Annotated in this window: 52 protein-coding genes, 1 tRNA gene and 1 pseudogene (1 of these 54 only partly in view); 42 read left to right on the top strand and 12 right to left on the bottom strand. The window is 67.7% G+C overall.

Annotation, left to right across the window (positions count from 1 at the left end; all coding sequences use genetic code 11):
* From ACWDUA_RS15910 to ACWDUA_RS15835, 16 genes are all read left to right on the top strand, one after another.
* Positions 1-214: the 3' end of an AMP-binding protein gene (locus ACWDUA_RS15910; RefSeq protein WP_449751963.1), read on the top strand. It extends 1,430 nt beyond the left edge of the window; 214 of the gene's 1,644 nt are visible here — the last part of the coding sequence; the start codon falls outside the window, past its left edge; the stop codon is at positions 212-214.
* Positions 215-216: 2 nt separating this feature from the next.
* Positions 217-2,214 (top strand): acetoacetate--CoA ligase, encoded by a 1,998-nt coding sequence (locus ACWDUA_RS15905; protein WP_449751962.1) that lies wholly within the window; start codon positions 217-219, stop codon positions 2,212-2,214.
* Between the two features lie 145 nt (positions 2,215-2,359).
* The gene (locus tag ACWDUA_RS15900) at positions 2,360-3,517 is read left to right on the top strand and encodes a DUF5336 domain-containing protein (RefSeq protein WP_449751961.1); all 1,158 of its coding nucleotides are present in this window, start codon (positions 2,360-2,362) and stop codon (positions 3,515-3,517) included.
* Positions 3,518-3,741: 224 nt separating this feature from the next.
* Complete coding sequence (locus ACWDUA_RS15895; RefSeq protein ID WP_449751960.1) at positions 3,742-5,310, top strand: cell division protein PerM; 1,569 nt, start codon at positions 3,742-3,744, stop codon at positions 5,308-5,310.
* A gap of 64 nt (positions 5,311-5,374) precedes the next feature.
* The gene (purN, locus tag ACWDUA_RS15890; RefSeq protein ID WP_449752037.1) at positions 5,375-5,956 is read left to right on the top strand and encodes a phosphoribosylglycinamide formyltransferase; all 582 of its coding nucleotides are present in this window, start codon (positions 5,375-5,377) and stop codon (positions 5,954-5,956) included.
* Positions 5,953-7,557: a bifunctional phosphoribosylaminoimidazolecarboxamide formyltransferase/IMP cyclohydrolase gene (gene purH / locus ACWDUA_RS15885; protein ID WP_449751959.1), complete on the top strand. Its 1,605-nt coding sequence runs from the start codon at positions 5,953-5,955 to the stop codon at positions 7,555-7,557. Before purN ends, purH begins: the two co-directional genes overlap by 4 nt.
* A gap of 69 nt (positions 7,558-7,626) precedes the next feature.
* Entirely contained in the window at positions 7,627-8,373 is a 747-nt protein-coding gene (locus ACWDUA_RS15880) for a sulfite exporter TauE/SafE family protein (RefSeq protein WP_449751958.1), read from the top strand.
* Between the two features lie 133 nt (positions 8,374-8,506).
* Positions 8,507-9,376 (top strand): ABC transporter permease, encoded by an 870-nt coding sequence (locus ACWDUA_RS15875; protein ID WP_449751957.1) that lies wholly within the window; start codon positions 8,507-8,509, stop codon positions 9,374-9,376.
* Positions 9,377-9,382: 6 nt separating this feature from the next.
* Positions 9,383-10,444: a taurine ABC transporter substrate-binding protein gene (locus ACWDUA_RS15870; RefSeq protein ID WP_449751956.1), complete on the top strand. Its 1,062-nt coding sequence runs from the start codon at positions 9,383-9,385 to the stop codon at positions 10,442-10,444.
* On the top strand, positions 10,425-11,300 hold the full coding sequence (locus ACWDUA_RS15865) for an ABC transporter ATP-binding protein (protein ID WP_449751955.1): 876 nt from the start codon (positions 10,425-10,427) through the stop codon (positions 11,298-11,300). The genes ACWDUA_RS15870 and ACWDUA_RS15865 overlap by 20 nt, the downstream gene beginning before the upstream one ends.
* Positions 11,297-12,184, top strand: coding sequence for a TauD/TfdA dioxygenase family protein (locus tag ACWDUA_RS15860; protein ID WP_449751954.1), 888 nt, complete (start codon positions 11,297-11,299; stop codon positions 12,182-12,184). The genes ACWDUA_RS15865 and ACWDUA_RS15860 overlap by 4 nt, the downstream gene beginning before the upstream one ends.
* Before the next feature lie 221 nt (positions 12,185-12,405).
* On the top strand, positions 12,406-12,798 hold the full coding sequence (locus ACWDUA_RS15855; protein WP_449752036.1) for an ArsR/SmtB family transcription factor: 393 nt from the start codon (positions 12,406-12,408) through the stop codon (positions 12,796-12,798).
* Positions 12,795-13,286, top strand: a complete 492-nt coding sequence (locus ACWDUA_RS15850) for an SRPBCC family protein (protein ID WP_449751953.1) — start codon at positions 12,795-12,797, stop codon at positions 13,284-13,286. Before ACWDUA_RS15855 ends, ACWDUA_RS15850 begins: the two co-directional genes overlap by 4 nt.
* Positions 13,246-13,875: a maleylpyruvate isomerase family mycothiol-dependent enzyme gene (locus ACWDUA_RS15845; RefSeq protein ID WP_449751952.1), complete on the top strand. Its 630-nt coding sequence runs from the start codon at positions 13,246-13,248 to the stop codon at positions 13,873-13,875. Before ACWDUA_RS15850 ends, ACWDUA_RS15845 begins: the two co-directional genes overlap by 41 nt.
* Before the next feature lie 79 nt (positions 13,876-13,954).
* The gene (locus tag ACWDUA_RS15840; protein WP_449751951.1) at positions 13,955-15,409 is read left to right on the top strand and encodes a sigma 54-interacting transcriptional regulator; all 1,455 of its coding nucleotides are present in this window, start codon (positions 13,955-13,957) and stop codon (positions 15,407-15,409) included.
* Between the two features lie 23 nt (positions 15,410-15,432).
* Entirely contained in the window at positions 15,433-17,418 is a 1,986-nt protein-coding gene (locus tag ACWDUA_RS15835) for a vWA domain-containing protein (RefSeq protein WP_449751950.1), read from the top strand.
* A 30-nt stretch (positions 17,419-17,448) separates the two neighbouring features.
* Here the strand turns inward: ACWDUA_RS15835 and ACWDUA_RS15830 are convergent, their stop codons facing one another.
* Entirely contained in the window at positions 17,449-18,045 is a 597-nt protein-coding gene (locus ACWDUA_RS15830) for a hypothetical protein (RefSeq protein WP_449751949.1), read from the bottom strand.
* Between the two features lie 118 nt (positions 18,046-18,163).
* Here ACWDUA_RS15830 and ACWDUA_RS15825 point away from each other — a divergent pair, with 118 nt between their 5' ends.
* Positions 18,164-18,826 (top strand): DUF1707 SHOCT-like domain-containing protein, encoded by a 663-nt coding sequence (locus ACWDUA_RS15825; RefSeq protein ID WP_449751948.1) that lies wholly within the window; start codon positions 18,164-18,166, stop codon positions 18,824-18,826.
* Between the two features lie 9 nt (positions 18,827-18,835).
* Here the strand turns inward: ACWDUA_RS15825 and ACWDUA_RS15820 are convergent, their stop codons facing one another.
* Positions 18,836-19,768, bottom strand: a complete 933-nt coding sequence (locus tag ACWDUA_RS15820; RefSeq protein WP_449751947.1) for an AEC family transporter — start codon at positions 19,766-19,768, stop codon at positions 18,836-18,838.
* A 303-nt stretch (positions 19,769-20,071) separates the two neighbouring features.
* Between ACWDUA_RS15820 and ACWDUA_RS15815 the strand changes: the two genes are divergently transcribed.
* From ACWDUA_RS15815 to ACWDUA_RS15800, 4 genes are all read left to right on the top strand, one after another.
* Positions 20,072-20,833, top strand: a complete 762-nt coding sequence (locus ACWDUA_RS15815) for a DUF4190 domain-containing protein (protein WP_449751946.1) — start codon at positions 20,072-20,074, stop codon at positions 20,831-20,833.
* Positions 20,834-21,015: 182 nt separating this feature from the next.
* Complete coding sequence (gene rpmF / locus ACWDUA_RS15810) at positions 21,016-21,189, top strand: 50S ribosomal protein L32 (protein ID WP_053776874.1); 174 nt, start codon at positions 21,016-21,018, stop codon at positions 21,187-21,189.
* Between the two features lie 116 nt (positions 21,190-21,305).
* A complete protein-coding gene (locus tag ACWDUA_RS15805; RefSeq protein WP_449751945.1) occupies positions 21,306-21,941 on the top strand; it encodes a trimeric intracellular cation channel family protein in 636 nt (211 codons plus the stop codon).
* A 133-nt stretch (positions 21,942-22,074) separates the two neighbouring features.
* Positions 22,075-24,336: a CocE/NonD family hydrolase gene (locus tag ACWDUA_RS15800; RefSeq protein WP_449751944.1), complete on the top strand. Its 2,262-nt coding sequence runs from the start codon at positions 22,075-22,077 to the stop codon at positions 24,334-24,336.
* Between the two features lie 396 nt (positions 24,337-24,732).
* On the opposite strand, the gene ACWDUA_RS15795 is transcribed toward ACWDUA_RS15800, so the two are convergent.
* The gene (locus ACWDUA_RS15795) at positions 24,733-25,503 is read right to left on the bottom strand and encodes an SDR family oxidoreductase (protein WP_449751943.1); all 771 of its coding nucleotides are present in this window, start codon (positions 25,501-25,503) and stop codon (positions 24,733-24,735) included.
* Between the two features lie 235 nt (positions 25,504-25,738).
* Between ACWDUA_RS15795 and ACWDUA_RS15790 the strand changes: the two genes are divergently transcribed.
* The 5 genes from ACWDUA_RS15790 (at position 25,739) to ACWDUA_RS15770 (ending at position 31,622) form a co-directional block, all read left to right on the top strand.
* Positions 25,739-26,692 carry an AurF N-oxygenase family protein gene (locus ACWDUA_RS15790; protein ID WP_449751942.1) on the top strand — a complete coding sequence of 318 codons (954 nt, stop codon included), beginning with the start codon at positions 25,739-25,741 and terminating at the stop codon, positions 26,690-26,692.
* Entirely contained in the window at positions 26,692-28,341 is a 1,650-nt protein-coding gene (locus tag ACWDUA_RS15785; protein WP_449751941.1) for an FAD-dependent oxidoreductase, read from the top strand. The genes ACWDUA_RS15790 and ACWDUA_RS15785 overlap by 1 nt, the downstream gene beginning before the upstream one ends.
* Before the next feature lie 115 nt (positions 28,342-28,456).
* Positions 28,457-28,804, top strand: a complete 348-nt coding sequence (locus ACWDUA_RS15780; RefSeq protein ID WP_449751940.1) for a molybdopterin oxidoreductase — start codon at positions 28,457-28,459, stop codon at positions 28,802-28,804.
* Positions 28,804-31,296 (top strand): nitrite reductase large subunit NirB, encoded by a 2,493-nt coding sequence (nirB, locus tag ACWDUA_RS15775; protein ID WP_449751939.1) that lies wholly within the window; start codon positions 28,804-28,806, stop codon positions 31,294-31,296. Before ACWDUA_RS15780 ends, nirB begins: the two co-directional genes overlap by 1 nt.
* A complete protein-coding gene (locus ACWDUA_RS15770; RefSeq protein WP_449751938.1) occupies positions 31,293-31,622 on the top strand; it encodes a Rieske (2Fe-2S) protein in 330 nt (109 codons plus the stop codon). Before nirB ends, ACWDUA_RS15770 begins: the two co-directional genes overlap by 4 nt.
* Before the next feature lie 364 nt (positions 31,623-31,986).
* Here ACWDUA_RS15770 and ACWDUA_RS15765 read toward each other — a convergent pair whose 3' ends face one another.
* Entirely contained in the window at positions 31,987-32,277 is a 291-nt protein-coding gene (locus ACWDUA_RS15765; protein WP_449751937.1) for a GIY-YIG nuclease family protein, read from the bottom strand.
* A gap of 378 nt (positions 32,278-32,655) precedes the next feature.
* On the bottom strand, positions 32,656-36,840 hold the full coding sequence (locus ACWDUA_RS15760; protein ID WP_449751936.1) for a molybdopterin-dependent oxidoreductase: 4,185 nt from the start codon (positions 36,838-36,840) through the stop codon (positions 32,656-32,658).
* A gap of 367 nt (positions 36,841-37,207) precedes the next feature.
* Here ACWDUA_RS15760 and ACWDUA_RS15755 point away from each other — a divergent pair, with 367 nt between their 5' ends.
* From ACWDUA_RS15755 to ACWDUA_RS15740, 4 genes are all read left to right on the top strand, one after another.
* The gene (locus ACWDUA_RS15755) at positions 37,208-37,894 is read left to right on the top strand and encodes a response regulator transcription factor (protein ID WP_449751935.1); all 687 of its coding nucleotides are present in this window, start codon (positions 37,208-37,210) and stop codon (positions 37,892-37,894) included.
* Positions 37,895-38,073: 179 nt separating this feature from the next.
* Entirely contained in the window at positions 38,074-39,492 is a 1,419-nt protein-coding gene (locus ACWDUA_RS15750; RefSeq protein ID WP_449752035.1) for an ATP-binding protein, read from the top strand.
* A 143-nt stretch (positions 39,493-39,635) separates the two neighbouring features.
* The gene (locus ACWDUA_RS15745) at positions 39,636-41,168 is read left to right on the top strand and encodes a S1C family serine protease (protein ID WP_449751934.1); all 1,533 of its coding nucleotides are present in this window, start codon (positions 39,636-39,638) and stop codon (positions 41,166-41,168) included.
* Between the two features lie 75 nt (positions 41,169-41,243).
* Positions 41,244-41,897: a MogA/MoaB family molybdenum cofactor biosynthesis protein gene (locus tag ACWDUA_RS15740; protein WP_449751933.1), complete on the top strand. Its 654-nt coding sequence runs from the start codon at positions 41,244-41,246 to the stop codon at positions 41,895-41,897.
* 48 nt (positions 41,898-41,945) lie between these two features.
* On the opposite strand, the gene ACWDUA_RS15735 is transcribed toward ACWDUA_RS15740, so the two are convergent.
* Positions 41,946-42,161, bottom strand: a complete 216-nt coding sequence (locus tag ACWDUA_RS15735) for a hypothetical protein (protein WP_449751932.1) — start codon at positions 42,159-42,161, stop codon at positions 41,946-41,948.
* A 448-nt stretch (positions 42,162-42,609) separates the two neighbouring features.
* Here ACWDUA_RS15735 and ACWDUA_RS15730 point away from each other — a divergent pair, with 448 nt between their 5' ends.
* Both ACWDUA_RS15730 and ACWDUA_RS15725 read left to right on the top strand, forming a co-directional pair.
* On the top strand, positions 42,610-43,269 hold the full coding sequence (locus ACWDUA_RS15730; RefSeq protein ID WP_449751931.1) for an MspA family porin: 660 nt from the start codon (positions 42,610-42,612) through the stop codon (positions 43,267-43,269).
* Between the two features lie 70 nt (positions 43,270-43,339).
* A complete protein-coding gene (locus ACWDUA_RS15725) occupies positions 43,340-44,011 on the top strand; it encodes an MspA family porin (protein WP_449751930.1) in 672 nt (223 codons plus the stop codon).
* 559 nt (positions 44,012-44,570) lie between these two features.
* Here the strand turns inward: ACWDUA_RS15725 and mscL are convergent.
* Together mscL and ACWDUA_RS15715 are read right to left on the bottom strand one after the other, a co-directional pair.
* Positions 44,571-45,419, bottom strand: a complete 849-nt coding sequence (mscL, locus tag ACWDUA_RS15720) for a large conductance mechanosensitive channel protein MscL (protein ID WP_449751929.1) — start codon at positions 45,417-45,419, stop codon at positions 44,571-44,573.
* Between the two features lie 220 nt (positions 45,420-45,639).
* Positions 45,640-46,296: an SAF domain-containing protein gene (locus tag ACWDUA_RS15715; RefSeq protein ID WP_449751928.1), complete on the bottom strand. Its 657-nt coding sequence runs from the start codon at positions 46,294-46,296 to the stop codon at positions 45,640-45,642.
* A 184-nt stretch (positions 46,297-46,480) separates the two neighbouring features.
* On the opposite strand from ACWDUA_RS15715, the gene nhaA reads away from it, so the two are divergent.
* From nhaA to ACWDUA_RS15700, 3 genes are all read left to right on the top strand, one after another.
* Entirely contained in the window at positions 46,481-47,818 is a 1,338-nt protein-coding gene (gene nhaA / locus ACWDUA_RS15710) for a Na+/H+ antiporter NhaA (RefSeq protein ID WP_449751927.1), read from the top strand.
* A gap of 109 nt (positions 47,819-47,927) precedes the next feature.
* Positions 47,928-48,245, top strand: a complete 318-nt coding sequence (locus tag ACWDUA_RS15705; protein WP_449751926.1) for an FmdB family zinc ribbon protein — start codon at positions 47,928-47,930, stop codon at positions 48,243-48,245.
* A gap of 238 nt (positions 48,246-48,483) precedes the next feature.
* On the top strand, positions 48,484-48,933 hold the full coding sequence (locus tag ACWDUA_RS15700) for a hypothetical protein (protein ID WP_449751925.1): 450 nt from the start codon (positions 48,484-48,486) through the stop codon (positions 48,931-48,933).
* 73 nt (positions 48,934-49,006) lie between these two features.
* Here the strand turns inward: ACWDUA_RS15700 and ACWDUA_RS15695 are convergent, their stop codons facing one another.
* The gene (locus tag ACWDUA_RS15695) at positions 49,007-49,582 is read right to left on the bottom strand and encodes a 5-formyltetrahydrofolate cyclo-ligase (RefSeq protein ID WP_449752034.1); all 576 of its coding nucleotides are present in this window, start codon (positions 49,580-49,582) and stop codon (positions 49,007-49,009) included.
* Between the two features lie 96 nt (positions 49,583-49,678).
* Here ACWDUA_RS15695 and ACWDUA_RS15690 point away from each other — a divergent pair, with 96 nt between their 5' ends.
* The 5 genes from ACWDUA_RS15690 to sepX all read left to right on the top strand — a co-directional run bounded on the left by ACWDUA_RS15690 (position 49,679) and on the right by sepX (position 55,065).
* Positions 49,679-50,629 carry a UTP--glucose-1-phosphate uridylyltransferase gene (locus tag ACWDUA_RS15690; protein WP_449751924.1) on the top strand — a complete coding sequence of 317 codons (951 nt, stop codon included), beginning with the start codon at positions 49,679-49,681 and terminating at the stop codon, positions 50,627-50,629.
* A gap of 114 nt (positions 50,630-50,743) precedes the next feature.
* Entirely contained in the window at positions 50,744-52,048 is a 1,305-nt protein-coding gene (glp, locus tag ACWDUA_RS15685) for a molybdotransferase-like divisome protein Glp (RefSeq protein WP_449751923.1), read from the top strand.
* Positions 52,049-52,123: 75 nt separating this feature from the next.
* Positions 52,124-52,780, top strand: coding sequence for a GNAT family N-acetyltransferase (locus ACWDUA_RS15680; protein ID WP_449751922.1), 657 nt, complete (start codon positions 52,124-52,126; stop codon positions 52,778-52,780).
* A gap of 87 nt (positions 52,781-52,867) precedes the next feature.
* A complete protein-coding gene (locus ACWDUA_RS15675; protein ID WP_449751921.1) occupies positions 52,868-53,548 on the top strand; it encodes an SIMPL domain-containing protein in 681 nt (226 codons plus the stop codon).
* 152 nt (positions 53,549-53,700) lie between these two features.
* On the top strand, positions 53,701-55,065 hold the full coding sequence (sepX, locus tag ACWDUA_RS15670; RefSeq protein ID WP_449751920.1) for a divisome protein SepX/GlpR: 1,365 nt from the start codon (positions 53,701-53,703) through the stop codon (positions 55,063-55,065).
* On the opposite strand, the gene ACWDUA_RS15665 is transcribed toward sepX, so the two are convergent.
* Positions 55,043-55,789 (bottom strand): hypothetical protein, encoded by a 747-nt coding sequence (locus tag ACWDUA_RS15665; RefSeq protein WP_449751919.1) that lies wholly within the window; start codon positions 55,787-55,789, stop codon positions 55,043-55,045. The genes sepX and ACWDUA_RS15665 overlap by 23 nt on opposite strands.
* A gap of 103 nt (positions 55,790-55,892) precedes the next feature.
* Between ACWDUA_RS15665 and ACWDUA_RS15660 the strand changes: the two genes are divergently transcribed.
* A tRNA-Ala gene (locus ACWDUA_RS15660) sits at positions 55,893-55,968 on the top strand.
* 64 nt (positions 55,969-56,032) lie between these two features.
* On the top strand, positions 56,033-56,359 hold the full coding sequence (locus tag ACWDUA_RS15655) for a hypothetical protein (RefSeq protein ID WP_449751918.1): 327 nt from the start codon (positions 56,033-56,035) through the stop codon (positions 56,357-56,359).
* A 178-nt stretch (positions 56,360-56,537) separates the two neighbouring features.
* On the opposite strand, the gene ACWDUA_RS15650 is transcribed toward ACWDUA_RS15655, so the two are convergent.
* Both ACWDUA_RS15650 and ACWDUA_RS15645 read right to left on the bottom strand, forming a co-directional pair.
* Positions 56,538-56,918 (bottom strand): Lsr2 dimerization domain-containing protein, encoded by a 381-nt coding sequence (locus ACWDUA_RS15650; RefSeq protein WP_449751917.1) that lies wholly within the window; start codon positions 56,916-56,918, stop codon positions 56,538-56,540.
* Positions 56,919-57,214: 296 nt separating this feature from the next.
* Positions 57,215-57,375 (bottom strand): annotated as a pseudogene (locus tag ACWDUA_RS15645) (ATP-binding protein); the annotation flags it as partial.

The following is a 57,375-nucleotide window of genomic DNA, read 5'->3' as shown; positions in this document are numbered from 1 at the left end:
CACCTACGGCGAGGAACTGATGGCCTGGGTCCGCATGCGCGACGGAACCCTCGAGCTCACCGTCGAGGACGTGCGTGAGTTCGCCAGCGGCAAGATCGCCCGGCACAAGATCCCACGGTATGTGCACGTGGTCAAGGAGTTCCCGATGACGGTGACCGGTAAGGTACGCAAGGTGCAGATGCGCGAGGAAGCCGTCGAGATCCTGGGGTTGTAGCCATGAGCGGTGAGGTCGGTTCGGTGACGACACCGCGGCGTCGGACGCAGATGGATGCGTTCATCGACTGCGTGACAAGGGAATTCGGTGTCACCGCCGATGGCTACGATGTGCTGTGGACGTGGTCTGTGACGCAGCCGGCCCGCTTTTGGCGCGCGGTCTGGCGGTTCTTCGATCTCGACGCGATCGCCGGGCCCCTCGCCGACGGTGACGACGCTGTGCTGGCTTCGGCGCAGATGCCCGGTGCGCGGTGGTTCCCCGGCGTCCGCCTCAACTACGTGGACGCGATCCTGCGGCATGCCCAGCGGGTCGATGCCGACCGTCCGGCAATCGTCGGTGTCGACGAGGACGGGGCGCGCACGGAGATCACATGGTCGGCGCTACCGGATCTGGTCGGCGCCTTCGCTGCCACCCTTCGCGAGCTCGGGGTGGGCGAGGGCGACGTGGTCGCCGGCTACCTGCCCGACATCGGTGAGGCGGTCGTCGCTTTCCTGGGTGCGGCGTCGCTCGGTGCGATCTGGTCGGGATGCGGCCAGGACTATGCGCCGACCGGGGCGGCCGGTCGACTGGCACAACTGAACCCCAAGGTCCTCGTCACCGCCGACGGCTACCGGTACAACGGCAAGGACATCGACAAGTGCGCCGACAGCGCCGAACTCGTCCGGGCGCTGCCCGGGCTGGTCGCACACATCGTCATCGGCGACCCCGCACGGCAACCCGCCGGCACCGTCCCGGTGATGGCGTACGCCGATGCCGTGGGACCGGGGCGTGCAACGGTGCCACCGGTGCGGGTGGACCTCGACCATCCGCTGTGGGTGTTGTTCAGCTCCGGCACCACCGGCCGTCCCAAGGGGATCGTGCACGGCCACGGTGGGGTGGTGCTCGAACACCTCAAGGCCGCCGGGCTGCACGCCGACCTCGACACCGACGACGTGTTCTTCTGGCAGACCGCACTGAGCTGGATGATGTGGAATTTCCAGATCGCCGGACTGCTGTGCGGGTCGACCATCGTCTGTTACAGCGGTTCGGCGTTGTACCCCGATGCCGACCGGCTCTGGCGCATCGTCGACGACGAGGCGGTCACCTACTTCGGGACCAGTCCCGGCCAGATCCAGGCGTCCCGCAAGGCGGGACTCGTCCCCGGACGTGATCACGACCTGTCGGCCCTGCGTACCATCGGCAGCACCGGATCCTCGCTGGCCGGTGACCTCTTCGACTGGATCGACTCGAATGTCTCAGCGGGACTGCCGGTCTCGTCGATCAGCGGCGGCACCGACGTCGTCACCGCGTTCGCCGGTGGTTCGGTGGGCGTGCCAGTCGTCGCCGGGGAACTGTCGGTGCGCTATCTGGGCGTGGCGCTGGAGAGCTGGGCGCCCGATGCCACATCGTTGGTCGGTGAGGTGGGCGAGATGGTGATCACCGCACCGATGCCCTCCATGCCGGTGGGATTCTGGCATGACGCCGACGGGAAACGGTATCGCGCAGCCTATTTCGATCATCACTGGACCGGGGATGGAGCCGGTCGTCCGCCGGTGTGGCGGCATGGCGACTGGGTGACGGTGACCGACCGCGGCTCCCTGGTGATCCACGGCCGCAGCGATGCCACATTGAACCGCAACGGGATCCGGATGGGATCGGCCGACATCTACGAGGTGGTCGAGGGGATCGACGAGATCGCCGAGGCCTTCGTGCTCGGCGTCGACGGCCCCGACGGCTCGTATTGGATGCCGCTGTTCGTCACCCTCGTCGGCGATGCCGAGGTGGACGACGATCTCACCGCACGGATAGCCGGTGAGATCCGTGCCCGCCTGTCGCCCCGGCACGTGCCCGACGAGGTGATCGCGGCCCCGGCCATCCCGCACACTCGGACCGGGAAGAAGCTGGAGGTTCCGGTGACCTCGATCCTGGCCGGGCGTCCGGTCGACATCGATCCGCGATCGATCGACGACCCCGACGTGATCGGGTGGTATGCGCAGCGGGGCGTCGAGCACCACTGGTGACCTGCAGCGTCGTGGGAGGCCACTGGTCGTCGACCGGTTGGTCCCTGTGACGGACTCGGCAGATGTATTAGCGTGGTCGGCAGTGCGCCCGGGGGCGTGGACACATCGCATGGGTCCGACAGTCGGATCAGTCTGGAGAAATCAGATGACCTATCAATCCGGAGGACCAGGCTACGGGCAGCAGCCCGAGTCGGGGCAGAACCACGGCCAGGGTTATGGCCAGCAGGGTTATGGCCAGCAGGGATACGGCCAGCAGGGTTATGGCCAGCAGGGTTACGGAGATCAGCCGTACGGTGCGCAACAGAACTACGGTGCGCAACAGAACTACGGTGCGCAACAGAACTACGGTGCGCAACAGAACTACGGTGATCAACAGAACTACGGCCGGCAGGGCTACGGCTACGGTGCGCCCGCAGCACCCAAGCAGCCGTTCGCGGGCCTCCCGCCGATCGTCGCCCCGGCCCTCGCCGGCACCATCGGCGTGCTCGGCCTGGTGGTGCTGTTCTGTGGATTCGCGGCGGGATGGACGGTGGACACCGCCGGCGGATCCCAGTCGATCCGACTGCTCTCGAGCGATCTCGCCGCTGCCTATGCCGTCGTCGTCCTCGCCGCGGCACTGGCCTTCACCGGCCTGGTCAAGGGTTTCCGGGTGGCCCCGCTGGTCGCCGCGGGTACCACCGCGGGCATGCTCCTGACCATTCTCACCTATGCCGGCGCGGACACCTCCAGCCAGTTCGGCGTCGACCTCAGCCACGGTGCGGGCGCCATCATCCTGTTGGTGTTGTCGATCCTGAACTTCCTGCTCGCGATCGCATGGCTGTTGATCGACCTGGGCGTGCTCAAGACCGCGGGCGTCGACACCAGCGGCCCCGCGGTCGCCTCCTCGGCCTCCTCTGCCGCAGCCGCCCCGGGCGCCACTTCCACACCCGGAGTCACCTCCACCCCGGGCACGGCGGCGATGCCGTCTGCCGACGCGGCGACCACCTACGGCGCCTCGTCCTACGGCAGTGCCTCGTCGTATGGGGCCGGCTCGTCCTACGGCGCGAGCTCGCCGGCGTCCGGTGCTGCCGGCCACGAATCGCAGCCGGGTGCCACCCCGACCTATGACCCGTCGTCCTACGCCGGCTACGGACAGGCACAGCACGCAGCGCCGTCCGGCTCCGCATCCACGCCGGAGTCCCCGGCTACCCCCGAGACCCGGGGCGCGGCGGCGAGTCCGCAGGCCGGTGCCGAGGGGGTTCCGGGCACCGAGGGCGCCACGGCGGTGTTCAAGAAGCCGGAACCGCCCCAGACCGGCAGCTGACCCGGCGCGGTCGCCGACACACCGCGGTCGCCGACCCGATGAGATCGGCGCCACAGATCGGATCACTCGGCCCCGGACCACCCATGCGGTCCGGGGCCGAGTCATGTCGCGGGTCCGGGGCGGGCCGAGGACCATATCGGTCATACCGTGTGATCGGTCGCTTTCTGGGATCGGACCGGCGCGTCGGTGTGACCTCAGGAGTCCCACGTGTCACGCTCGATCCGATGCCCACCATCAGATCCGTCTCCGCCGCCGACAGCCTCGCGACCCGACTCCGTGAGGCGCGTCGGGCTCGGCGTGAACACGGTGGCCGCCCCGAACGCGGTGCGCGTGAACTGATCCTCATCGCGTTCGGTGTCCCGCTGATCACCGTGTCGGTGGCGGTGCTGATCGTCCTCGCGGTACAGCTGATGGCCGGTGGCGCGTTGTCGGCGGTGCCGTCGGCCGTCGCCGCGTGCTGGCTTGCGGTACACCAGGTCCCGATCACCTTCGGCGGCGTCACCATCGGGGTCCTGCCCATCCTGCCCACACTGCTGGTCGCGGCCGGGACCGCGCTGATCGCCGGGTCGGCGAGTCGCACCCGCCACGGGGCCGAACTGCTCACCGTGATCCTCGCCGCGGTGGCCGGGCCGCTGCTGACCACCGCGATCTGCCTCGCCGTGGTGATGGACGGGTCGTCGGTGCTGCCGATCCAGAGTCCCGGTGCGCTGGGTGCCTTCGGACAGACCCTGCTGGTCCACGCCGTCGCCGCCCCTGTCGGGGTGTTGCTCGCGAATCGCGAACTCGTCGATGCCCGCCTCACCGACGGCGATCGCCGCGGCCTCCGCTACGGCGTGGTCGCCGCGCTCGCCCTGTTCGCCGCGGGCGGGATCCTGGTCCTGCTGCGTCTGCTCCTCGCGTGGACCTCGGTGGGGGAGATGATCGGTGACGGCTACGACTTCGACGGCTACCTGGGCCTCACCGTGCTGTCCATCCTGTATCTGCCGAACCTCATGATCGGGTCCGCGGCGGTCCTCCTCGGTTCCGAGGCGCACATCGGTGCGGTGTCGGTGGACCTCTTCGCGACACGCGGTGGGGCCGTGCCACCGCTGCCCGCCCTGGCGATCCTGCCCACCGACGTCGTCGCGTGGGCGCCGATCGGGCTCGCCGTCCCCGCCCTGATCGCGGTCGGCGTCGCCTGGCGGTGCCGGTCGACGGATCTGGCGGTGTACGCACGCAGCCTGGCGGTGGCCGCCGCGGTGGCCGCCGCGATCGTCGTGGTGCTCGGACAACTCTCCGGAGGCAGGCTCGGTGAGGTCGGCGGCGCCGGCATCACCATCGCCACCGCAGGGGTGTTCACCCTCGGCTGGATCCTGGTCGCCGGGGTGATCGTCGCCCTGGTCCACAACGTGCTGCCGTGGCTGCGGTCCGGCCGTGACGGGTCCGGTCGTTCGGGCAAGGCGCGGCGTCGTGCGGCGGCGACCACGTCGACGGAGACCGATGACGGTTTCGACGAGATCCTCGACGACGACCCAGACACCGACGACGCAGACACCGACGACGCAGACACCGACGACGCAGACACCGACGACGCAGACACCGACGACGCTTTCGAGGACGACGAGGACGAGTACCAGGACGCCGAGTACGAGACGTTCGGCGGGCCCGACGACGAGTACGGGATGTCCGGCCGGCGAGACGGCGCGGGCGCCGCCGACGACGACCCGGCATCTGCGGACCGGATCGACGTGCACCACGACCACGCCGGACACGGCGCGGGCCCCGACGCGTCCCGGGATACCGCCGCCCACTAGGCTCGATGCCGTGAACCCCCCGTCACCCGTGTCGAGCGCCGCCGTGCGCGCCTCGGTCGTCGTGATGGCCTCGGGCACCGGATCACTCCTGGAAGCACTGCTGGCGCGAGCCGGCGAACCGCAGTCGCCGTTCGCGGTCACCGCCATCGTCGTCGACCGCGACTGCCGCGCCGGTGAGATCGCCGCCGAGCACGACATCCCGCTGATCGTGTGCAAGCTCCGCGACCACGCCGACCGGGACGCCTGGGACACCGCATTGCGTGACCACGTTGCCGCCGTCACCCCCGACTGGGTGGTGACCGCAGGGTTCATGAAGATCCTCGGGGACCGATTCCTGGCCCGGTTCGCCGGCCGGATAGTCAACTCGCACCCGGCCCTGCTGCCGGCGTTCCCCGGCGCCCACGGCGTAGCCGACGCGCTCGCCTATGGCGTCAAACTGACCGGCACCACCGTGCATCTGGTGGATTCCGGTGTCGACACCGGCCCGGTACTCGCGCAGACCGCGGTGCCGGTGGAGGTGGACGACACCGAGGACTCCCTGCACGAACGCATCAAGTCGGTGGAGCGCGTGCTGCTCGCCGACGTGGTGACCGATCTTGTCACCCGAGGAGTAGTCATCGACGGACGAAAGGCCCACATTCCGTGAACGCACCGAGCACTGACGCGACCCGCCGCCCCATCCGCCGCGCGCTGGTCAGCGTCTACGACAAGAGTGGGCTCGCGGACCTGGCGAAGGCCCTGAAAGTGGCCGGCGTGGAGATCGTCTCCACCGGCTCCACCGCCAAGACGATTGCCGCCGAAGGTGTTCCGGTGATCGAGGTGTCGGAGCTGACCGGCTTCCCCGAGTGCCTCGACGGCCGCGTGAAGACCCTGCACCCCAAGGTGCACGCCGGCATCCTCGCCGACAGCCGCAAGGACTCACACGTCGCCCAGCTCGCCGAGCTCGGTGTGGCGCCGTTCGATCTCGTCGTGGTCAACCTCTACCCGTTCACCCAGACCGTCGCCTCGGGCGCCACCCCGGACGAGTGCATCGAGCAGATCGACATCGGCGGTCCGTCGATGGTGCGCGGTGCGGCCAAGAACCATCCGACCGTCGCGGTGGTGACCAACCCCGGTGACTACGACGCCGTGATCGCCGCTCTCACAGGTGGTGGGTTCAGCCTTGCGGAGCGGCAGCAGTTGGCCGCCAAGGCATTCCGCCACACCGCCGACTACGACGTGGCCGTCGCCTCGTGGATGTCGAGCGTCGTGGCGCCGCCCGTCGCCGAGGCCGAGGGCAAGCACGAACCCGACAACTCGCGCTTCCCGGAGTGGGCCGGTGCCACCTGGTCGCGGTCGACGGTGCTGCGCTACGGCGAGAACCCGCACCAGTCGGCGGCGCTCTACCTCTCCAACTCCGACTACCACGGTCTGGCCTCCGCCGAGCAGCTGCACGGCAAGGAGATGAGCTACAACAACTACACCGACTCCGACGCGGCCTGGCGTAGCGCACACGACTTCGACCAGCCGGCCGTGGCGATCATCAAGCACGCCAACCCGTGTGGCATCGCGGTGGGTGCCGACATCGGCGAGGCGCACCGCAAGGCGCATGCCTGCGACCCGGTGAGCGCCTACGGCGGCGTGATCGCGGCCAATCGGGAGATCACCGTCGAGATGGCCGAGCAGGTTGCGGAGATCTTCACCGAGGTCATCATCGCCCCCGGCTTCGCCGACGGTGCGCTGTCGGTGTTGCAGCGCAAGAAGAACATCCGCATCCTGCGGGCCGTGCCGCCGCAGCGCGCCGGGATCGAGACCCGACCCATCTCCGGTGGCCTGCTGATGCAGCAGCGCGACGTGCTCGACGCAGCCGGTGACGATCCGGCCAACTGGACCCTGGTCTCCGGTGCTCCGGCCACACCGGAGGTCCTCGCCGATCTCGAGTTCGCTTGGCGTGCTTGCCGTTCGGTGAAGTCCAATGCGATCCTGCTGGCCACGGACGGCGCCTCGGTGGGCGTCGGCATGGGGCAGGTCAACCGCGTCGACTCCGCTCACCTCGCCGTCAACCGCGCCGGTGAGCGCGCGGCCGGCAGCGCGGCGGCGTCGGATGCATTCTTCCCGTTCCCGGACGGTCTGGAGGTGCTCATCGCCGGTGGTGTCACCGCGGTGGTGCAGCCCGGTGGATCGATCCGCGATACCGAGGTGATCGAGGCGGCGTCGAAGGCGGGCATCACCCTGTACCTCACCGGTGCCCGGCACTTCGCCCACTGATCCGTTGACCGGGCGCCCGATCGCGTTGAGTGGGCACCCGCTCACGTTGAGCGTGCACGGCGGGCGCCGGTGACCATCCCGCAGTTCGCGCTGCTCGTCCTCGCAGGCTTCGGCGCAGGCCTCATCGGGTATGTCACCGGCATGGCCTCCCTGGTCAGCTACCCCGCCCTGCTCGCCGTCGGCTTGAGCCCCATCTCCGCCAACGTCACCAACACGGTCGCGTTGGTGTCGGTGGGGGTCGGCAGCATGAGCCAATCGGGGCGGGTGCTGCTCGACGGCGACCGGCGTCGGCTCGGGATCGGCATCGTCGCCGCCCTCATCGGCGGCTCCATCGGTGCACTGGTCCTGATCCTCGCACCACCGAACTCGTTCCGGATCATCGTGCCGTACCTCGTCGCACTGGCCTCGGTGGCGCTGCTGATCCAGCCGCGGCTGCGTCGACTCGCCTCGAAACACGTTGATCGGCCGTGGATCTGGTACTCGGGACTGTGCATCATCGCGATCTACGGCGGCTACTTCGGAGCCGGCGCGGGCATCGTGATCCTGGCCCTCGCCCTCGTCGTCACCAGCGAACCGCTGTGGCGCGCAACTCTGTTGAAGTCACTGTTTCTCGGTGTCGCCAATCTGGCGGCCGCGATCGGCTTCGCCTTCTCCGGTCACGTGCACTGGGTGGCCGCCGTCGGGATGGCGATCGGCTGTCTGGTCGGCGGATGGTGTGGACCTCCGGTGGTGAAACGTCTTCCCGCCGAGCCCCTGCGGATCATGGTCGGAATCGGGGGATTGGGTCTGGCCCTCTGGCTGGGCATTCGCGGCTGAACACCCGCGTCGGACCGGGCGGTCGCAGTATCCGGCCACCCAGAATCCGGTCACCGGTGCAGCGGTAGGGGCATATTTCCTCACCGAGATGTAAACCCTGTTGCCGATTCACCATCGCGAATAGACATACCTGGTGACTTTGTTCGTAGACATCACCGCCGACGAGGAACGAGGCGGGCAACCGGGCGCCGACAAGCCCGACGGTCGTTCGCGCCTGCGGGCCCTCGCGCAGCAGGTGGGCCTTCCGCTGCTGTCGCTGGTGCTGTTCCTCCTCGTGTGGCAGCTGATCGCCATCAGCGGCGTGTGGACCGAGACCTTCGTCCCACGACTCGGCACCGTGTGGCAGGCCTTCGTAGACATGTCGACCACCCACAACGGGGTGATCGGCTACGCCGGCTACTACTGGTGGGAACACCTGTACATGACCTTGCGCCGAGTGCTCCTCGGCGTGGTGATCGGCGTCGCCATCGGCGTCGTCCTCGGTCTGGTCATGGGGTCGATCCCGTGGGTCCGTCGCCTCCTGGAACCGTGGCTGACGTTCCTGCGCGCGCTGCCGCCGCTGGCGTACTTCTTCCTCCTGGTCATCTGGCTCGGCATCGACGAGGCGCCCAAGGTGACCCTGCTGGCCCTGGCCGCGCTGCCCCCGGCGGCGGTCGCGACGACGGCCGCGGTCGGCGCCGCACCGGTCACCCTCGTCGAGGCGGCCCGCGCCCTCGGGGCGTCGCGGCGTGAGGTGATCACCGATGTCGTCGTCCCGGCCGCGTTGCCCGAGACCTTCACCGGAATCCGGTTGTCGGTGGGCATCGCCTACTCGTCGGTGGTCGCCGCCGAACTCTTCAACGGCATCCCCGGTATCGGCGGTGTCGTCAAGGACGCAAGCAATTACAACAACACCCCCGTGGTGCTCGTCGGGATCGCACTGATCGGGCTGTCCGGTCTGATCATCGACGGCGTACTCCGGGTGATCGAGCACCGTACGGTGCCCTGGCGCGGAAAGGCCTGACCTCTCATGACATCTCAACTCCGACGATCTCCGGTACGTACGGTGGCGGCACTCGTCGCCGCCATCACCGCGGCTCTTCTCGCAGTGGCGGGCTGCTCGGTGGACAAGTCCGGAGCGGACTCCGGGAAGCCGACGATCCGCCTTGCCTACCAGTCCTTTCCGAGTGGCGATCTGATCGTCAAGAACAACCGGTGGCTCGAGGAGGCGCTCCCGGACTACAACATCAAGTGGACCAAGTTCGACTCCGGCGCCGACATCAACACCGCCTTCGTCGCCAAGCAGATCGACTTCGGCGCAATCGGTTCCAGTCCGGTGGCACGCGGACTCTCGCAGCCGCTGAACATTCCGTACCAGGTGGCCTTCGTCCTCGACGTCGCCGGCGACAACGAGGCCCTCGTCGCCCGTAACGGCACCGGTATCAACACCGTCGCCGATCTCAAGGGCAAGCGCGTCGCCACCGCCTTCGCATCGACCGCGCATTACAGCCTGCTCGCCGCACTCGAGCAGGCCGGGGTCAAGCCCTCCGACGTCGACATCATCGACCTGCAGCCGCAGGCATCGCTGGCCGCCTGGCAGCGTGGTGACGTCGACGCGGTCTACACCTGGCTGCCGACTCTCGACGAATTGCGCAAGGACGGAAAGACTCTCATCGCCAGCCGCCAGCTCGCGACCGCAGGAAAGCCGACCCTGGACCTCGGTGTGGTCGCCACTGACTTCGCGAACGCCCACCCCGATGTCGTCGACACCTGGCGCAAGGTGCAGGCGCGGGCGCTCAACCTCATCAAGGACGACCCGCAGGCCGCCGCCACGGCCGTCGCCGCACAGTTGGGCACCACGCCGGAAGATGCCGCCAACCAGCTGAAGCAGGGAACCTTCCTGACCCCGGCCGAACTGGCCACGCCCACCTGGCTGGGCACCGAGGGCAATCCGGGAAATCTGGCCGAGAACCTGCACAGCGCAGCGGTGTTCCTGGCCGAGCAGCAGCAGATCCCGGCGGCACCGCCGCTGTCGACCTTCCAGGCCGCGATCTACACGAAGGGATTGCCCGGTGTCGTCGAACAGTCCTAGCCCGGCGGTCGCCGGCCCCACCCCGGGAACCGCGACCGGCGCTCGGGCGGAATCAACCGTGGGAAATGCGATCTCACTGTCCGGTGTCTCGCAGCGATACGGCTCCGGGGCGTCGGCGGTGACCGCGGTGGGACCGGTCGACCTCGCCGTCGCCGAGGGTGAGTTCCTCGTCCTCGTCGGCGCGTCGGGCTGCGGCAAGTCGACGCTGCTGCGATTGATCGCAGGGTTCGAGCCGCCGACCGCCGGCGAGGTGCTGGTCGGGGGAGCGGCCCCGGTCCCGGGAGTCACGTCGGGTGTGGTGTTCCAGCAGCCGCGCCTGTTCCCGTGGCGCACCGTCGGCGGGAACATCGACCTGGCACTGAAGTACGCGCGGGTGCCCAAGTCGGAGCGCGCCGCCCGTCGCGAGGAACTCCTGGCGCGGGTCGGGCTCACCGACATCGCGGGCCGCCGGATCTGGGAGATCTCGGGCGGGCAGCAGCAACGCGTGGCCATCGCTCGTGCGCTCGCCGCGGAGACCTCGCTGCTGTTGCTCGACGAACCGTTCGCGGCCTTGGATGCGCTCACACGCGAGACGTTGCAGGAAGATCTGCGGTCGGTGAGCGCCGACCTGGGTCGTACCAATGTGTTCGTCACCCACAGTGCGGAGGAGGCGGCCTTCCTCGGCACGCGGATCGTCGTGCTGACATCACGGCCGGGAACGGTGGCACTCGATCTCACCTCGCCGATCCCCCGGACGGGGGCCACCGCCGACGAGGTCCGTGACTCACCCGAGTACACCGTGCTTCGCACCCAGATCGCCACCGCGGTGAAAGAGGCTGCAGTGGCCGGAATTTCGACAGGAGAGGCCCGATCATGACCATCACCCAGGCCCAGGCGTCCGTGGGAACGGTGACCTCCGGTGTCGAGTTCGACATCGACGAGTTCGGCCCGCGGTTCGGCGCCGAGATCCGCGGCGTCGACGTCGCCTCGGCGTCCGACGACGACGTACGCGCGCTGCGTCAGGCGCTGGTCGATCACAAGGTGATCGTGCTGCGCGAACAGCGCCTCGACGACGCCTCCCACATCGAGTTCGGTCGTCGTCTCGGCGATCTGACCTCCGGTCATCCGGTGTGGAACAGCGGCGACGTGCCCGACGAGGTGTACGAGCTCGACAGCGCCGACAACGGATTCGCCGATGTCTGGCACACCGACGTCACCTTCATGCCGCGCCCACCGGCCGGCTCGATCCTGCGTCCGGTGGTGTTGCCGCGCAACGGCGGAGACACCAACTGGGCCGATGCGGAGCTCGCCTACGAGTCGTTGTCGGCGCCGGTGCGAGACCTCGTCGACGGCTTGACCGCGACCCACGACGGCAACCGTGAGTTCGGCTACTACCTCAAGCACCGTCGTGACGGACATGGAAACGTCTGGGACGGAGTGGAGGTCACTGCGCTTGCGCCGGTGAGTCATCCGGTGGTGCGGGTTCATCCGGAGACCGGCCGCAAGTCGCTGTTCGTCAACCCGGGCTTCACGTCTCACATCGACGGGGTCTCCGACGCCGAGAGCCGGGCGATCCTGGATCTGCTGTACGCCCACATCACCAAGCCCGAGCACATCGTCCGGCACCGGTGGCGCCTGGGGGATCTGGTGCTGTGGGACAACCGCAACACCCTGCACTACGCCAACCGCGACTACGGCGACAATCGGCGCGTGATGCATCGCATCACCCTGCGGGGCGACGAGCCGGTAGGCGTGCGCTGACACCCCGGTCGACGAGACTCGGCGCCCACTCAACGGAATCTGGCTCCCGGTCAACGGAATTCGGTGCCCACTCGATTCGAGTGGGCACCGTTTCTCGTTGACCGGGCGTTTCTTCGCATTCACTGGGTGCGACCGTCCCGTTCCCGGGTCCACCCACCGCCCCGTATGCAACCAAGAGGTTGACGATAGGTGTGGCCTGGCGCACACTCGTATTCAACCGAATGGTTGAGGAGAACGAAGTGGAAGACGACGGGCTGTCCAAGGTGTTCGCCGCACTTTCGGACCCGACCCGGCGCGACATGGTCGCCCGGCTCGCGGTCTCCGATGCGACGGTCGGTCAGCTCGCCGCCCCCTACGACGTCAGTCTTCAGGCGGTGTCCAAGCACCTCAAGGTGCTCGAGGACGCCGGGCTGGTGACGCGCAGCCGTTCGGCGCAGACCCGCCCTGTCCACCTGGAAGCGGAGGTGTTCGACCTCATGACCAAGTGGATCGAGCGGTACCAGAGGCGCGCCGAGGAGCGATATCAGCGCCTCGACGTCCTACTGGCAGAGATGAACGATGAAGCGCCACCGCATCGTCGTGCTGAACGCACCTCACGAGGAGAAGCATCATGAGCACCATCACTCGCTACCCACAGGCCGCCATCGAGGCCGATCCGTCGGTCCCGATCATCCGTATCACTCGCGACTTCCGGGCCACCCCGGCACAACTGATGCGCGCCCACACCGACCCAGATCTGTTCATGTCCTGGGTGGGCCCCGACTCGATCAGTAGCAAGGTGGTCGAGTGGGATGTCCGCAACGGTGGTAGCTGGCGGTACATCTCCACCGACGGGAGCGGTGAGTACGGGTTCCGGGGGTGCTTCCACACCGTCACCGACGACACGATCGTGCAGACCTTCACCTTCGAGGGCATGCCCGACTCGGTGGCGCTGGAGAAGCTGTGGTTCGAGGATCTGGGGGACGGCACCACCCGTCTGCACGCCCAGTCGCTGTGTGAATCGTTCGATGATCGCGACGGGTGGCTGGCCTCTGGCATGGAGGTCGGTGTCAACGAGGGATATGCCCACCTCGACCGCCTGCTCGAGGCCGAGGAGGTCTGAGCGGGTGTCCGAACTCATCGACCTGTCCGTCGCCGATCGGCATCGTGTGGTGGCCTCAGGTTTCGGGGCGGTCGCCGACGCCGTGGACGATTGGGATCGACCGACACCGGTGGACGGCTGGGTGGCGCGCGACATCGTGGCCCACCTCGTGGAGTGGGTGACCGGATTCCTCACGGCGGGCGGCGTCGACGTGCCCGCGTCGCCGGGCCTCACCGAACCGCCGGTCGCGTGGAAGGTCCACGCCGAGCGCATCCAGGCCCTTCTCGACGAGCCCTCCGCAGAGTCCACCTTCTCCCACCCGATGGTCGGCGAACTCCGTCTGGCCGACGCGATCGACCGGTTCTACACCAGTGATGTCTTCATGCACACCTGGGATCTCGCCACCGCGGCCGGGCGCCCCGCCGATCTCGACGCCTCCTTCGCCGCACATCTGCTCGACGGTATGCGGCCGATCGACGAGGTCCTCCGCGAATCGGGACAGTACGGTCCCGCGGTCCCTGTCGCCGAGGACGCCGACCCGATCACCGCGCTGGTCGGCTTCATCGGACGTGATCCGGCGTGGCGGGCCCCGGCCGGCCCACCTGCGTGACCCGGACTGCGTGACCCGGACTGCCGGACACCGGACTGCGTGACCCGGACTGCCTGACACCGCGACAGGTCGTGATGGCATGGCGCGCGCCACAGTACGGAGTACCGTGGTCGGGGTGGCAGAGGACTTCACCATCGGAACCACCGAAACCCGTCATCCGTCCCCGCGAACGTTGGGTGAGCTGCGTGCCAGCAGCCATGTCCAACGCAGCGTGCGCGACGAGATCCGCAACAACCTGCTGACCGCCCTGCGCGAGGGCCGCGACCCCTGGCCGGGCATCGTCGGATTCGAGTCGACGGTCATCCCGCAGCTCGAACGCGCGCTGCTCGCCGGTCATGACGTCGTGATGCTGGGCGAACGAGGCCAGGGCAAGACCCGCATCCTGCGTACGCTGGTGGGTCTGCTCGACGAGTGGACGCCGGTGATCTCCGGCTCCGAACTCGGCGAACACCCGTACGAGCCGATCACACCCGCCTCGATCCGCAAGGCCGCCAACCTGCTCGACGACCTGCCGATCGAATGGCGTCACCGCAGCGAGCGGTACAGCGAGAAGCTGGCCACCCCCGACACCTCGGTCGCCGACCTCGTCGGCGACGTCGATCCGATGAAGGTCGCCGAGGGACGCAGCCTCGGTGACCCCGAGACCATCCATTTCGGTCTGATCCCGCGGGCCCACCGCGGCATCGTCGCCATCAACGAGCTGCCGGACCTGGCCGAGCGCATCCAGGTCGCCATGCTCAACGTGATGGAGGAGCGCGACATCCAGGTCCGCGGCTACAGCCTGCGGCTGCCCCTGGACGTGCTGGTGATGGCCAGCGCCAACCCCGAGGACTACACCAACCGCGGTCGCATCATCACCCCGCTCAAGGACCGGTTCGGTGCCGAGATCCGCACGCATTACCCACTGGAACTCGACGACGAGATCGAGGTGATCGAGCAGGAGGCCGACCTCACCGCCACGGTGCCGACCTTCGTCACCGAGATCCTCGCCCGGTTCACCCGCTACGCGCGCGATCATCCGTCGATCGACCAGCGCTCGGGTGTGTCGGCCCGGTTCTCCATCGCCGGCGCCGAGACCGTCGCCGCGGCGGCGCTGCACCGGTCCGCGGTGACCGGTGAGGACGTTCCGGTGGCACGCGTGGTGGACCTCGAGTCGGTCATCGAGGTGCTGCGCGGGAAGATCGAGTTCGAATCCGGTGAAGAGGGCCGCGAGCTGGAGATCCTCGAGCACCTGTTGCGAAAGTCGGTGGCCGACACCGTCCGTGCCCATCTCGGTGGCATCGACATGGCAGCGCTCGTGCATGCGCTGGAGGAGGGCGAACCGGTGGTCACCGGAGACCGGGTGACCGCCGCGGAATTCCTCGACTCGTTGCCCGACGGCGTCACCGGGGTCCTCGATGCGATCGGCGAGCGGCTGGAGGCGACCGGCGACGGCGAACGTGCCAGTGCCGTCGAGTTGGCACTCGAAGGACTCTTCCTGGCCCGGCGGATCGGCAAAGAAGCCGACGAGACCGGCCAGACCATCTACGGCTGATCCAGATCCAGGGGGCATCACCCATGGTGCAGAAGAACTTTCATCGATCCCGCTATCAGCGGTACACCGGCGGCCCGGATCCGCTTGCGCCGCCGGTGGATCTGCGTGAGGCGTTGGGTGAGATCGGTGACGACGTGATGTCCGGCGTCAGTCCCCAACGGGCACTTCGGGAGTTCCTCCGACGGGGCAGTGCTGGCACCGCCGGTCTCGACCGCCTGCGCGAACAGGTCAACCGCCGACGTCAGGAGCTGCTGAAGAACCGCAACCTCGACGGCACCTTCGCCGAGATCCGCGAACTGCTCGACCGTGCGGTCCTCAACGAGCGCAAGCAACTCGCGCGTGACCTCGACGACGACGCGCGGTTCGCCGAGATGCAGATGGGTTCGCTGCCGCCGTCCACCGCGCAGGCCGTCGAAGAGTTGTCGGAGTACCGGTGGCGCAGCCCGGAGGCGGCTGCCGACTACGACAAGATCAAGGATCTCCTCGGACGTGAACTGCTCGACCAGCGGTTCGCCGGGATGAAGGAAGCCCTCGAGGGGGCCACCGAGGCCGACCGGCAACGCATCTCGGAGATGCTCTCCGACCTCAACGAACTGCTCGACGCCCACAACCGCGGTGAGGACACCACCGAGCAGTTCGAGAAGTTCATGGACGAGCACGGCGAGTTCTTCCCCGAGAATCCGCGCAACACCGAGGAACTCATCGATTCGCTCGCCCAGCGCGCGGCCGCCGCCCAGCAGTTCTACAACTCGCTGACCCCCGAGCAGCGCGCCGAGCTCGATCAGCTGGCACAGCAGGCATTCGGTTCACCGGACCTGATGGGCCAACTGGCGCAGATGGATTCGGCGCTGCGGCAGGCGCGTCCGGGGCTCGGCTGGGACGATGGACAGCAGTTCTCCGGCGATCAGCCGATGGGGCTCGGGGAGGGGGCGGCGGCTCTGCGTGACATCTCCGAACTCGAGGCGCTCTCCGAGCAGCTCTCCCAGCAGTACGCCGGCGCCCAGATGGACGACATCGACATCGACGCCCTCGAACGCCAACTCGGGGAGCAGGCCGGCGTCGACGCCCGCACCCTCGTCGAACTCGAGAAGGCGTTGCGCGAGGAGGGATTCTTCGATCGCGCCGCCGACGGCCAACTGCGGTTGAGCCCCAAGGCGATGCGCCAACTCGGGCAGGCGATCTTCAAGGACATCGCCGAGGACCTGTCCGGGCGCGGGGAGCGGCAGACCCGCAACACCGGACTGCTCGGTGAGCCGACGGGTTCGACGCGGGAATGGGCCTACGGCGACACCGACCCGTGGGATGTCTCCCGCACCGTCGCCAACGCGGTGCTGCGGTCGGCGGCGGAGGGGCACCCGACCTCGGTGGATCATCCCGGCGTCCGGATCGACGTGCACGACGTGGAGCTCGCCGAGACCGAGGCACGCACGCAGGCCGCGGTGGTGCTGCTGGTGGACACCTCCTTCTCGATGGAGATGGAGGGCCGCTGGACGCCGATGAAGCGCACCGCGGTCGCGCTCAACCACCTCATCTCCACCCGATTCCGTACCGACGAACTGCATCTCATCGCCTTCGGCCGGTACGCGCGGTCGATCGACATCGCCGAACTGACCGGACTGCAGCCGCGGATGGAGCAGGGCACCAACCTGCATCACGCGCTGTTGCTGGCGCAGCGTCATCTTCGGCGCTTCCCCAACGCGCAACCGGTCGTCCTGGTGGTGACCGACGGTGAACCCACCGCACACCTCGATCCCAGTGGGGAACCGTTTTTCTTCTACCCGCCGCATCCGCAGACCATCGCGCTGACCGTTCGCGAGCTCGACCACGTCGCCCGGCTCGGGGCGCAGGTCACGTTCTTCCGGCTCGGCGACGACCCGGGCCTGGCCCATTTCATGGATCAGATCGCCCGGCGCATCGGCGGACGGGTGATCGCCCCCGACGTCGACGGTCTCGGGGCCGCGGTGGTCGGGGACTATCTGCGCTCCCGCCGGGGCCGCCGGCGCGGCTGACGACCGGAGATCAGATGGCTCTTCGGGCGGTCACCAGGTCGGCGGCTGCCCGCTGGGCGGATATCCGGGTGGTGGATTTCCGGGTGGGGCGGTCGGCGGGATTCGTTCACGGTTGCGCCGGTTGCGCCCGACCACCCACAGGATGACGCCGACGATCGTCACCAGCAGGCCCAGCCCGCCGCCGAACACCGCGAGCAGGACGCCACCGACCCCGGAGAAGACACCACTCAGGGACAGAGGCGGCGCACCGACGGCGTATCCGTTGCCACAGTCGATCACGTACTCGCCGGCGGCGGTGATCCGGTACTGGGCGAAGGATCGGACGGTGGTGTTGTCGAAGGTGAACGAGCTGGACTGCGTCGTCGAATCGCGCTCGACGCCCGGACCGGTCACCGCACAGGCCGGCAGCGGATCGGGGTAGGGGCCGGCGGTGGTGCCGGGGGCGTAGAGGGTGAGCTGGGCGCCGGCGTCGAGATGTCGGGTGACCGACCCGTTGATCGCGAACGCCTGCGAGGTCTGGTCGGCCACCTTGCCGAATCCGCTGACCGCGAGGATCACCCCGACCACCACGGAGATCAGCATGAGAGCAGCACCGAGCCCCGTCAGGACCTTGCCCACACCAGCCATGTGCCGATGGTCGCACACAACCACGACGAACACCCACGGACTCCGGTGCCGGTATCAGGGTGGGACTCAGGGTGTTCACTCATGTCTCGGCACGCCCCCCGCGTCTACCCTGACTGTCGTGACCAGCGCACCAGAACCCCCCGCCGCCGACGACGGACACTCGCGGATGCGGGCCGCCGACGCCGATCGTGAACTCGTGCAACAGATCCTGGCCGCGGCCCTGACCGGTGGGCATCTGACGGCCGCGGAATACGAGGAACGGTCCGGGCGGGCGGTGTCGGCCAGAACCTTCGGTGACCTCGACGCGCTCACCGACGACCTGCCGGTCACCCAGCTCGGGGTGGCGCTGCCGCAGCCCGGTGACCCCTATCCGAGCCGGGTGTCGTCGGGCAGCGGACGCGAACCGATCCGCAGCCGGCTGGCGATCCTGTCCGGCAGTGAACTCACCGGTGCGGTCCCCGTCGCCGAACACCTGTCGGCCACGGCGATCCTCGGTGGGGTCGAGATCGATCTGCGCGAGGTCGAGTTCACCGCACCGCATCTGACCATCCAGTGTCTGGCGATCATGGGCGGAGTCGACATCGTCGTGCCGCCCGACGTCGCCGTGGAGATCGGTGGCGGCGCGATCATGGGTGGATTCGGTGGGGGCAAGGCCGCGGGGCCGGGCACCCCGGGCGCGCCCACTGTGCACATCACCGGATTCGCGGTGATGGGTGGCGTGGAGGTCAAGCGCAAGGAGCGTGGTGTCGGCGGGTGGGCGCAGCGATGGGGAGGGGGCTGAACCGGCTCGTCAGGCCAGCAGCCACGCGATGATCATGATCACCGGGATCGACGCCAGCGTCGTGATCAGCGCGGTGTCGCGGGCCAGGACCTGTCCGCGCCGATAGCGCGTCGCGTAGACGAGGACGTTCTGTGCGGTCGGCAGGGCCGAGATCACGACCTGCGCGAACAGCTTGTGGCCCTCCTCGCCGAAGCCCCACCGCGCGATCACGTACACGAGCGCGGGCATCACGATCATCTTGAGTACCGTCGCCAGGGCGATGTCGCGGCGCGGACTGTGTCCCTTCTTGAACACCGCGACCCCGGTCAGCGACATGCCGAAGGCCAGCAGCGCGCCCGGCACCGACGCGTTGCCGAGCATCTTGAGGGGTTCGAGGACCGCCTGCGGCGGCATCCAGCCGATCACCGAGATGGCGATGCCGATCAGTCCGCCGATCAGGATGGGATTGGTCAGCGGCAGGATCACCGCGTCACGCACCGGATTGCCGCGACCCCGTTGTAGCGCGGTCTTGTCCAGGGTGACCAAGGCCAGCGGTGAATAGATGAGGATCTGGAACAGCAGCAGCGGCGCGATGAACGATGCGTCGTCGAGTACGAAGATCGCGATCGGCAGGCCGAGATTGACGCTGTTCACATACGACGACGCCAGGGCGCCCACCACCACTTCAGGGGTCTGGCGGTGCAGGACGAGTGTGGCGATCAGGAAATAGAGCGCGCCGACGGCCAGCGCGCTGCCCCCCGCGATGACCAGCGTCGACGAGAAGATCACCGACAGATCGGTGGTGATCAGCGAATAGATCAGCAGGGCCGGGGTACAGACGAAGAACACCAGTCGGGAGAGCACCTCGTGGGCGTGCTCGCCGAGTGCTCCGGTGCGGCCCAGTACCACCCCGACGCCCACCATGATGAAGATGACGGTGAACCCGGAGACGACGCCTGACACCCGGGAGAGTCTAGGTCGACAGTGGACCACGGTCCGAATCGCGGGCGAGGAGTCGGTGCCGTGACCGGTGGCGCGATGACGGTCGGTTGAACGAACCGTCGCGTCGAGGTGTGCGGTGATCGGTGGTCGGTTGGTTAGGCTGGCCGCGACCCGGATGTCGGCGCCGGGCTGTCCGCGACGCCGCAGTGATCAGGACGCCGCAGTGATCAGGACGCCGCAGTGATCAGGACGCCGCAGTGATCAGGACGCCGCAGTGATCAGGACGCCGCAGAAACCAGGACGCCGTGACGAGTAGGAGGGCTCATGTCCGCACCCCACGACGGTCCGACCGGAAACCCGGCCGAGGACCCGACGACGATCAACCCGGTTCCGAACGGTCCGGGGACCCCCGATCTGTTCAAGAAGCAGACCCCGGAACCGCCGACATACGGTGATGCCTCGGATTTCCAGCCGACGCAGCTCGGACCGAATGTCGTGCCGCCGGTGCCGCCGCAGGCGCCCTTGCCACCACCTTCCTACGGCGCCCAGCCCGGTTACGAGACCCCGCCCGCCTACGGGACGCCCCCGCAGGCCGACCCCTATGCGCAGCACCCTTACGCGCAGGACCCCTACGCCCAGTACGGGGCCCCGGGCCAGGCCGCCCCCGGCTACGGCACTCCGGGCTTTGGCACTCCGGGCTTTGGCACTCCGGGCTATGGCGCGCCGGGCTACGGCACTCCGGGCTATGGCGCGCCCGGTTACGGCACCCCGGGATACGGACCGCCGGTCAGTCCGCCGAACAACAGCAAGGCCACCACCTCGATGATCTGTGGTATCGCCGGCCTGGCCTTGAGCGTGGCGGGCTGCTGCTTCCTCTTCGTGTTCTTCGTCCCGATGGCGCTCGGAATCACCGCGATCGTCACCGGAATGAAGGCACGGACGGAGATCGAGGCGTCGCAGGGTCGTGAAGGCGGCTCGGGGATGGCCATGGCCGGGATCATCACCGGTGCCATCTCGGTGGTGCTGGGGATCGTGGCGTTGGTCTTCCTGATCATCGGAACCGGCAGCTACCTGGCCGATCTGTAGCAGCCGACACCGGCGCTCGTCGCCGTCGACCGGAGTCGTTTTGGATCCTCGGCGCCGAGCCAGGTAGTCTGGTCGGGTTGCGTGACGCGCCCGGTTGGCTGCGTGCGCGCCGACCAGCCGGAACCATCCCCCTCGCGGAGCGGATGACTTCTGGTGAAGATCACGTAGAGAAGGGCACGATCATGGCTGTACCGAAGCGCCGGATGTCGCGGGCGAACACCCGCAGCCGTCGTTCGCAGTGGAAGGCGGACAACCCGGCATTGCAGGAGGTGAAGGTCAACGGCGTTGCGCAGCGCATCCCGCGTCGCCTCGTCAAGGCCGTACAGGCCGGCGTCATCGATCTCGATCGTCGCTGACCTGACCGACCGGTCCACGACCGGTTCGCGAACCCACGTCGAACGCCCCGGAATCATCCGGGGCGTTCGTCGTGTCCGGGGCAGATCCGTGGAGTCTCGTCTGACACGATGAGAGGGTGCTGCTGCAGGTCCTCAACAGCGCCGGTATCGCGGTGTTCGCGGCGTCGGGCGCCGTCCTCGGTGTCCGCAAGGATTTCGACCTCTGGGGCATTCTGACCGTCGGTGTGCTGACCGGTGTCGGTGGCGGCATCCTGCGGGATGTGCTGCTGGGCATCACACCGCCGTCGTCGGTCGAGAACTGGACCCCGATCTGTACCGCTGCCATCGCGAGTCTGGTGGTGTTCTTCTTCCATCCGGCGTTCAGCGAACTCCGCCGGACGATCCTGGTACTAGACGCGTTCGGGATGGGGTTGTTCGCGACGACGGGTGCCGGCGTCGCGCTCGACGTCGGGGCCAGCGCCTTTGCCGCGGTGCTGGTAGGCATGCTCACCGCGATCGGCGGTGGCATCCTGCGGGACGTCCTGGCCAACGAGATCCCGCTGCTGCTGCAACCGGCCGACCTGTATGCGATCCCCGCTCTGCTCGGATCGACGCTGTTCGTGACGGGGGAGAAGCTGGTGCCGCAGTGGCATCCGTGGGTGGTGGTCGCGGCGGTGACCCTGGCGACCGGACTGCGCTTGCTGGGCCTCGCCTTCCACTGGACGTTGCCGACCGCGCCGACGCGGACCTGGCCGCGCCGTTGGACGCGGTGAGGGTGGGCCTTGCGATCAGCGCGGAGAAAATCCCGTTTCACCTATGTCGCGACGGCCGGGTCGTCGTAACGTCACCGGCGTGCTGGGGGAACACATATCTCGGGGTCATCGTTCGGTCGGCAAACGTCTCGTCGTGCGCGCGACGATCCTGCTGTGCAGTCTGGCCGTGGTGGTCACCGGCGGGGTCCTCACGAGCGCGGTATCCGACGCCGCGCCGACGACGAGCGCCGTCGGACGCGGCGCGGGCAGCGTCACCCAGGCGTATCTGACCGGGGCGACGCCCGGGGCGTCGGTGGTGCTGCGGGATGCCACCGGGACGCGGGTCGGGGCCGGTCATGTCGACCGGCTCGGCTCATTCCTGGTGCGTGAGCTGGCTCCGGGTGGCGGCTACCGCTTCGATGTGGGCGGCCGGAGTGGCAACTCCTTCGCGGTGCTCGGCGAGGCGCCACCACCGACAGCCCAATTCGAGCAGACCCTGCGACCCGGGATGAACTACATCCGGGTGCGTGACGGCATCACGCTGGCGGCGATGGTGCGGTTGCCGGTGGGCAAGACCCTTGCCGACGGCCCGTTCCCAACGCTCGTCGAGTACTCCGGCTACCAGATCGCCGCGCCCGGTGACTTCGTGCTCGGGGCGTTGGGATCACTGGCGCGGCAACCCGATCCACGCTCACCGGCCATCAGCACCATGTTGGGTGGGATCATCGGTCCCACTGCCGGTTTCGCGACGGTGAATGTCGCGATGCGTGGCAGTGGCTGCTCCGGTGGGGCTTTCGATCTCTTCGACCTGCCCACCACCTACGACGGCTACGACGTCGTCGAGACCGTTGCACGCCAGCCGTGGGTGGCCCACCACAAGGTGGGCATGGTGGGGATCTCGTTCTCCGGGATCTCGCAGATCGCCGTCGCCGGGACGCGGCCGCCGAGCCTGGCGGCGATCGCCCCGATGAGCATCACCGACGATCTCTACTCCACCGGGTTCCCCGGCGGGATCTTCAACACCGGATTCGCCCACACGTGGCTGGCCGAACGGCAACGTGACGCCGCACCCGCACCGGCCGGGGGGCAACCCTACCCGCGAGTGGCGATCGCCGACGGCGACCGCATCTGCGCCGACAACCAGCGCCTCCGGCTGCAGTCGGTCGACGCCGAGCGTCTCGTCGCCGACAACCCCACGCGCACACCGTCGGTGCACGACCACCGGTCACCGTCCTGGTGGGCGTCGCGGATCACCGTTCCGGTCTACCTCGCGGGTGCTCTGCAGGATGAGCAGACCGGTCCGCAGTGGACGGCGATCATCCCGCGGCTGGCACACAATCCGAACGTGTGGGTCAAGATGATCAACGGATCGCACTTCGACTCCACCCATCCGCAGATCCTCGGACCGTGGAACGAGTTCCTCGACATCTTCGTGGCACACCGGGTCCCGACACCGAAACCCGCGCTGACCGCGCTCGGACCGGTCCTCTACGAGGCCACCAGCGGCACCCCGGGCCGGCCGATCGTCACCGCGCGTCACCCCGATGCGGGAACCCTGGCCCGTGCCCGGACGCTGTTCGCGCAGGACCCGCGGATCCAGGTGTTCTTCGGCAACGGCACCGGCACCGTGCCGGTCGGCAACATGAGCGCTCTGTGGTCGGCCGGGTTCTCCTCGTGGCCACCGGCTTCGGTGGGCGACGGTCGTCGCCTGGCGCTCGGGGTCGGCGGAACCCTGGGCGGCGCCGGCGGATCGGGCGAGGTCTCCTTCCGTCCCGATCCGTCGGCGCGACCGGCCGGCACGCTGGATGTGACCGGACCGTCGATGCTGCCGTGGAAGGCGCGCCCACCCTATGACTGGGCGCCGATCCCCGGGCAGGCCGGCGTCGGATTCACCAGTGCGCCACAGCAAACCGACACCGCCGTCGTCGGTCCGGCGAGTCTGGACCTGCGGCTCGCGTCGTCGGCACCCGACACCGACCTACAGGCCACCGTCTCCGAGGTGCGACCCGACGGTCGGGAACAACTGGTCACCACCGGCTATCTGCGGGCGTCGTTGCGGGCCACCGACGATGCCGCCACCGCGCTGCACCCCGCGCGCGATTGGCTTTCACCGCAACCACTTCCCTCCGGGTTCAGCACCGCGCGGATCTCCCTGGAACCGATCGCCTACACCTTCCGCGCCGGGTCGCGGATTCGGGTCACGGTCACCTCACCCGGTGGGGACCGCACGTCGTGGCGGTTCGACACCCCGGCCACCGGGGGCCGAATCGTCGACACCCTGGCGCTGGGCCCGGGCGGGTCGTCACTGGTGTTGCCGGTGGTGCCCGGACTACGGGCCGGTGGTCCGTCGGCGCCCTGTGAAGGTCTGCGCGGCCAGCCGTGCCGGGCCTACACGCCGGCGTTCAACGGGGGATAGCGAATGGCCACCGTGATCGCGTCTGATCGGTGGTTGAGCACGTGTCGTCGCTTGGGTTTTGTGCTGCTCATCGGTGGTTGAGCAGGTGGCCTTCGCTTGCGCTCCCGTGCTGCTCGTTGGTGGTTGAGCAGGTCGTCCTCGCGTAGCGAGGCCGTCCGGTTGTCGAAACCTCTGTCAGCGGTGGTTGGGAGGTGATCGCTCTGGGGTGGTCGCTTTGTGTTGTCGGCCGGTGGAGGTTTCGACGGCCGCGTCGTCGCTTGCGCTCCTTGCTGCTCAACCATCAACTGCAGCACGGTGGTTGAGCAGGTCGTCCTCGCGTAGCGAGGCCGCCCGGCCGTCGAAACCCGGTGAGACAAGAGCATTCGCGACCACCCCGTGGCTTCGAGTGGGGTGAACCTACTGTGCGATCAGCTTGTTCACCGTGCGATTGACGAAGTTCGGGATGAACTTGGCGGCGTTGCCCAGCACCAGGGTCTGGGTGCCGACGGAATAGCTGGTGCGGTGCAACAGTCGGTCGGCGCGCGTCGGATGCACCGACTCGTAGACCTTCTCGGCGATCTGTTCGGGGGTGATCCGCACGCCGAGGGTCTGGGTGGACTTGGCGCTCGGGTCGGCCAGTGCGGTCTTGGCCCACAGTGGCCAGATGCTGACCACCCGAATGTCGTCGTGTTCCCACTCGAGCTCGAGCGCCTCGGTGAGGCCGGCGACGTAGAACTTGGTGGCGCTGTAGGTGGCGATCCCCGGCTGGCCGTAGATCGCCGACGCCGACGCGATGTTCACCAGATGTGCTCCCGGCGTCGCCTTGAGGTAGGGGTAGGCGGCCTGCGCGCCGAGGGTGACGCCGAGGGCATCGATGTCGATCTGTGCGCGGATGGCGTCGGGGGAGATCTCGTCGAGGCGCCCGGCCTTGAGGATGCCCGCGTTGTTGTCGAGGACGTCGAGGGTGCCGCCGGTGTGTGAGGTGAACTCGGCCAGTGAGTCGGCCCATTGCTGCGGGTCGCGGACGTCGAGGCGTCCGGTGATGAAGCCCGGGTGGTTGGCGGCGACCTTGTCGAGGGCGTCCTGATCGACGTCGTAGACACCGACGGTCCAGCCCTCACGGGCGAAACGCTGCGCGGTGGCCAGTCCGATACCGGCCGCACCGCCGGTGACGAAAATCGATGACATTGGCTCTCCTGCCCTTGTGACCTGCGTCGATGAGATGTCGAACGAAACTTACTCGCCAGTATAGTCCGCTGTCTGTTTACTCGGTCACACTCCGCTGCTATCTTGACAATACGCGTTGATATGACATCGTTCGTTGTCATAGAAATCTGCGGGTCACACCGATCCGCGAACCGATGTCACACCAGATGTCACCCCCCGATGCCGAATCGGCATCCCGACACGGAGGCACAGCGAGATGACCACCGCGATGAACCGCAGCAACCACACCGAGTCCGACACCGACGACCTCGGCACCGTCATCAGCATGCGTGACGAGGGCACCGAGGAGGTGTCGGCACGCCTGCTGGCGTCGGCGGCGCGGCTGTCGCGCAATGCGATGACCGAGATCGACTGGTCGTTGCCGATGGATCCCGCCAAGTACGGCTGCAGCCCGGAGTGGTCCTCGCTCTACGGCACCGACTACTGGGACGAGCTCACCGAGGAACAGCGGATCTCGGTGACCCGCCACGAGTTCGCCTCGATCATGTGCATCGGCATCTGGTTCGAGATGATCCTGCAGGAGATGGTCGTCCGCGATCAGTACCTCGGCGACTACCACGGCTCGGAGTTCCAGTTCGCGCTGGTCGAGATCGCCGACGAGTGCCGCCACTCGATCATGTTCGCGAAGGCCAGTGAGAAGATGGTCGGCACGTCCTACAAGCCCAAGCGGGTCGTCGGCAGACTCGGCCGACTCTTCAAGGCCACGGCCAAGAACGAGGTCGCCTACGCCGGCATCCTCGTCGCCGAGGAGGTCCTCGACGTCTTCCAGCGTGGCTGCATGCGCGACGAGCGGGTCCTCGACTTCATCCGCACGGTCAACGAGATCCATGTGCTCGAGGAGTCGCGGCACATGAAGTTCGCCCGCGAGGAGGTACGCGAGTCGGTGAAGGGCATCGGCTGGGCCCGCCGACAGTTCAGTGCTCTCGTGATCGCCATGGGCGCGTACATGATCGTCACCAGCCTGGTGCAGAAGAAGGCCTACGCCGACGCCGGACTCGACGCCGATCGTGCCCGCCGCGAGATGGAGGGTAATACGCACTTCCACTCGATGATCCGCAGCAGCTGCACCCACCTGATGGAATTCCTCGACGAGGTGGGGCTGCTGACCCGCCCGGCGATGCGCTACTACCGGAAAGCGTTCATGCTCTGATGTTCGTCATCACCCAATCCTGTTGCAGCGACGCGGAATGCGTCTCGGTCTGTCCGGTCAACTGCATTCATCCGACGCCGGAGGAACGCGGATTCGGCAGCTCCGACATCCTGCACATCGACCCCGAGGCGTGTATCGACTGCGGTGCCTGCGCCGACGCCTGCCCGGTGGATGCGATCTTCCCCGCCGACAAACTCGGCCCGCGCGATCAGGTGTTCATCGACATCAACGCCGACTACTACAAGAACAACCCCGACGTGCGGTCGGGCTGGTCGCCGATCGGTACCACCGACGACGCCGACGGCCGCCCATCGATCAGCTACCCGGACATCCCGAAACTCCCTGGGGGACTGCGGATCGCACTGGTCGGGACCGGTCCGGCGGGCGGCTACGCGCTGCGGACCCTGCTCGACCGCACCGAGGCCGAGGTCACCGTGATCGACCGGCTGCCCACCGCGGGCGGTCTCGTGCGTGCGGGGGTGGCGCCGGATCATCCCGGGACGAAGGGTGTCCTGCGGGGCTTCGATCTTCTCTATCGCGACCAGAAGGTCACGATGGCCACCAATGTCGAGGTGGGCGATCCCGACACGCCGCGCGACGACCACGTCGGGGTGGTCTCGCCGGCCGAACTGGCCGACCACTTCGACGCCGTGTTCTATGCCGTCGGCGCGAGTGAGGCCCGGCGCCTGGGTGTTCCGGGTGAGGATCTGCCCGGCTCGACCTCGGCCACCGACCTCGTCGCCTGGTACAACGCCGTACCCGGTGCCGATGCCGCACCACCGCTCCGGCGGGGCACCGGCGACGACCCGGCCACCGGTCGTGCCGTCGTCGTCGGAACCGGGAACGTGGCCCTCGACGTGGCGCGGATCCTCGTCTCACCGCCGGAACTGTTGGCCACCACCGACATCGCCGACCGCGCCCTGGCGCTACTGCGGGAACAGAACGTCCACGAGGTGGTGCTGCTCGGCCGTCGTGACCAGGCCAACGCGGCCTACACCTCCGCCGAATACCGTGCGCTGTCGACGATCCCGGGAGTCGAGGTGGTGGTCCACGACGATCCCGACGCCGATCTGCCGGACTTCTCGGCACCTGCGTCGGCGTATCGTCGTCGGATCGTGTTCCTGTTCCACTCCGCTCCCGAGGAGATCATCGGCGAGAAGGGCGTCGAGGGGGTCGTGGTGACCTCCGGGACGCGACGGCACACGATCGCCACTGATCTCGTCGTGCGCTCCATCGGCTACCGATCGGTGCCGATCGCCGGATTGCCCTTCGACACCGACCGCGGCGTCTTCCCGAACACCGACGGCCGACTGCTCGACGCCGCCGGAACGGCGATCCCCGGTGCGTACGTACTCGGCTGGGCCAAGCGGGGACCGAGCGGCGGGATCGGCGCCAACAAGCAGTGTGCGCAGGACACCGTCGAGGAGTTCCTCGCCGACGCCGCCGCCGGGAAGCTGGTGCGCAGCCCGCGCGGGCCGGACGAGTTCGCCGCATTGCTGCGCAGCCGGACACGGCAGGTGATCGGCTACCGCGGGATGCGCGCCATCGACCGGATGGAACGCCGCCGCGGCGCCGAACAGGGCCGCCCACGTGTGAAGTTCACACGCGTCGCCGACATGGTGGGAGCCGCCGGTCTGCGCAAACGCTGACCACGGGATCGTCGGGGCGGTCTCACGACGGCCCGATGCGGCAAGTGAGGTGAACACAACTGGGATGTAACACCGGGGCAAGTCGCCCTTCACGTGGGCTCGGGACCCTGTCGTCATGTCCAGTACTCCGCACTTCCTGCAGGGCGTGTTCGCGTTCACCGGATCGGGTCTGTCCAAGCCCGCGCCGATCGATCCCACCCTGTCGTATGTGGTACCGCCGGGGATGACCGTTCAACCGCTGTACTTCCGGGGAGGGAACAGCAGCGATGAACTCGTCCACGTGACACTCATGCGTGACGGGAAGCCGATGCGGATGTTTCCGATGGGGGCGCGGGCCGCGGTCAACGTGCCGCTCCGGGTGGTCGAGGACGTCGACCCGGACTCGGTCCTCGAGCTCGTCCTCGCCGCACCTGAGGGGTGTGCCGGTGAGGTCGTGATCGACTTCGGAATGGTCATCATCTGATGGCGGTAGAGGCGCCGCATCGTCGGCTGGTGGTGGTCGGCAACGGAATGGCCGGCGCACGCACCGTTGAGGAGATCCTCGCCCGCGGTGGTGCCGACCAGTTCGACATCACGATGATCGGCGACGAACCGTACGGCAACTACAACCGCATCATGCTCAGCCATGTGCTGGCCGGCGAGACCACCGTCGACGACGCCGATCTCATGCTCAACCCGATGGCCTGGTACTCCGAGAACGGGGTCACGCTGCACGCCGGTGACCGGGCGGTGTCGATCGACCGGTTCGCCAAGACCGTCACCTGCGAGAGCGACCGGGTCATCGCCTTCGACGTGCTGATCATCGCGACCGGCTCGCATACGTTCTTCCCCAACATGGACGGCCTGCGGGAACCCGACGGTCGGCTGGCGCGTGGGGTTTTCGGCTTCCGCACCATCGCCGACACCAACGGCATGCTCGACTTGGCCACCTCGCGCGATCACGTGCGCGCGGTGGTCATCGGCGGCGGACTGCTGGGCCTCGAGGCGGCCTACGGCCTCAAGACCCAGGGTGTCGACGTCGACGTGGTGCATTCACCCGGCCACCTGATGAACCAGCAACTCGACGAGCGCGGCGGAAAGGTGTTGCGCAACAAGATCGAAGAGCTCGGCGTGGGGGTGTACACCGGAAAACGCACCACCGCGGTGCTGCGTGACGACGCGGGCGCGGTGTCGGGGGTGGGATTCACCGACGGCGGATCGCTGCACGCCGACATGATCGTGGTGACCGCCGGCATCCGACCCAATGTCGAGATTGCGCGGAGTGCCGGTCTCGTCGTCGAACGGGGCATCGTGGTCGACGACCAGATGCGCTGCGAGGACGAGGCATTCATCTACGCCGTCGGCGAGTGCGCCCAGCATCGCAGCGAGGTGTACGGACTGGTGGCGCCGCTGTGGGAGCAGGCGGTGGTGCTCGCCGATGTGATCACCGGGGCCGATCCGCGAGCGGAGTACCACGGTTCGCGGCTGACCACCAAACTCAAGGTCGCCGGTGTCGACGTCGCGGCGATGGGGGTCAAGGGCCCCGAACGCGAGGACGACGAGTTCGTCCAGTTCTACGAACCCAGGTCGGGGATCTACAAGAGCGTCGTGGTGCGCGACAACAAGCTGATCGGGGCGATGCTGCTCGGCGACATCTCCAAGGCCAACTTCCTCACCCAGGCCTTCGACGAGAAGGTGCCGTTGCCCGACGAGCGCATCTCGATGCTGTTCGACATGGGTACCCCCAGCGCCGAGACCGGTGCGGCCGAACTCGCCGACGACGTACAGGTGTGCAACTGCAACGGCGTCACCAAAGGCGATCTCGTGGCGTGTGTTCGCGGCGGTTGCACCAGCGTCGCCGAGGTGTGTGCGGCCACCCGCGCCGGCAAGGGCTGCGGGTCGTGTAAGGGCCTCGTCGCCGACATCGTCGAGTACGCGGCCGGTGATGCGCTGACCGTCGACGCCGCCGCCGACTGGTATGTGCCGTCCATCCCGCTGACCAAACCCGAACTGATCGATGCCATTCGGCGGCAGGACCTCCGGTCGGTGAGCGAGGTGTTCGCCGCGCTCGCGCCCGACGGGGAGGACGCCGCATCCAAGATGCCGCTCGCCTCGTTGCTGCGGGTGGTGTGGGGTGCCGACTGGAAACGTGAACCCGGTGCGTTGTTCGTCAACGACCGCGTGCACGCCAACATCCAACGCGACGGCACGTTCTCTGTGGTGCCGCAGATGAAGGGCGGGGTCACATCCCCGGATCAGTTGCGCAAGATCGCCGACGTCGCAGAGAAATACGACATCCCGATGATCAAGGCCACCGGCGGTCAGCGCCTGGATCTGTTGGGGGTCAAGAAAGAAGACCTGCCGAAGGTGTGGGCGGACCTGGGTATGCCGTCGGGATACGCCTACGGCAAGAGCTTCCGCACGGTGAAGACCTGTGTGGGCACCGACTATTGCCGCTTTGGGCTCGGGGATTCGACATCGCTGGGTATCGCCATCGAGTCCCGCTTCCAGGGCCTGGAGACCCCGGCGAAGCTCAAACTCGCCGTGACCGGCTGTCCGCGTAACTGTGCCGAGGCGCTGTGCAAGGACTTCGGGGTGGTCGCGGTGGGTGACGGCCGCTGGGAGATCTACGTCGGCGGTGCGGCCGGCGCGCACATCCGCAAGGGCGATCTGCTCGCCACCGTCGATTCGCCCGACGAAGTGGTTCGCCTGTGCGGCTTGTTCATCCAGTTCTACCGTGAAAACGCCAAGTGGCTCGAACGTACCTATGCGTGGGTGCCGCGGATCGGGATCGAGGAGATCGAGGAGATCATCGTCGCCGACCGCGACGGTCTGGTCGCCGGCCTGCAGGAGCGGATCGACGTCTCGATCGCCGGGTACGTCGACCCGTGGCTCGACCGGCAGGAGCCCAAGTCGGCGGCCCAGTTCACCTCGGCGCTCCCATTGTTGCCGCTGCCCCAGGTGCCGGTCCGATGACCGCCGTCGACCCGATCACGACCAGGCCTGTCGCGGTGGGTCCCGACACCGACCTCATGCCGGGCGAGGGGCGTGCATATGCGCTGGAGGACAGGCAGGTCGCGGTCTTCCGGATGACCGACGGCACGCTGCGTGCGACGTCGGCGGTGTGCCCGCACAAGGCCGGTCCACTGGCCGACGGTCAGTTCGACCTCGGCAAGGTGGTCTGCCCGCTGCATCAGTACGCCTTCTCCTTCGCCACCGGCGCCTGCTCGACCGACGGGATCGGAACCGTCGACACCTACCGGGCCGACGATCGCGACGGCCAGATCGTGGTGTGGGTCTGATACTTCGATGACAGCGTGGTCATCGATGTCCCGGACGACACCGACACCGCATCCCGGGTGCATGGGGGCCGGTATGCGATGAGGTGCCGTCCGGGACACCTTCGTCCTGGCTGTGGTCGCGTTGGCGAGTTCGGCCTGAGGAGGTTTCGACTCGACTCTTCGCTACGCTCATCGTCGGCTCAACCACCGTAGTGGTCGTCGCTCCCGCGTGTGCTGGTTTTGGTGGTTGAGCAGGACGACCCCAACGGTGGTCGAGCAGGGACCGAGCGGAGCGAGACTTCCATGGTGGTTGAGCCGGGACCGAGCGGAGCGAGGACCCGTGTCGAAACCTCGGTCACCCGAACACTATACGCAACCACAACGATCATCGGCGTTCCCACGGCCGCCGGGAAAACCACCGCAACGCATCGAAATCCCCGTCGATCAACGCCTTTCGTTTTGCTCGTGACCACCCCTGGACCTGCTTCTCGGCCTCATAAGCCTCGCCGATGTCGCCGAACTCCGCAAGATAGGCGACGCGCACGGGTCGTCGGCGGCGGGTGAAAGCAGCTCCGACACCGGTGTTGTGCTCGTGAAGTCTTCGCTCGATATTGCGAGTGCTGCCGACGTAGTAGCTTCCGTCGGCGCATTCCAAGATGTACATGAAGGCGCTCATGGGACCACTATCCGCGATGGCGAGCACCTGTCCCGCCGACGGTGTGGTCAGGTGTGGACAACGGCGTCGTTGGGGATGAGGGTGGTGATCGACGGTGTGGGCGGTGCGTCGTGGCCGGCTGGTGGGGTGTGTTGCCGAGGTTTCGACACGGGTCCTCGCGATGCTCGGTCCCGGCTCAACCATCGTCTGGTACTCGGGTCCTCGCGATGCTCGGTCCCGGCTCAACCACCGTGGAGGTGTCCTCGCGATGCTCGGTCCCGGCTCAACCATCGTGGAGGTGTCCTCGCGATGCTCGGTCCCGGCTCAACCATCGTCTGGTACTCGGGTCCTGCTCGACCACCGTCGAGGGTGCTCAACCATCGTCGGTCCTCGCTCCGGTCAGTACACGTCCCGCACATATCGCTTGTCGGCGGCGAGGGCTTTGACGTAGGACTCGGCGCTCTTCGCCGACAGCTTTCCATGTTGGGCGACAATGCCTTTGAGTGCCTCGTCGACGTCTTTGGCCATCCGGGACGCATCGCCACACACGTAGACGTGTGCGCCGTCGTGGAGCCACCGGTACAGCTCTTCACCGTGCTCGCGCATCCGGTCCTGGACATAGATCTTGCGCTCCTGGTCGCGGGAGAACGCGACGTCGAGGCGGGTGAGCAGGCCGTCGGAGAGCATCGACGTCATCTCGTCCCGGTAGTAGAAGTCGGTGGCCGAGTACTGCTCGCCGAAGAACAGCCAGTTGTGGCCTTCGTGGCCTCGTGCCCGGCGCTCGTTGAGGAATCCGCGGAACGGGGCGATGCCGGTGCCCGGCCCGATCATGATGGTCGGCGCATCAGGATCGGCCGGAGGCCCGAAATGGGTTGCCGACGTGACGAAGACGCCGATGTCCTGTTGCTCGTCGGCGTGGTCGGCGAGGAAGGTGGAGCACACCCCGCCACGGGTCTTACCGGCGTGGTCGTAACGGACCGTGGACACGGTCAGCTGAACCTCGTCGGTCTTCTCCAGCGGACTCGACGAGATCGAATACTGGCGTGGCGTGAGGGATTTGAACACATCCACCCATTCCTCGGCCGAGGCATGCACCGGGAACTCCGACAACACGTCCACCGTCTGGCGTCCCCACGACCAGTTGTCGAGTTGCCGCTTGTTGCCCGGAACCACCAGTTCACGCAACTCCGACGCCCCGTTGCGCTCGGCGACGAAGCGCAGGAGATCGGGTGTGATCTTGGCGAATTCGACGCGCTCACGCAGCGCACGACGCAAGGTCATCGGGTCGCCCCAGGCGGTGACCTTCTCGTCGCCGCTCAACCCGGTGACCGTGAGCCACTCGTCGATCAGGGTGTGGTTGTTGAGTGGCCACACGCCGAGTGCGTCGCCGGCGGTATAGCTGAGCTCGGCGAAAGGCAGCTCGAACGCGAAGTTCCGCACGTCCTTCTGTGATCCGGCGCCGTTGAGCCGGACGTTGCGGGTCAGGGTGGTGACGTACGGGTTCTTGCGCGAGTACGCCGACCCGGTCCGGATGGCCGGTGCGGCAGCGGAATCGGCGGGTTCGCTGACCACCACGACGCGATCCCCGGTGACCTCGGAGGTGGGTGCCTTGGCGCTCATCGCCACGATCACCTGCTCCAGCCATCCGCCGGCGGTCTCCTCGTAGTCGGGTTCGCAGTCGGCACGATCGGTGATCCGCCGACCACCCAGCGCATCGAGTCGCTCGTCGAGTTTGCGTCCGTGGCCGCAGAAGTCGTCGTAGCTGGAGTCACCGAAGGCGAGCACCGCATAGTCCACGCCGGACAGGTTCGGGGCGTCGTCGCCGGTGAGGACATCCCAGAACGACGACCCGTTGTCCGGGGGCTCACCGTCGCCGGTGGTGGATGTGACGAACAGCGTGGTCCCCGACAACGCGCTCACGTCCACCTGGTCCATCTCGCGGAACACCACATCGCGACCGGTCGCCTTGACGCGCTCGACACACGCGGTGGCGAACTCCTCGGCATTTCCGGTCTGCGACGCCCACGCGACGGTGACCGTCTCCGTCTCGGTCTCGGCATCGACGATCTCCCCGTCGGGAGTGGCCGGGCCGAGACCCGGTGCGCCACCGGCGGGCAGGGCCATTCCCGCCCCGGCGATGTGGCTGCGCGCGAACATGCCGGCGAGGATGCCGCCGACCCAGCTGCGGATCTCGGGGCGCAACGGCGCATCCGGAGGGACCGTGGGTGCGCCGGTGGGGTTGGCCCGCACCCCGGCGACGAGACCGGCGAGGTAGATCCGCTCGGACTCGGTGGGCTGCGGGGCGGCGACGTCGGCCACCCCGAGCGAGGCGGCGAGCACGTCGAGCACGTCCGGACTCCATCTGTGGGTTTCGGTGGGGGAATCGGATTCGGTTGGCGCCGAACCTGTGTCGGTGATACCGGGCTCGTCGGTGGGGACGGCGACCTTGGTGAGGGTCACCGCGCACACCTTGAACTCCGGTTGCTGCGACGCCTCGTCGATGGCATCGGAGGTCACTGCATTGATCGCCAGGTGCTCGCCGAACGAGTCGTTCCAGTGGAAGGGGACGAAGCAGTTGCCGGGTCGTACCCTGTCGGACACCTGCGCCGGGAGCACCGCCCGCCCGCGCCGCGACGCCACCTCGACCTTGTCGGCGGCACCGATCCCGAGACGTTCGGCGTCGTCGGGATGGATCTCGACGAACGGCCCGGGATTGAGCTTGTTGAGTTTGGCGACCTTTCCGGTCTTGGTCATCGTGTGCCATTGGTGCGCCAGCCGACCGGTGTTGAGCAGGATCGGGTAGTCGTCGTCGGGCATCTCGGCGGGCGCGATGTGCGGCCGGGCGAAGAACTGCGCCCGGCGATTCGGTGTGGCGAACGCCAGCCGCGGCACCGTTCCCTCGGGCAGCGTGTGCAGGGTCTGACTGACCCCGTCGTTGAGATATCGGACGGGATTGCGGGCGCCGTCGGCGGTGGGATCGGGCCGGTCGTCGGACGGCGGTGGGCACGGCCACTGCATCGGGGTGCTGCGCAACCGCTCATAGGTCACTCCGCGGAGGTCGTAACCCGTTCGGGGATTGGCGAATTCCTTGATCTCGGTGAAGATCTCCTCGGCACTGCGGTAGTCGAACGCCTCGCCGTATCCCATCTCGGTGGCGATCCGCGCGATGATCTGCCAGTCCGGCAAGGCCTGCCCGGGTGCGGCGACGGCCGGTTCGAACAGGGTGAGATTGCGTTCGGAGTTGATCATCACACCGGTGGACTCGGTCCACAGTGAGGCGGGCAGGATGACGTCGGCGTACTGGTTGGTCTCCACGTCGACAAAGGTGTCCTGGGTGATCACCAGGTCGGCTCGTTCGAGGCCCTCGATGACGGTCTTGCGGTTCGCCACGGAGGCAACGGGATTGGTGCAGATGATCCAGCACGCCTTGATCTCACCGTCGGCCATCCGGCGGAACATGTCGATGGTTCCGCCGCCGAGCCGGGTGTGCAGGGTGCCCGAAGGCACGCCCCACCGCTCCTCGACGAAGGCGCGGTCGTCGTCGGAGATCACCGCGCGCTGGCCGGGCAAACCCGGTCCCATGTAGCCCATCTCGCGTCCACCCATCGCATTGGGCTGCCCGGTGAGCGAGAACGGTCCGCTGCCCATCCGGCACAGTGCACCCGTGGCCAGGTGAAGGTTGATGAGCGCGTTGGTGTTCCAGGTGCCGTGCGTGGACTGGTTGAGGCCCATCGTCCAGCAGCTCATCCAGTTTTCGGCGGTGCCGATGAGGTCGGCGGCCCGGCGCAGGTCGGCCTCGTCCACGCCGCAGATCTCGGCGACCACCGACGGCGGGTACTGCGCGGCGAACTCCGGCATCTGCTCGAAGCCGTCGGTGAACTCGGCGATGAAATCGGGGTCGGTGTGGCCGTTCTCGACGATCAGGTGCAGCAGACCGTTGAGCAGGGCGAGGTCGGTGCCGCCGTTCACCTGCAGGAACAGGTCGGCCTTGTCGGCGGTGGCGGTGCGCCGCGGGTCGACGACGATGAGTTTGGCGCCGGCCTTGACGCGATCCATCATGCGCAGGAACAGGATCGGATGACAGTCGGCCATGTTGGCGCCGATCACGAAGAACACGTCGGCGTGGTCGAAGTCCTGGTAGGAGCCGGGCGGGGCATCGGATCCGAGCGACTGTTTGTATCCGGTGCCGGCGCTGGCCATACACAGGCGGGAGTTGGACTCGATCTGGTTGGTGCCGATGAACCCCTTGGCGAGTTTGTTGGTGAGGTACTGCGCTTCCAGGGACATCTGCCCGGATACATACAGCGCGACCGAGTCGGGGCCGTGCTCGTCGACGATCGCCCGCAGTCGCCGGGCGGTGTGGGTGATGGTGGTGTCGATGTCGGCGGGTTCGGGGTCGGCCCCCCGATGGGCGCGCACCAGGGGGGCCTCGAGGCGGCCACCGGCGTTGAGCATGTCGGCGGTGGTCGAGCCCTTGGTGCACAGCCGACCGAAGTTGGTGGGGTGGTCCTTGCGGCCGCCGGCCTTGATCACCCGCAGCGGCAATGAGCCGGGTGCGGCGTCGTCGGAGAGTGTCAGATCCATGCCGCACCCCACGCCGCAGTAGGCACAGAGGGAAGATCGCGTGTCGGCACTCGTCACGACATCCAGGATTCGCGGCGTGTGTTTCGCGACTCGGTTGAGCCGGTTACGTGACCGTCACCGTGATCTCACACGGGCCCGCGCGGCGTGTGCGGGCCGGCAGACCGGGCACCGCCACCGCCGAACGGCGCGTGCCCCGCGTCTCCTGCGGGACGACGACGGGACGACGGTGCGAACAGCCCGATGCCCGGGGTCGGCGTCCGATGATCCCAGGATCGCCCCGCGTGGGCATTTCCGCCGGGCGAACTGCCCAAATGACGTCCGCGCGTCGCTCAGCGGTCTCTTAGTCGTTGCCGATAGAACTGTATGTATGCGCATCCTGGTGGTCGACGACGATCGAGCTGTTCGTGAGTCCCTCCGACGGTCGCTGACGTTCAACGGATACACCGTCGACACGGCGGGGGACGGCATCGAGGCCCTGGAGAAGATCGTCGCCGAGCGCCCTGACGTCGCGATCCTCGACGTCATGATGCCCCGGCTCGACGGGCTGGAGGTGTGCCGCCGACTCCGGTCGACCGGTGACGATCTGCCGATCCTGGTGCTCACCGCCCGGGACTCGGTGTCCGAGCGTGTCGCGGGCCTCGACGCCGGCGCCGACGACTATCTCCCCAAGCCCTTCGCGATGGAGGAGCTGCTGGCGCGCCTGCGAGCGCTGCTGCGGCGCGCGGGCCCGGAGGACGGTGCCGACTCGGAGACCCTGACCTTTGCCGATCTGTCGCTCGATCCGGTGACCCGCGACGTGTTCCGTGCCGAACGCCAGATCAGCCTCACCCGCACCGAGTTCGCCCTGCTCGAGATGCTGATGGCCAATCCCCGGCGGGTGCTCTCGCGCAGCCGGATCCTCGAGGAGGTGTGGGGTTATGACTTCCCGACCTCCGGCAACGCCCTCGAGGTGTACGTCGGCTACCTGCGTCGCAAGACCGAGGCGGAGGGTGAGTCCCGTCTGATCCACACCGTGCGCGGCGTCGGATATGTCCTGCGTGAGACCCCGCCGTAGTGAGTGCTTCCGGTCATTTCCATCAGGTCACCGACGCCCACACGCGTGCGGAGGGCCCGGGCCGCCCGCGCCCCGACACTGCTGCGTCGACCAGAACCAGCGGGCCGACCGGCGAGACCGATCGTCGACCCCGGTGGACGTGGTGGTCGCGACTGCGTGAGCGCCGGCGTCTCGGTGAGATGCGGGCCCCGCTGCTGCTGACCCGGTCGGTGTCGTTGCGGCTGCGCGTGACCGCGTTGTCGGCGACGGTGGTGCTCGCCGCGGTGACCCTGATGGGTGTGGCCGCCTATTTCGTGGTCTACCGCGCGCTGTACAACGAGGTCGACGCCGGTCTGGAGAGTCGCGCCGACGGCATGACGGTGCTGGCCAAGAACGGTGTGCTGGCCAAACGGCCGGACACGCTGATCACCGGAACGGTGTTCTCCACCAGCATCTCGATCATGCTGCTGAACCCGTCGGGTGTGGGGCCCTACATCGGGGACGTGCCGTTCGGCGACGTCGAACGCAAGATCGCGGAGTCGCCCAACGCGCCCGGATCCAATCCGCAGAGCCTGCGCACCGTCGACAACAGCCGCGTCCTGGCTCGCAAGCTCGACGACGGCAGCACTCTGATCCTGGCGCAGTCGCTGGTCCGCACCGACCGCATCCTCAAACGGCTCGCGTGGGTGCTGCTCGTGGTGGGTTGCGGTGGTGTCGCGCTCGCGGCCCTGGCCGGGACCACGGTGGCCCGCGCCGGGCTGAGACCCGTGGCCCGGTTGACCCGGGCGACAGCGCGGGTGGCCCGCACACAGGACCTCACGCCGATCCCGGTGACCGGCAAGGACGAGTTGGCGCATCTGACCGAGAGTTTCAACACGATGCTGCGCGCGGTGGCCGAATCCCGCGACCAGCAGGCGCGACTCGTCGCCGACGCCGGTCACGAACTGCGGACACCGCTCACCTCGTTGCGGACCAATCTCGAATTGCTGATCGCCTCGAGTGCGCCCGGTGCGCCCACGGTTCCCGCCGCCGACATGGTGGAGCTGCGCTCGGATGTGATGGCACAGATCGAGGAACTCTCGACGCTGGTCGGCGACCTGGTGGATCTCGCCCGTGCCGATGCCCCCGAGGTGGTGCACGAGGAGGTCGATCTCACCGAGGTGCTCGAGGGCGCACTCGAGCGGGTGCGGCGTCGGCGCACCGACGTGGAGTTCGACGTCACGATGGTGCCCTGGTTCGTCTTCGGTGATCGGCAGGGACTGTCCCGCGCGGTGCTGAACATCCTGGACAACGCGGCCAAGTGGTCCCCGCGCGGCCGGCACGTCGGGGTGTCGCTGATCCAGGTGTCCCCGGGTACCGCCGAGCTCGCCGTCGCCGACGCCGGCCCGGGGATCCCGCCTGAGGATCGGGTGCTGGTGTTCGAACGCTTCTATCGCTCCACCCAGTCCCGGTCGATGCCGGGATCCGGTCTGGGCCTCGCGATCGTGCGGCAGGTGGTGGAACGTCTCGGTGGCAGTGTGCGCGCCGAACAGTCCGACCTCGGCGGGGCACTCATCCGAATGACGTTGCCGGGCCGACCCGCTCCGGCGGAACCATCTCCACAGGTGGTTCGTCAGTAGGGATGGAAGCGACTTCGAGTTCGGCCGACCACCCGGATGGTTCATCCCCTAGGGTTGTCTGCGCGGTACCGCGAAGCGCAGAGTCCCGGTCTGACCTGGTCGGGAAACGGATGTAGATCACGACAGATATGGGGTAGACGACGATGACGGGTGGAGGTTCGCACCGCGGCCCCTTCGACGGCGAGAACGACCCGGGCCGGCCCGGACAGTCGGGGCAGTCAGGGCAGCCGGGTGGTCCCAACACGGGAGGGTTCCCGGCGAGCGGCGGTGCACCCTGGGAACGTGGTGCGGGTTTCGGTGACCCGACGACCCAGGGTTCGCCGGGCGGCTATCCCGGCCCGACCCCGGCCCCCGGTGCCACACCTCCTCCCGGTGCGTCCCCTGTTCAGTACGGCCAGCCCGGGGCGGTGCCCCCGACCAGCCGGTTCGGGTCCGATCCGTACGGCACCCCGACCACGGCGGGATTCCCGTCGAACACCGGCCCGATTCCGGTGACCGGCGCTCCCGCAGGCGGTTTCGGCGATCCGGGCGCCCCGCTCGGGGAACCGGCGCAGCCGCCCGCCAAGAAGAAGTCCCGGGCGGGGGTGGGCGCGGCACTCGTCGGCGGTGCCCTGGTGATCGGTCTGGTCGCCGGTGGGATCGGCGGATTCGTCGGCTCGCGCGTCGGCGACGACTCGTCGTCGACGGTGGCCAACAGCCAGCCGCTCGGCGGTGACCCCAGCGCCACCGACACCCAGCCGGTGCAGGCCCCGGCCGGATCCACCCAGGAGGTGGCCGCCAAGGTGCTGCCGTCGGTGGTGTCGATCGAGGTGGTCTCCGGCAACGAGCAGGGCAGCGGATCGGGCGTGGTGCTGACCGCCGACGGCGTGGTCATGACCAACAACCATGTGGTCAGCGGCTCCGACGGTCGCCCGGCGAGCAAGGTCACGGTGAACTTCTCCGACGGTTCCCGGGCGTCGGCACGAGTACTCGGCACCGACGCGATCTCCGACATCGCAGTGCTCAAGGTGGACAAGGCCGGTCTGACGCCGATCCAGGTGGGCACCTCCAAGAACCTCGCCGTGGGCCAGGACGTGATCGCGATCGGTGCGCCGCTGGGTCTCGACGGCACCGTGACCACCGGCATCATCAGCGCCCTCGACCGCCCGGTGTCGACGTCGCGGGAGGGTGGCACCACCTCGGTGATCGACGCCATCCAGACCGACGCCGCGATCAATCCCGGCAACTCCGGTGGCGCGCTGGTGAATGCCCGGGGTGCGCTGATCGGGATCAACACCGCCATCGCGACCCTCGGCGGCACGCAGACACAGCAGAGTGGGAGTATCGGCCTGGGCTTCGCCATCCCGATCGATCAGGCCATGCGGATCGCCGACGAACTCCGCCAGACCGGCAAGGCCACCCACGCGGGGCTCGGGGTGTCGGTGCGCCCGAGCGGTGACTCCTCGTCACCGGGTGCCCTGGTCTCCGACGTCACCGCGAACGGCCCGGCCGCGGCAGCCGGAATCCCGAAGGGCGCGGTCATCACCAAGGTGGACGATCGCACCATCACCTCGGGTGACGCGTTGGTGGCCGCGGTGCGGTCGCATGCACCGGGAGACCGCGTGACGGTGACCTATCAGGTGGGTGGGCAGACCCGGACCGCCGAGGTGACCCTGGCGACGCTGGAGTCGAACTGAGGCGACGCCGACGAACGATCCACGAACGCGAACGTGCCGACCACATCCGTCGGTCGGTGAGAGAGGACGAAGGCCATGACGAGTGATTCCGACTTTCAGGTGATCGGGACCACCGCCACCGGCGATCCCCGTTTCGGGGCGCCGGAAGCGGAGGTCACCCCGGAGGTGGATCCCGCCGACGTCGTCGCCGCCGACGCCGCGGCTCGAGAGTTTGCGGCACGTCAGACACGGGGAGCGGTGGTGCCCGGTGGTGACGAGGTCGGCCGTGCCCTGGTGGTTGTCGTCGACGATCGCGCCGCACACGGGGAGACCGAGAGCCCGCTGGGTCCGCTGGTGGGGGAACTACTGGCGGAGTCGGGCTTCCATGTGGACGCGACGATCGTGGTGTCGGGGGATGAGGTGGAGATCCGCAATGCCCTCAACACCGCGGTGATCGGCGGTGTCGATCTGGTGGTGTCGGTGGGCGGCGTGGGTGTCGGTGCCCGGGATGTGACGCCGGAGGCCACCGAATCGCTGCTCGACCGTCGTCTGCGGGGCATCGAGGAAGCGGTCCGCAGCTCGGGTCTGGCCGCGGGTGCGACCGACGGTGGACTTTCACGCGGGCTGGCCGGAATCTCCGGGCAGACCCTGGTGGTGAACATCGCCGACTCCCGTGCCGCGGTGCGCGACGGAATGGCGACCGTCGCCCCGTTGGCGAAATATGTGATCGCCAACATCAGCGAGTTCTGAATCCCGTTGATCATGAGTGGTGACGAATCGGGCTCGGCGGCGCCGGACTCAGGATCCGGATCGAGCGGCGACGGTGAGGTGGGCCACGATGAGGCCCACCCGGCGTCGCTTCCCGATGGTGGCCCCGACCACCCGTCGGGCCACGTCACGGGCGTCGCCGCAGGGGAAACGGCAGATGCCCGACGGTCGGCACGACGCGATCGACGCAGAGATGAGGTCTTCGGAGACGATCTTCCGGAGACGACTCAGGATGAACGTGGCCAAGATCACAATTCGATCTCGAGATCATGGTACGACGAGCAGCGTCCGCCTCATTACGAATGAGCAACGGCCGATCGGGGCGTTCGGTTCAGCCAGTTTTCCTGCTGTTTACTTTGTCATTGGTGGATCATTCATGCGCGCTTGTGCATGTCGCATGAATCAAACCTGAGACACGGCTGATTTCAGCTGTTGCCCTCTTTGTGACCTCTCAGATACCGTTCCGCAGGACAGCTACCGGCGTCGGCGTCCACTTCGGGATGTCGGGGAGTCGGTGTCCTGTGGAATACGGGTGTGTTCCGCAGTGACGGTGGGGAGTGTTCACGCCACGGTTACACGGTGAATTCTTATCTGTAACCGGTGGCGGTGAGGATTCCCGCGAGCCGTCAGGGTCACCCGACGGACACGGATACGTGTCCGTCGGATAACAGCCGAATCCTGTGAGAGGGAACGAATGAGCAAGTTCAGCAAGCTTGGGCTGCGCCGTGCTGCGGGGGCATGCGCCGTCGTCGCCGCTGCCGCTGTGGGCGTGGCCGGCATGGGTGCAGGTCACGCAGAGGCCGCGCCATTGCAGAGTGGTTACAAGTCGGCCAGTGGCATCGACGGTGAGAAGGTCCAGACCTGGCGCAAGAACGAGTCCCAGTACTCGGTCGCGCGGGTTGCGGCCAACGGCCTCGGCCGCACCGCGCTGGTCTCCGGCACCTACACCACCCAGGCGAGCGAAGGCGTCGGCGGCAAGCTGTACGTGGGCTTCCTGGTCGGCTGCCAGGTGGACGTCAGTGGTATCAAGGTCGGCGGCAACTCCGGTATCTCCGCCACCCTGGGCGCTTCTCCCTCGATCAGTGCCAGCGGCTCGCTGAGCATCCCGCTCGCGCCGGGTGAGGCCTCCCTCTACAGCGTGACCTCCAAGTCCCTCAAGGACGGATCGGCCACCATCCAGCTGTCGGACTTCGAGCTGGAGTTCCCGAACTGCGGCGGCTACGCCTCTGCTCGCTCGGTGGTCCTGACCCGCGCGGTCGCCGGCTACGAGGTCAACGATGACGACGACACCATCGACGGTTCGGGCACCCTGATCCAGTCGACCCTGTATGGCCAGCCCTTCTTCGTCAGCTGACGAAGCAGATAACCCAGTTTCTCGAGTTTCTCTGCTTCCTAGGCAGATCTACATTCCACGAAGGGGAATCATGAACAAGATCATCACCCGCCGCGTGGCTGCGGGCGTCGGTCTCGCCGGCGCCGCTGTCATGGGTGTGAGTGCCCTGGGCACCGGCGCTGCGGCTGCCGGTCCGGTGGCCGGCACCACCATCACCAAGACCCTGGTCGACGGCACCCCGGTCAAGATCCAGCTGTTCGACCAGAGCGTCAACTACCAGAAGTCGATCGTCGAGTCGTTCAACCTGGTCCGTGAGGTCTGGGTGTCCGGCAAGGTGCGCGTCACCGTCGGCGGCAAGGCCGAGGGCGGCAACATCGCCGCCGGCTACATCGTCGGTTGCCAGGTTCATGTGGGCGTCGAGGGCGGTGGCGGTGCGGATACCGGTGCTTCGTCCGAACTGAGCACCAGTGGTCCCAGCACGCCGGAACCGTCGCTGGGCGGCAATGTCGGTGCCAGCCTGTCCCTCGGCCCCGGCCAGGCCGGTACCGTATGGCTGATCAACACCACCGACAGCGACGATGACGCCGTCAACGACTACACCTTCACCGGCAGCCAGGGTGGCGTCGCCTACAGCCAGGAGACCTTCAAGGTCTCCAACTGCGGTGGTTACGCCGAGGCCAAGGCCAAGATCAAGGTGACCGTCGACACCGGCTCGGTCAAGGGCATCGTGACCCTGTACGGCAAGCCGTTCAGCCTGGGCTGATCGCACACCGTGCGACCTCCGCTGGGATGACAGCGGTGCCGTGAGGCAAAGCCGAAGGGCGGGAACCGGATTCCGGTTCCCGCCCTTTCGCATGTCCGGAAGTCGTCGAGCACTGGGGGTGGCCACCGAAAGCTGTTGGTCCCCACAGGCGTCGGGGTCGGCGGACCGCATGCCGGCGGGCTCGGAGGCCGGCGGCGGAACGGGAGCCAGGGCGAGAGCGGCAGGGCGGCAGCAGAATACGACCCGCCCTTGCGGACCCGGAGATACGACGACCGCCCACCAGATGCGCGTCGGGGGAGAACACGTGGTGGGCGGTCGGGCGCGGTGCTCGAACGAACCGCGCATCGGTCCGGATGTTCGCGACCGACATTCATCAGACTACGAGCCGTTCCTTGCCGTCGGATCAGCATCCGCTGTGATGCCCCTGGCAACCGGGATCCGGCACCGGGCAACCGGGGGACCGGGCGCGGTGGACGACGAGCGGCCCGCGTCGTGGACGCGGGCCGCTCGCTGAGGCTCTGTATTCGATTGTGCGGTACCGCTGTACGTGAGAGGTCGCTCAGCGGGAGTGGCGCCCCGGGCCGTCCGGCGGGTAGTCGCCCGGGTACTGCTCACCGGGATACGTCTCACCCGGATACGGCTGGCCTGCCGGCGGGTAGTTGCCCGGGGGCGGGTACGAGCCGCCTTGCGGCGCACCGGCCGGCGGATAGCTGGCCGGCGGCGGGTAGTTGCCGGGAGCCGGCGGTGGAGTGGGCGCACCCTGGGGCGGGAAGCCGGTGCCGGGCGTGTACGGCGACTCCGGCACGATCGGCCCCGACGGGGTGGGATCGCTGTACGGGGTCGGCTCGCCGTACGGGGTCGGCTCGCCGTACGGGGCGGCAGGCGTGGTCGTGCTGATCCGCGTCGTCTCGAGCAGCGGCGCAGGTGGCGGACCCGACGGCTTGTCGAAGGCGGTGGTGGCATTCGCTGCGGCGGCCTTCTCGTCGGCAGCGGCCTTGGCGGCGGCGGCCTTCTCGGCGGCGTCCGGGTCGAGCAGGTCGCGGATCTCGGTGAGCAGGCCGACCTCGGTGGCCTCGAGCTCTTTCTCGCCGCCGAAACCGGCGAGCGACGCGAGCTTGTTGTACGGCAGGATGATGATGAAGTACACCACGGCCGCGATGATCAGGAAGTTGATCGTCGCGGTGATCACCGATCCCAGGTTCACAAAGGTCGACGGCTTGTCGCTGATGATGTAGAAGCCAAGGCCCGCAGCCTGATCGGGGCTCCATGGAATCGTGTTGATGATCGGCTGGACGATGCCCTCGGTGAATGCCGTGACGATGGCCGTGAAGGCGGTACCGATGATGACCGCGGTGGCCAGATCGATCACATTGCCCTTGAGTATGAAGTCCTTGAATCCCTTGAGCACGTTCCGGTCCTCTCCTGATCGGTTCCCTGTGCTGGGTATCCATGCCGGGGTGGCGCTGGGTGGATGGGCACGGACGTGTGATCAACTGTATCCAGGAGAGTAACCGAGACTGTGTATTTCGCTCGGTCGCGTTGCTTCCATGTCTGCATCTGATCTGTTGATCAACTCGTGGGTGCGGGGACGGGACCTCCGCACGGCATGGCCGAAATCGTGAGTTCTGTCAATGCAGGACCACGGCGAGTGGTACGTCGAGACCGATCGCGGCGACCCGGTGTGCGGCCGCTTCGCTCATCGCCAGCAACACCGGTGTGGCACCGGTGGTGCGCGTCGGCCCCGGTGACGACGGTGCCGCGACCAGCGCCACCACCGCATCTCGGGCCACCACCGATGTCTCGGCGGTCAGCACGTCGACCACGTCACCGGTGCGGAGAACGGTGATGACGGCATCGTCGTCGAGCCGTACCGGCACCAGGCGGGCGGACGGGTCGCCGGTCAGCTGCATCGGGAGCCGCGCCGACAGCAGGCGCGCATCGGTGAGGATCTCCCCGCCGCGGATCGGCCCGGTCACGGTGCGGCCGTCGGCCTGAGTGGCCATCAGCAAGGCGCCGTCGGGGACGAGATCCACCGGTACCGGTGTGGCGCGCAGATCGGATCCGGTCAGCACCTGCCCCGGCTGCAGCGCATGGGTGGCCACCATCACCGACGCCGCGCGGGTGCTGCGGTGTCCGCCGAGCCCGACGATCACCGCGACCACCACGAGAGCAACCGCGGTGGTGCGCCGCAGCAACACCGACCGCGTCCACCCGGGCCGGACCGCATGCGCGATTCGGTCGCGTATCCGCGGGGACAGGGAGCCGGTGCGCGGTCGGAGATCCATGCGCCCGACGGTAGTGGCGGTGACCTGGGGGTTCGGGCTCGCCGACCGTGCTTGTGGACAACTGGTCGGTGCCGGGCGGTTGTCCACAGATCCGCCTCGATTGGTGTGGGGCACCGGCAGCGGGGAGAATGGTCCACCAGGTGTGCCGGGAAGTCTGGTCGGCCCGTCCCGGTGATCGGGGTGGATGTGTCGCGAACGTCGCCGTTCGCCCGACCCTCAGGAGCCCGTGTTGTCACCCGATTCCACCCAGCCGGAGCCCACCCAACCGGATCCCACCCGGACGTCCGGGGCGGCGCTGCGTCTCGCGCGACTGCGGAGCGCGCTCGCCCTCGACACCACCAGCGGGATTCTGCTGCTGGGGTTCGCTGCGGTCGCCGTGATCTGGGCCAACACCCCGTGGCGCGAGGCCTATCACGACCTGCTCGCGATCGAGGTGGGTCCCGAGTCGCTGCACCTTCACATGTCGCTGGCGCACTGGGCCGCCGATGGTCTGCTGGCCGCCTTCTTCTTCGTCGTCGGCGTGGAGCTGAAACAGGAACTCGTCGCCGGCAGCCTGCGTGACCTGCGGTTGGCCGGTGTTCCCATCGTCGCCGCCGTGGTCGGGATGATCACGCCCGCCGTCTTCTACGTGCTCGTCGTCGGGATCGCCGGTGAGACGTCCGGCCTGCACGGCTGGGCCATCCCCACCGCCACCGACATCGCGTTCGCGCTGGCCGTCCTGGCGTTGTTCGGACGGGGCCTGCCGGTGGCCTTGCGGACCTTCTTGCTGACCCTCGCCGTGGTGGACGATCTGCTCGGCATCATCGTGATCGCCACGGTGTACACCGACTCGATCGACGTCGTGACGCTGCTCGCCGCGGTCGGCGCGGTGGTCGTCTTCGGGATCGTGGTCCGCATGTCGCGGTCGGTGCTGTGGCTGTTGCCGCCGATCGCGCTGGTCGCGTGGGGCTTCATGCACACCTCGGGGGTGCATGCGACGGTTGCCGGCGTCCTCCTCGGGTTCACCGTCCCCGCGCGCGCGATCCGGGGTGAGCGCCTGAGCCGAACCGAACTCCTCGGCGAGGGCATCCGGCCGTGGTCGGCGGCGGTGGCGGTACCGCTGTTCGCCTTCGCCGCAGCCGGGGTGTCGGTGGTGGGTGGCCCGGGGTCGATGATCGAACCGGTGTCGATCGGCATCGTCGTGGGTCTGGTGTTGGGCAAGCTCGTCGGGGTGATGGGTGCGACCGCCCTGATGACCCGACTCACGCCGCTGCGGCTGCCCGACGCGATCGGGCTGCGCGATCTGCTGCCGGTCGGCATGTTGACCGGTATCGGGTTCACGGTGGCGCTGCTGATCGCCGAATTGTCGTTCGATGCCGACTCGCCGCACGTTCCGGCGGCCAAGGCCGCGATCCTGGTCGGGTCGCTGATCGCCGCCCTGATCGGGGCCGTGATGCTGCGCTGGGACGCCCGCAGACTGCGCGATCCCGACATGAACCGAGACGGCGTGCCCGACAGTGACCTCGACGTGATCGGGGACTGAACGACGCTGCGACCGGGGCTGTTCTCGCCCCTGGTTGGCACTCGGAATGTTCGAGTGCCAGTTTCGGTTAGACTGTCCGAGTCATCGACATTTCTTGTGGAGGTTTCAGGTGCCCACCTACTCGTACGCGTGCACGGAGTGCGACAACAAGTTCGACATCGTTCAGTCGTTCTCCGACGACGCGCTGACCCAGTGCCCGCAGTGCACCGGCCGGCTGCGCAAGCTGTTCAACTCGGTGGGCATCGTGTTCAAGGGCAGCGGCTTCTACCGCACCGACTCCCGCAACGGGTCGTCGGCGTCGGAGACCAGCTCCTCGTCGTCGAAGTCGGAGTCGAGCTCGTCGAGCAGCTCGTCGAGCGATTCGTCGTCCTCGAGCAGTTCGTCGTCGAGCACCACCACCACGTCGGCCGCTCCGGCCTCCGCCTGAGTCGTCCGACTCACCCGCCGGACATGTCCGCCGGGTGAGTTCCTGGTGGCCACCCGGATTCGATGTTCGGGAACGTGTACGAAATGCGTTCCCTCGACCAGATGAATTCTCGTTGGTGGTTTCTCTTCGACCTGTGTCGATGGGATCGTGTCCGAGTGCTGTTTCCCTTTGCTCAGCGTGTGCCGCGCGTTGCGTCCTCCTCGGGAGGGGCGTGAACCCACGAGCACGGAGTGTGCAGATGGCTGTAGCCAAGACCAACCGAATCCGTGTCGCAGGCGGTGCCGCCGCCCTGATCGCTGCCGGCGCACTGAGCGTCGCGATGGCCGCTCCGGCTGCGGCGGGTGTGACCGCGCTGAAGATCACCACGCCGTCCGGATACGGTTCGACCGCAGGTGTCTATGGCGCCAGTTGCTCGTACGATGTGAGCGCCACTATTAGCCAGGTGGATCCCGGGAAGCCGGTCACATTCAAGGCTGAAGTCGGTGGCGTTGTTGATTCGACCAAGACGATCGAGCCCAAGGCCGGCGCTGCCAACGCCGTGACCTGGGCCTGGGTTCCCAGCAAGCCCGGCAGCTACACAATCACAGCCACTCAGGACGGGTCGTCGCAGCAAGCAAAGGCAACGGTCGCCAACGGCACCCAGCTCCCCTCGTGGTTCTGGGGCGGTGCCTGCCTGGTCACCGGCTAGTCACGACCGAGTTTCCGCACGGCGGGATCACCCTTCGGGTGGTCCCGCCGTCGGCGTTCTGGGGGCCGCGGCCTCACCCCAGCCGACGGAACCCGCCGCCGGGGGTGAGTGCCCACCCCATCGGGATGTCGTGCGGATCGCCTGGCAGTTCGTCGACCACCTCGTGGTCGTAGACCACGGCCACCAGTTCGGCGGTGGTGCTGTGGATCGTCCGGTCGTAGTAGCCGGCACCACGCCCCAGCCGGACGCCTGCTGCGTCGACGGCCAGCGCCGGCACGAAGATCACCGCCGCGACGTCGATGGCGTCCACGCCCAGCGGCCCGCCGGTCGGCTCGAGCAGACCCCACCGCCGCCGTTCCAGAGATGACGACGGATCGTAGGCAACCCAATTCAGCGGGGCCGGATCACCGTCGGGGACGACGGGTAGAAGCACGGTGGCCCCGAGTTCGGCAAGCCGGTCGAGAAATCTCACAGATCCGGGTTCGGATCCCACCGGAACATATGCGGCGACGGTCTCCCCGGAGATCGGAAAAGGACTCTCCGACAACCGCTTCACGAGTTCCGAAGCCGCATTCTCGCGGAATTCCCTGGTCATTTGCGTTCGACGATTCGAGAAATCGGCACGCAGCCCGGTTTTCGACAACTTGATCCACTTTCTGCCCGTCGGCGGTGTCACCCTCGATCTCCCAGGATTTCGCAACCCTTTGTGTGGCTGGTTCCCGGTTACCGACATTAGGGTGTTCTCATGACGCCCAGCGTGAGAGATCCGAACGAATTCCCCGAGTACAGCGATGTGCCGGACACTCCACCGATCCCGCGTACCGCGGTGGTGCCCGCCGCCGGCCTGGGCACACGTTTCCTCCCCGCCACCAAGACGGTGCCCAAGGAGCTGCTCCCCGTCGTCGACACCCCCGGTATCGAGCTCGTCGCCGAGGAGGCCAAGGCGGCCGGTGCCGAGCGTCTGCTGATCATCACCTCGCCCGGCAAGGACGGCGTGGTCGCGCACTTCGTCGAAGACCTCGTGCTGGAGAACACCCTCGCCAAGCGCGGCAAGGCCGCGATGCTCGCCAAGGTACGCAAGGCGCCCTCGTTGCTCGACGTGGCATCGGTGGTCCAGGAGAAGCCGCTCGGCCTCGGTCACGCGGTCGGCTGTGTGGAGCCCTTTCTCGACGACGACGAGGATGCGATCGCGGTGCTGCTGCCCGACGACCTCGTACTCCCCGGTGGCGTGCTCGAGGTGATGGCCCGCACCCGCCAGCGCCGGGGCGGCTCGGTGCTGTGTGCCATCGAGGTGCCCGGTGACCGGATCAGCGCCTACGGTGTCTTCGACGTCGAAGAACTGCCGGATGCCAAGAATCCCAACGTCAAGCGTCTGAAGGGCATGGTGGAGAAGCCGGCACCCGAGGACGCGCCGTCGAATCTGGCCGCCGCGGGCCGCTACATCCTCGACCGCAAGATCTTCGACGCGCTGCGTCGGATCGAGCCGGGGGCCGGTGGTGAGCTGCAGCTGACCGATGCCATCGCGCTGCTGATCGAGGAGGGCGAGCCCGTGCACGTGGTGGTGCACCACGGCACCCGGCACGACCTGGGGAATCCGGGCGGTTACCTGAAGGCGGCCGTCGATTTCGCGCTCGACCGCGACGATTACGGTCCCGACCTGCGGGAGTGGCTGGAGAAGCGGCTCGCCGCGGACTGAAACCCGGTGCGGGGTGCCTCCGCGCGCCTCCGTGGCGATCCGGGCGCGACGTCCTAACGTCTACAGAGGCCGCTTGTGCGCCGGCCGATGATGACGAGCCGCGAGTGAGGTGAGATGCGTTCGGTTGAGGATCATCTGACGTTGGTGACCGCAGCCGCGGTCGCACCCCGACCGGTTCGGGTCGCCATCTCCGAGGCGCAGGGACTGATGTGTGCCGAGGAGGTCGTCACCGAACGACCGATGCCCGGCTTCGACCAGGCCGCCGTCGACGGCTATGCCGTCCGGGCCGTGGACGTCTCTCTCGCCGGTGTGGAGGCCCCCGCCGACCTCGAGGAGTTCGACGCCGGTGGCGTCGAACTCGTCGACCTCACCGCCGGGGAACCGATGATCGTGTCGATGCCGGTGGTCGGACAGGTCGAACCGGGCGCCCGCACCCCCACACGGTTGCAGCCGCGGCAGGCGGTGCGGGTCGAGACCGGTGCTCCCATGCCGACTCTCGCCGACGCGGTGGTGCCGGTCCGCTGGACCGACGGCGGCGAGTCCAAGGTCAAGGTCGGCCACGGCGTCGACAGCGGTGACTACGTGCGCCGCATCGGCGACGACGTGCAGCCCGGGGATGTGGCCGTGCGTGCCGGATCGATCATCGGTCCCGCCCAGGTCGGTCTGCTCGCGGCGGTCGGCCGCGCCCGGGTCCTGGTGCATCCGCGGCCGCGGCTGTCGGTGATCTCGATCGGCTCCGAACTCGTCGACATCGACCGCTCGCCTGGACCGGGCCAGGTCTTCGACGTCAACAGCTATGCCATCGCCGCTGCCGCCCGTGACGCCGGCGCCGACGTCAACCGCGTCGGCATCGCCGAGCGGGACAGCTCCCGGATGCGGGAAGTGGTTGAGGCGCAACTCATCCGGTCGGAGATCGTGGTGATCTGCGGCGGCCTCGGCGGTGAGGCCGGGCGCGCCGTCGTCGACGCGCTGTCCGATCTCGGGGATCTCGAGGTGGTGCGGGTGGCGATGCATCCCGGTTCGGTGCAGGGATTCGGGCGCCTCGGCCGCGACGAGGTGCCCACCTTCTTACTGCCTGCCAACCCGGTCAGTGCGCTCGTCTCCTTCGAGGTGATGGTGCGTCCGCTGATCCGGATCGCGCTGGGCAAGCGTCAGCCGATGCGTCGCGTGGTGACCGCCCGCACCATCGGCCCGATCGCATCGGCCAAGGGGCGCAAGGGATATCTGCGTGGCCAGCTGATGCGCGAGGAACGCACCGGGGAGTATCTGGTGCAGGTGCTCGGGGCGTCGCCCACCGGGTCGTCGCATCTGCTCGCCGAACTCGCCGAGGCCAACTGTCTGATCATCGTCGAACCCGACGTCGAGGAACTCGGCATCGGCGACGAGGTCGAGGTGGCCTTCCTCGCACAACGCGGCTGACGGGTCTGGTGAACACGTTCATTTCTGCGCGGTTACCTGCTCTATGTACCGCGGCCACCCCCTAGACTCCCAGTTGTGTTCAGGTGGTTGAGTGGCGATCCGGTCAGCCCGGGATGGCCGGCGACGCTCGGTCCGTTGGGCACGCGTGCGGGGGCGGTCACGGTACGGCCGGTCAAGCTGCGTGATGCCAAGGACTGGAGCGACCTGCGGATCCGCAATCAGAACTCCTTGCTGCCCTGGGAACCCACCGGGATCGGTTCGTGGGCGTCGCGGCATCAGACGAGTTCGTGGCCACCGCTGTTCGCGGTCCTCAAATCCGAGGCCAAGAAGGGCAACCTGCTGCCGTTCGTGATCGAGGTGGACGGCAACTATGCCGGGCAGCTGACCGTCGGCAACATCCAGCGGGGGGCGGTCCGCACGGCCTGGATCGGGTACTGGGTGGACGACGGGTATGCCGGCCAGGGTGTGGCGACCGCGGCGGTGGCGCTCGGGGTGGACCACTGTTTCGGTCCGGTGGGCCTGCATCGGCTCGACGCGACCGTGCAACCGGCCAACGTGGCGTCGCAGACCGTGCTGGGCAAGGTCGGCTTCCGCAAGGAAGGGCTGCTGGAACGGTACATGGATGTCAACAAGAAGTGGCGCGACCACTTCTTGTTCGCGCTCACCGTCGAGGAGCTCGCCGAGAGCGCGGCCCAACGGCTCGTCCGGACGGGGCGGGCGAGCTTTCTCTGACCGTCGGGTCGCTGTGACGGTCCGACGCCGTCGGCCCGCTTCGGCCGACCGGTGCCGGTTGTCGGGGGTGCGGTCTAGGTTGGCCGCATGCCACCACTGGAGATCGTGGTCCGCGGGACCGCACGAGGAAAGTACGCGCCCGAGCGGGCGATCGTGTCGCTGAGCGTGGGAATGTCGGGGGAGCAACGGGATTCGGTGTACAACCGGGCCATCGAGGTGCGCTCGTGTCTGGCCGCCGAACTCGACGACCACGTCGAGCGGCAGGTCGCGATGCGGTGGACCGGCGATTCGGTGTGGGTACGGTCGTACCGTCCCACCGGTCGCGATGGCCGGTTGCAGCCGCCGGCCTATGCCACCGACTTCGGGGTGGAGGCCGAGTTCACCGACTTCGAGGCGCTGAGCCGGTTCATCGACTCGTGGGCAGTGCGTGACGGCGTGAACGTCGGAACGGTGCGGTGGAAGCTGCGCCCGGAGAGCCGGTTGCGTCACGAGGCCGACCTTCGCCGCGAGGCGGTGGCCGATGCCGTGGCCAAGGCGCAGGCCTATGCCGATGCCGTGGGGCGGGGGCCGGTGGTCGCGGTGGCGTTGTCGGATCCGGGGATGCTCGGGGACGGCCCGTCGGCGCGTGGTGGCTACGATATGGCGTTGGCCGCGACGGACGGCGGCCCGCCGTCGGTTTCGGTGGATCTGCGTGCCGACGACATCGACATCGCCGTCGCCGTCGACGCCCGGTTCGTCGCGGAGGGTGGCGGCGGACCGGTGGGGTGACCGCAACACCCGAAGACGCCCGCGCACTCTGAGAAACCCGTGTGAAGTGCTGGAATCTTCCGGTGTGTCGGCGCGTCGGACGGGCATGTGGGCGTCGGAGCCATAGATTGTGGGGTGGTCCGATGTAACCAGAGTGAAAGAAAGGGACAGTCATGCCGAATTCCGTACTGTGGGTCTGCCTCGTCGCGGTGTGGCTCTTCGTGCTGGTCCCGATGGTGATCAAAGGCCGCCCGCAGGTGAAGAAGTCCACCGACGTCGCCCGTGCGACCCGGCTGCTGCATCGCGGCGGAACCCGAACCCGTAGTGTCCGTCGTCGGGCCGCGGGATCGCACCCGCACGATCCCGAGTGGAAGTCGCAGCGTCGGACCACGACCCGCACCGCCGGTGCGACCGCGGTGATCGACGAGGCCGACACCGAGCGGGACGCCGCCGACACCGATCTCGATGCCACCGATCTCGATGTCGAGACCGGTGAGAAGGTGACGGAGAAGGCCACGGCGGTATCCGAGGCCACTGACGGCGTCGAGGACACCGCCACCGACGCTGCCGACTCCGATGCTGCCGACTCCGATACCGAGGTGCTCACCGGTGTCGTCGAGGACGGTGCAGACGCTGCCGATTCGGACGAGGATGTGCGCGTGACCGTGACCCACGTCGAGATCGACGTGGTGGAGGTCGAGGTGGACGTGATCGGCACCGTCTCGGCTGCCGGTGTCGAGGAACTCACCGAGTACGCCGAGTACGAGGACGACCTCGCCGAGGATGCCGAGTATGACGACGATCTCGACGACGACGAGTACGACGAGTACGAGGATTCCGAATACGAGGACTCGGAGTACGCCGAGTACGACGACGACGTCGACGATGCGGACGCCGAGTACGACGACGATCTCGAAGACGATGCCGAGTACGACGACGATCTCGAAGACGATGCCGAGTATGTCGACGATCTCGATGACGAGTACGACGAGTACGAGGACGCGGAACCGGTGAAGCCCGACACCAAGAAGGCCGAGGCCGAGGCCGAACCGGCTGCGGCCAAGTCGGAGAAGACAACCCGACGTCGGAGCCCGTACTCGCCGGAGGCCGGCGCGGATCGGTTGCGCTACAAGGAACGTCAGCGCGTGAGCATCGGCCTGATCGCGTTGGTGATCGTAGCGGTGGTCGCTGGTGCGGTGCTGGGCACCTTCGGGTGGATCGCCACCGGCGTCACCGTGCTGATGCTGGTGGGCTACCTGTTCTACCTGCGTCGAACGGTCAAGGCGGAGCAGCAGATCCGTGCGCAGCGTGCCGCCCGTGCCCGCCGTGCCGCCCGCGCCGAGGCCGAACGCCTGGCCCGGCAGGAGCGGGTGCCGGAGTTCGCGGCGACGCCTCCGCCGCCGCGGCTGCGTCGCCCGGGTGGGGCCGTGGTGCTCGAGATCGACGACGAGGACCCGGTGTTCGACCATCTGCCGCCGTTCCAGCGGCGTCGGGTCATGCGCGAGGACCCCGACTTCAGGCAGGCAGTGGCCGGCTGACGGTGATCGCATCCGGGTGTGCGGCGATCCACGCACGCCCGGTGCGCGCCGCCCGGCACAAGGCAAGGCGCTCACCGACATACAGAGTCGGGGCGCCGAGGACCGGAATCCACGTCAGCATCGAGAACGGGGGCGTCGCCTGCGGGCGGCGCCCCATTTCGTTGTCTGCGCGCCGCAGGATCTGCGCCACGTCCCACAGGCTGCGCACCACCGACCGGGTCTGGTGGCGCGGCGCATGCGGTGGGGCAGCGGCGGTGAGGTCGTCCGGCAGTTCGCGGCGGCACAACACGGAGGCGAGCAGCCGGATCTGCTCATCGCGGTCGGTGACACCGTACTCGCGGGCGATCGCGATCAGCATCACCGCCTGGTTCGCGAAACCCAGCGACGTGCTGAGCGGGAAGAATCTGGTCCACGCCCCGAACACGCCGGGGTAGGCCACCGCGACGGTGTTGACCGTGCCGAGCCGGCTGATCCACCAGTCGGCCCGTTCGTTCATCGACCGCTGTGTCCAGCCCTGGGTACCCGGCCAGTCCGCCACGTCAAGCACACCGGCCGCCACATGCCCCGCCCGCGCGATCGGGGAGGTGTGTTCGTCACCGGAGTCGAAGGTGTGGGGTTTGAGTCCGAGGGGGTCGGCGCCGGCCAGTACGTCGAGCATCGGATCGATCACCGAGATCGCCGCGTCGAGAGCCGTCACCAGCTGCTTGTCGCTCATCTGGGCCACGTCGCCCAGCGTACACACGGACTCGACAGGCCTCTGACCTGCCGTTTATGAACTCCGGTCATGGTGCTGATAAGGTGTCTGAGGTTGGTCGAGAGACCGGCACGGGGCTATGGCGCAGTTGGTAGCGCGACTCGTTCGCATCGAGTAGGTCGGGAGTTCGATTCTCCCTAGCTCCACCATTTGTTCCGCACTCAAAACATCGTCCTCAGAGATGCTCAGTGCGGGCTTACTCAAACGAGACACGTGAGAATCAGTCGGTCCTCCTTCGGGAGGGCCGACTTTCTTTTGGCTGACGGTGCTGGCTCTCCATCGTTTTTGGATGTCGAGGAGATCGTCGAACTCATCGGTGAGCCTGTGTCCGGTGACTTCGTCGTCCTCAATGTAGAGCCGCGTGAAGATCGCTTGGTTGAGTTGACGGCGGACGTCGTCGGAAGCTGTCGCATAGAGCGCTCGAGGGTCGGCGAGCAGTTCGAGGCAGGCCCGGATGAGGCCGATGGTCAGGACGCCGGTGGCGATGGGCTGGAACGGCACCGACCATGGCTCGCATACGATTTCAATCACGGTTGCTGAGATCGCACCAGGGAGAGCCCTGTTGGCACACCCAAGAAGCCTGCAAGCGCACCAGCTACCACCGTCGATGACAACCCCACGCGTATGCACAACGCGATCCCCAGAACGACGCGAGTGTGGGCCACAGGGTGACGGCAACGGCCAGTCCTGACACCTCGAATACTGAGGTGGGGCGTGCTCAGCGCGTAGCGGCGAGGTAGGCGTCGCGCAGGTGTTCGTGATTCTTCCCCCGTGCGGATACGTCGTAACCGTGTGCGGTCGCCCACTCGCCTATCTGTGCGGCACCACTCGTCACTGTGCGACTGGAGGCCGTGGACTCGGATTCCCGAAGAGCGCGTTGCGAAGTCCTCCCGCGGCGGCGTTCGCCGACGCGGGTGGAGGACGCGAGAAGTGTGGCGAGGGGGATGGTGCCCGTCTCGATATTGTCGAGGTTCGCGCTGGAGACATCCGGCCTGTACGCAACACCATTCCAGGACCAGTCGACGGAATGAACGTCGTCAATCTCGAGCAGGGTGCCGTCAAGATCGTCGATAATGGTCGTCAGTTCAACTCGTGCCACGCGGTGCACAGTAGTCCATCGCTACGTGAGGTTGGCGAGCCCTTGCAGCGTATCTTTCGCTCTGTGAGCACGTCAGAAGCGCATGGTCACTCTTGGCTACGAGAATAGATGTTGAGCTTCGTGCCTGTCAGCGCCGAAGGTGCTGTCGGCATGCTCTGCCCGGACCCAGTGTGCAGTGCTTGTCAAGGGACATCGGGAAGTGCCCACTGGCGGACATGAAAACTGCCCAACGGAGGACACGAGGGGGTGCCCAACGGCGGACACGAAACTGCCCACGGGGTCGGCGACCTGAGGTGTCAGGTCAGTGCGGTGACCCCTTGTCCGGCGAGGGCCTGGGCCAGGCGTACCGAGTCGCCGCTGGTTTTGGCAGAGGTGGGCGTGGTGCAGAAGGCGGTCGACGGTGGCAGTGGCCAGGGTTTTGGGCATGAGTTCGTCGAAGCCGGAGGGGTGCAGGTTC

The sequence above is a fragment of the Gordonia sp. NPDC003376 genome, assembly GCF_053589235.1.
The sequence above is the reverse complement of the archived record's forward strand: the minus strand, read 5'-3'. Positions and strand labels throughout refer to the sequence as shown.

Excerpts from the sequence above, each read along its gene's own strand:
- ACWDUA_RS15905 (WP_449751962.1), top strand. The coding sequence starts at position 217 with ATGAGCGGTGAGGTCGGTTCGGTGACGACACCGCGGCGTCGGACGCAG.
- ACWDUA_RS15900 (WP_449751961.1), top strand. The coding sequence starts at position 2,360 with ATGACCTATCAATCCGGAGGACCAGGCTACGGGCAGCAGCCCGAGTCG.
- ACWDUA_RS15895 (WP_449751960.1), top strand. The coding sequence starts at position 3,742 with ATGCCCACCATCAGATCCGTCTCCGCCGCCGACAGCCTCGCGACCCGA.
- purN (WP_449752037.1), top strand. The coding sequence starts at position 5,375 with ATGGCCTCGGGCACCGGATCACTCCTGGAAGCACTGCTGGCGCGAGCC.
- ACWDUA_RS15870 (WP_449751956.1), top strand. The coding sequence starts at position 9,383 with ATGACATCTCAACTCCGACGATCTCCGGTACGTACGGTGGCGGCACTC.
- ACWDUA_RS15860 (WP_449751954.1), top strand. The coding sequence starts at position 11,297 with ATGACCATCACCCAGGCCCAGGCGTCCGTGGGAACGGTGACCTCCGGT.
- ACWDUA_RS15855 (WP_449752036.1), top strand. The coding sequence starts at position 12,406 with ATGGTTGAGGAGAACGAAGTGGAAGACGACGGGCTGTCCAAGGTGTTC.
- ACWDUA_RS15850 (WP_449751953.1), top strand. The coding sequence starts at position 12,795 with ATGAGCACCATCACTCGCTACCCACAGGCCGCCATCGAGGCCGATCCG.
- ACWDUA_RS15845 (WP_449751952.1), top strand. The coding sequence starts at position 13,246 with ATGCCCACCTCGACCGCCTGCTCGAGGCCGAGGAGGTCTGAGCGGGTG.
- ACWDUA_RS15840 (WP_449751951.1), top strand. The coding sequence starts at position 13,955 with ATGGCGCGCGCCACAGTACGGAGTACCGTGGTCGGGGTGGCAGAGGAC.
- ACWDUA_RS15835 (WP_449751950.1), top strand. The coding sequence starts at position 15,433 with ATGGTGCAGAAGAACTTTCATCGATCCCGCTATCAGCGGTACACCGGC.
- ACWDUA_RS15830 (WP_449751949.1), bottom strand. The coding sequence starts at position 18,045 with ATGGCTGGTGTGGGCAAGGTCCTGACGGGGCTCGGTGCTGCTCTCATG.
- ACWDUA_RS15815 (WP_449751946.1), top strand. The coding sequence starts at position 20,072 with ATGTCCGCACCCCACGACGGTCCGACCGGAAACCCGGCCGAGGACCCG.
- rpmF (WP_053776874.1), top strand. The coding sequence starts at position 21,016 with ATGGCTGTACCGAAGCGCCGGATGTCGCGGGCGAACACCCGCAGCCGT.
- ACWDUA_RS15795 (WP_449751943.1), bottom strand. The coding sequence starts at position 25,503 with ATGTCATCGATTTTCGTCACCGGCGGTGCGGCCGGTATCGGACTGGCC.
- ACWDUA_RS15790 (WP_449751942.1), top strand. The coding sequence starts at position 25,739 with ATGACCACCGCGATGAACCGCAGCAACCACACCGAGTCCGACACCGAC.
- ACWDUA_RS15785 (WP_449751941.1), top strand. The coding sequence starts at position 26,692 with ATGTTCGTCATCACCCAATCCTGTTGCAGCGACGCGGAATGCGTCTCG.
- ACWDUA_RS15780 (WP_449751940.1), top strand. The coding sequence starts at position 28,457 with ATGTCCAGTACTCCGCACTTCCTGCAGGGCGTGTTCGCGTTCACCGGA.
- nirB (WP_449751939.1), top strand. The coding sequence starts at position 28,804 with ATGGCGGTAGAGGCGCCGCATCGTCGGCTGGTGGTGGTCGGCAACGGA.
- ACWDUA_RS15770 (WP_449751938.1), top strand. The coding sequence starts at position 31,293 with ATGACCGCCGTCGACCCGATCACGACCAGGCCTGTCGCGGTGGGTCCC.
- ACWDUA_RS15765 (WP_449751937.1), bottom strand. The coding sequence starts at position 32,277 with ATGAGCGCCTTCATGTACATCTTGGAATGCGCCGACGGAAGCTACTAC.
- ACWDUA_RS15760 (WP_449751936.1), bottom strand. The coding sequence starts at position 36,840 with ATGGATCTGACACTCTCCGACGACGCCGCACCCGGCTCATTGCCGCTG.
- ACWDUA_RS15755 (WP_449751935.1), top strand. The coding sequence starts at position 37,208 with ATGCGCATCCTGGTGGTCGACGACGATCGAGCTGTTCGTGAGTCCCTC.
- ACWDUA_RS15750 (WP_449752035.1), top strand. The coding sequence starts at position 38,074 with ATGCGGGCCCCGCTGCTGCTGACCCGGTCGGTGTCGTTGCGGCTGCGC.
- ACWDUA_RS15745 (WP_449751934.1), top strand. The coding sequence starts at position 39,636 with ATGACGGGTGGAGGTTCGCACCGCGGCCCCTTCGACGGCGAGAACGAC.
- ACWDUA_RS15740 (WP_449751933.1), top strand. The coding sequence starts at position 41,244 with ATGACGAGTGATTCCGACTTTCAGGTGATCGGGACCACCGCCACCGGC.
- ACWDUA_RS15730 (WP_449751931.1), top strand. The coding sequence starts at position 42,610 with ATGAGCAAGTTCAGCAAGCTTGGGCTGCGCCGTGCTGCGGGGGCATGC.
- ACWDUA_RS15725 (WP_449751930.1), top strand. The coding sequence starts at position 43,340 with ATGAACAAGATCATCACCCGCCGCGTGGCTGCGGGCGTCGGTCTCGCC.
- ACWDUA_RS15715 (WP_449751928.1), bottom strand. The coding sequence starts at position 46,296 with ATGGATCTCCGACCGCGCACCGGCTCCCTGTCCCCGCGGATACGCGAC.
- nhaA (WP_449751927.1), top strand. The coding sequence starts at position 46,481 with ATGTGTCGCGAACGTCGCCGTTCGCCCGACCCTCAGGAGCCCGTGTTG.
- ACWDUA_RS15700 (WP_449751925.1), top strand. The coding sequence starts at position 48,484 with ATGGCTGTAGCCAAGACCAACCGAATCCGTGTCGCAGGCGGTGCCGCC.
- ACWDUA_RS15690 (WP_449751924.1), top strand. The coding sequence starts at position 49,679 with ATGACGCCCAGCGTGAGAGATCCGAACGAATTCCCCGAGTACAGCGAT.
- glp (WP_449751923.1), top strand. The coding sequence starts at position 50,744 with ATGCGTTCGGTTGAGGATCATCTGACGTTGGTGACCGCAGCCGCGGTC.
- ACWDUA_RS15675 (WP_449751921.1), top strand. The coding sequence starts at position 52,868 with ATGCCACCACTGGAGATCGTGGTCCGCGGGACCGCACGAGGAAAGTAC.
- sepX (WP_449751920.1), top strand. The coding sequence starts at position 53,701 with ATGCCGAATTCCGTACTGTGGGTCTGCCTCGTCGCGGTGTGGCTCTTC.